Origin of the sequence: Mycolicibacter terrae (assembly GCF_010727125.1) — a bacterium.
GTDB classification, from domain to species: Bacteria; Actinomycetota; Actinomycetes; order Mycobacteriales; family Mycobacteriaceae; genus Mycobacterium; species Mycobacterium terrae.
Genome location: NZ_AP022564.1, coordinates 2,452,234 through 2,509,001, shown reverse-complemented (window position 1 = coordinate 2,509,001; position 56,768 = coordinate 2,452,234). Strand labels below are relative to the sequence as shown.

The following is a 56,768-nucleotide window of genomic DNA, read 5'->3' as shown; positions in this document are numbered from 1 at the left end:
GGCTGGCGATCCCGGAACTTCCCGACGATCTGTTCATCGAATCGCTGCGGCAGCTGATCGCCGTGGACGGGTCCTGGGTGCCGGCGGCCGGCGGCGAGGAATCGCTGTACCTTCGCCCCTTCATCTTCGCCACCGAGCCGGGACTGGGGGTACGGCCGGCCAACGAGTACCGCTGCCTGGTGATGGGCTCGCCGGCCGGGGCGTACTTCAAGGGCGGCATCAAGCCGGTGAGTGTGTGGCTGTCGACGGAGTACGTGCGGGCCTGCCCGGGCGGTACCGGAGCGGCCAAGTTCGGCGGGAACTACGCGGCGTCGCTGGTGGCCCAGGCGCAGGCCACCGACAACGGCTGCGACCAGGTGGTGTGGCTGGATGCGGCCGAGCGGCGCTACGTCGAAGAGATGGGCGGGATGAACCTGTTCTTCGTGTTCGGCGCCGGTGGCTCGGCGCGGCTGGTCACGCCGGAACTCTCCGGCTCACTGCTGCCCGGTATCACCCGCGACTCGTTGCTGCAGCTGGCCACCGACGCCGGCTTCGCGGTCGAAGAACGCAAGATCGATGTCAGTGAGTGGCAGAAGAAGGCCGCTTCCGGCGAGATCACCGAGGTCTTCGCCTGCGGCACCGCCGCCGTCATCACCCCGGTGTCGCAGGTCAAATCCGCGGACGGGGAGTTCACCATCGCCGACGGCCGGCCCGGTGAGGTCACCATGGCGCTGCGCGACACCTTGACCGGCATCCAGCGCGGCACCTTCGCCGACACCCACGGCTGGATGGCCCGGCTGGACTGAACGGCCCGCCTGATCAGCCCGGTACCCCGGGCGTCCCGGGTGTGCCGTCGGCACCGCCGGGGCCGCCGTCGCCGCCGGAGGCGCCGAAGCCGTCGGTGACGTCGGCGCCCGCGCCGCCGACCCCGCCGCTGCCACTGGCGCCCGGGTGCGCCACCCCGCCGGCTCCGCCGGTTCCGCCCCAGCCACCCGAGGCGGTGCCCGCCACGGCGGTGGTCGCATCGCCGCCTGCGCCGCCGTCGCCGCCCACCCCGCCGGTGTCGTCGTTGTAGCCGTCGGCTCCCGCGTCGACGAAGCCGTCGGCCGTGCCGCCGGCGCCGCCGTCACCGCCGCCGCCGCCGAGGGCGCCTTGCCCGAGAACGGCGGTGCTGCCGCCCGTTCCCGCCGATGCCGCCGGCGCCGCCAGCTCCACCGGTGCCGCCATTGAAGGCCGTACCGCCGGCGCCGCCGGTTCCGCCGGCCCCTCCGATGCCGAAGCCGCCTCCTATGCCGCGAATTCCGGTGCCGACACCACCGGACCCACCGGCCCCACCGACGCCGCCGGTGCTGTCGGTCCCGATGCCGTGGCCGCCCTCTCCGCCATGCCCGCCGGAGCCCCCCACCCCTGCGACGTGGCCGGTGATGTCCAGGCCGCTACCGGTGCCGCCTGCACCGCCTGCGCCGCCCGCACCACCGGTGCCACCGGCACTTCCGACGCCGCCCCCGCCACCGCCTCCACCTCCGGCGGTGGTGCCTGAGGCGGCGGCGGCCCCGCTGCCGCCCATACCGCCGACGCCGCCGCCGTCGCCGCCGCCGTGGCCGCCGTTGCCGCCCGCCCCGGTGCCGGCGACGCCGAGCCCCGACGTCCCGCCGGCGCCGCCGGCCGCACCGCTCGCGCCTCCGCTGCCGTTGCCGCCCGCGCCCCCGTCGCCGCCCGCCCCACCGAACTCACCGGGGCCGCCCCACCCTCCGCCGTTGCCGCGACCCGCCGAGTAACCGGCGGCGCTGGCGCCGCCGCCATCGCCGCCCCGGCCGCCGTCGCCGCCGACCCCGGAGAGCCGGCCGCCCGGGCCGCTGCCGCTCATGCCGCCCATCGCGCCGACGCCGCCGCTGCCGCCGCTACCGGAAGTGGCGCCGCCGTCGCCGCCGTTGCCGCCGTTTCCACCGGCTCCGCCGCCACCGCCGACGCCGGCAACGGTGTCACCGCCGCTGCCGCCGAGACCGCCGTAGCCGCCACTACCGCCGTCACCGACGGCGCTCGCGGCCCCGCCGTCACCGCCGTTGCCGCCGGCACCGCCGATGCCGCCGTCACCGAACAGCGCGGCGCTTTTGCCGCCGTTGCCCCCGTACCAGCCGTCGCCGCCCACCGCGCCGGCGGTGCCGTTGCCGCCGTTGCCGCCGTGCCCGCCGGCTCCGCCGTTGCCGAACAGCCAGGCCACCGCGTTGCCACCGTCCCCGCCGTAGCTGCCGTTCAAGCCGTCCCCGCCGTCCCCGCCCTCCCCGCCGTGGCCGCCGTGGCCCATGAAGGTGCCGCCGTTCCCGCCGTCGCCGGCATCGCCGGGATAGGGTCCGGACCCGAAACCGCCGCCGTGGCCGCCGTCGCCACCGTTGCCGAAGAATCCGGCGTTGCCGCCGTTGCCGCCCCAGCCGCCGAAAGCGGTGCCGCCGTCGCCGCCGTCGCCGAACCAGAGCCCGCCGGCACCGCCCATGGCTTGTTCGTTGGTGCCGCCGTCGATACCGTCCGCGCCGTTGCCGATCAGCATCTGGCCGTTGCCGAAGGTGTTGTTGATCCAGGTGCTGACGTCGGTACCGGACTGGGTGGCCAGCCAGTCCTGGCCGGCCTGATGCAGCGGGGCATAGATCCAGGTGTCGAACCAGTCGGCCATGGTGGGGTCGGTGGCCGCGGCCGGTGACGCCGCCAACTCGGTGCCGACCGGGTCGCCGAGACCGGAAAGGAAACCACCCCAGTCCGCCACGTCGAGGCTGCCGGCGCTCTCGGCGCCCAGCCACGACCAGTTCGCCGGATCGAGCAGGTCGACGATCCAGTCCGTCAGCGGGTCGGCCTGGGCGGGGGCGGGGGCCAGTGGGCTCATACCGAACGCCACGAACGCACTGGCCACGCCGGCCAACCCGATGGGCCGGCCGCGCCGGTGGACCGCTGGGGTGGGGCGACGATTTGTCCTGTGCTGATGACCGGGCATGACCCACTCCCTCGAGAGAATCTCATCATCCGATAAGCACGGACGTTATGCCTCTGAGAAGGAGGGGGATGCAGTAATCGACTACTGCACTTCTTGGCCGGAACTCTCCGGCTCATTGCTGTCCGGTATCGGCCGGTTCAGCCCGCCGGCCCCGGCGGGGAATCCGGCTCGTCAGCCTCCGTCGACCAGTCCTCGACGGCGACGTCGTCGGCCCCCGGGTCTTCGGATACGTCGCCGAAGCCATCGGTCATCGCCTTGCGGGATTCCCGGCTTCGCTTGCTGTAGCGGTGATGGCGAGCCATCGGTGTCCTCTCCGCGAAACCACATGTTAATGCTGGTTCCATTTGCACAAACCTGCTCTGTAAGTAAGGCACCAACAGGGAGAAATGTCTATAAGTTCGGAGAAATGGTCCTTATCGGACGGGATCAGAGTGCAGCCAGCAGCACCGCGACCAGCACGGTGGTCCACTCGACGGCGGCACCCAGCACGTCGCCGGTGATTCCGCCGAACCGGCACACGCAATGCCTGACCAGTAGCAACGCCGCGGCCAGCGCCACGGTGACGGCCAGCGGTCCGTGCCATGGCGCCGAGCCGGCGACCGTCGACCCCGCCGCCAGCACCAGCACCCAGGCCATCGCCACCGGCGCCGGCTGACTGCCCGCCACGGTGGCGCCCAACGTGCTACCCGGCGCGGCGGGCACCGAACGCAGACAGGCCAGCACCGCCGCCACCCGGCCCGCGCCCACCGCGACCACGATCCCGGCCGCATCCAGCATCGGCAACGCCAACGCCTGCAGGCCCACCACCAGCACCACCGCCGCCACGCCGAACGGCCCGGTCGATCCGTCCCGCATCACCTGTAGCGCCTGCGCCGCGGGCCGGTAACTGCCCAGTCCGTCGGCGGTGTCGGCCACCCCGTCGATGTGCAGCCCGCGGGTCGCGGCGAGCAGCACCGCCACCGCGAGCAGCCCGGTCAAGGCGCTACCGGGACCGAATGCGATCCCGCCGGCCCAGACGACCCCGGCCGCCAGTACCCCCAGGGCGGCTCCGACGACTGGAAGTGCCGTCAGCGTCCCCCGCCCGGGCGGGCCGCCGGCGCCGGGCAGCCGCAGGGCCGTTCCGAACGCGACCGCCGAGGCCAACGATCGGATCATCCGCCGGCTCCGGCTATCCCCTCGGAGGGCCCGGACACACCCGCCTCGGCGAAGGTCGACATCGACGCCAACGCCGAGACCGCGGCGCGCAGAATCGGCAGCGCCACCGCAGCCCCGGTACCCTCGCCCAGCCGCATCCGCAGATCGAGGATCGGTTCCAGTCCCAAGGCCGCACAGGCCAGCGCATGAGCCGGTTCGGGGGAGCGGTGGCCGGCCTGCCACCACGCGCGCGCGCCCGGGGCCAGCCGCTCGGCGACCAGGGCGGCGGCCGTCGACGCCAAGCCGTCGAGCAGCACCGGGGTGCGCCGGACGGCCGCCTGCGCGCAGAATCCCGCAAGTGCCGCCAGGTCGGCCCCGCCGCAGCAGCGCAGCAACCCCAGCGGATCGGAGACCCGGCGAGACCGGAACAGCGCGTCGCGCACCGCCGCCGTCTTGCGCGCCCAACCGGCGTCGTCGATACCGGTCCCATGGCCGACCGCCTCGACAGGCTCGGCGCCGGTCAGTGCTGCGACCAAAGTCGCTGCGACAGTGGTGTTTCCGATGCCCATGTCACCGGGGATGAGCAGGTCTGCCCCGGCGTCGACTTCATCGTCGGCGATCCGGCGGCCCGCATCCACTGCGGCGACGGTCTCGGCCGCGGTCAGGGCGTCTTCACCGGTGATGTCGCCGCTGCCGCGGCGCACCCGGTATGCGCTGAAGTCGTCGGCGTCGCTGTCGATGGCCATGTCCACCACCCGCACGCCCGCGCCGGCGACGGTGGCCAGGGCGTTGATGGCGGCGCCGCCGCGCTCGATGTTGGCAGCCATCTGCGCGGTCACCTCCGACGGGTACGCCGACACCGCTTCGCGGGTCACGCCATGATCGCCGGCGAACACCACCACCCGAACCCGATCGAATTGCCTTGGCGGGCACTGGCCTTGGCAGGCGGCCAGCCACACCGAGAGGTCTTCGAGGCGGCCCAGCGAGCCCGGCGGCTTGGTCAGCGAGTTCTGCCGCGCACGAGCGGCGGCGGCTACCGTCGCATCAGGCGGGCTGACCGGCGGGAATTCTGCGAAGTCCAAAGCTGTCGGCCCCCAACCGGACTCAGCCGAGTCGTTCGCCGCGCCGCACCTGTGGGCGCGGGGCCCGCATCCGGCGCAGCGTCGATGCCCGGCTGACGGCGTAGAGACCCAGTTTCCACCGGGCCTCGGTGCTGTCGGGGTAGCTGGTGTCGACCAGCCTGCCGACCTTTCGGGCCAGCAGGACGCCGTCGACAGCCATCGCGACCATCAGCAGCATCATCGCCGGCGAGATGTAGAACTGGATCTGCGGGACCGCCATCATGACGAACATCAACCCCAGGGCCACCGGCATGAACATGCCGAGCAGGTTGCGGCGGGCGTCGACGATGTCGCGTACGTACCGGCGCACCGGGCCGCGGTCGCGGTCGAGCAGGGCAGTCTCGTCGCCGGCGAGCATCCGCTCCCGGCGCTGGGCCATCCGCTCCCGCCGTTCGGCCTTCTGGATCCGGCGCTCTTCCTTGCTCAGCTTCGGCCCGGCCAGGCTCTTTCGTCTGGCCCGGGCCTCCGCGGCGGTCATCGGCGCCGGTGCCACCGGGCCGCGACGTTTGGCCGCCGCGTTGCGCTTGGGGGTGGGCCGGCCCTTGGGAGCCGTGCCACGGGCACCCGCGGTGTCCCTGGATTCGGCGCTGTCGAGGTCGACGGCACCGCTCACGGAGTCAGCGGTCTCCGTGGGACCCGCCTCATCTTTCCTGCGTCCCGGCAACTTCACGCCCGCCAGATTACTTGCCCGGGCTCCCACGGCGTCCGTGTGGCTCTATACCCTGCCGGTATGGCTGACCACTCCGGTGCCGGCGCCTCAGCCGCCCCGGGGACGACCGTGCTGCGGGTGCTGATAGCGCCGGACTGTTACGGCGAGAGCCTGACCGCGGTACAGGCCGCCGCCGCCATCTCGACCGGGTGGCACCGCAGCCGTCCACATGACCGGTTGGCGATCGCCCCGCAGTCCGACGGCGGCCCCGGCTTCGTCGCGGTGCTGGCCGCCGTGCTGGGCACCGCCGGTCCGGGCACGGTGCAGCGGTGCCGGGTCAGCGGGCCGCTGGACGAGCCGGCCGATGCCGAATGGTTCTGGGACGCCGCATCCAAGACGGCTTACCTGGAATGTGCGCAGGCCTGCGGCTTGGCGCTGCTTGACGGTCCGCCATCGCCGAGCACCGCGCTGGCCGCCCACAGCAGGGGGGTGGGCCGGCTCATCGAGGCGGCGCTGACGGCCGGGGCGCAGCGGATCGTCGTCGGACTCGGCGGCAGCGCCAGCACTGACGGCGGACGGGGCATGGTCGACGAACTCGGCGGCCTGGCCGTCGCCCGGCGGCGGCTCGCCGACGTCGAACTGATCGCGGCCTGCGACGTCGAATATCCGCTGCTGGGGCCGTGGGGCGCGGCGCGGGTGTTCGGGCCGCAGAAGGGTGCCGATGCCGCCACCGTGGCCGTGCTCGAATCGCGCCTGAGCGCCTGGGCGAACGAACTCGACGGCGCGGCCGGACGGCAGGTGAGCGCCGCCTCGGGGGCCGGCGCCGCCGGGGGGATCGGCGCAGCGCTGCTGGCACTGGGGGGGATCGCCGAATCCGGGGCGGAGATCGTGGCCCGCCACACCGGTCTGGCGGCCGCCCTCGCCGACGCCGACGTCCTGGTCACCGGTGAGGGCCGGTTCGACCAGCAGTCGCTGCACGGGAAGGTGATCGGCTCGCTGTGCACCGCGGCCCGGGCGCGGCAGCTGCCGGTGCTGGTGTTGGCCGGTCAGATCGACCTCGACGAGCCGGCGCTGCTATCGGCCGGTGTGATGGCCGCCCGGGCGATCGCCGACCACGCCGGCTCGGTGCGATTGGCCCTGGTGGACGCGGCCAACCAGCTGATCGGTCTGACCACCGTGCTGGCGGCGCAGATCGGCGCCCGGCCGGCCGGTACACCCGGTCCCGCGGCTCAGTAGGGAACACGTCGGCGCAAGGTATCGTTGTGACGGTGGGTTTCGACGCCTCGAGCAGAGGCGAGCCCGCCCCGAATCAACCGTAATAGGGAGACGCAATGACTGTTCAGGATCAGTCGATCACCGAGGCTCACGGCGTGGTCTTGACCGATGAAGCCGCGGCCAAGGTCAAGTCGCTGCTGGCCCAAGAAGGCCGCGACGACCTGACGCTGCGCATCTCGGTGCAACCGGGCGGCTGTGCGGGCCTGCGCTACAACCTGTTCTTCGACGACCGCAGCCTCGACGGTGACGTGATCACCGAGTTCAACGGGGTGAAACTGGCCGTCGATCGGATGAGCGCCCCCTACCTGCAGGGTGCGGAGATCGGGTACGCCGACCAGATCGACAAGCAGGGCTTCACCATCGAGAACCCCAACGCCGGCGGCTCGTGCTCGTGCGGCGACTCATTCAACTGACCACCTAGCACCGCCCCTTGACCCGACGGCTTGGCGCTGCCCGGCGACGGACAGGGTTCGACCGACCGCTACCGTGGGAACCCACTTCAGGTCCACGGTGAACACACGAGGGGGATAGTCAGTGACTATTGCGGTGACCGGTTCGATCGCGACCGATCATTTGATGCGCTTTCCGGGTCGGTTCTCCGAACAGCTGCTGGCCGATCACCTGCAGAAGGTCTCGCTGAGCTTCCTGGTCGAAGATCTCGTGGTGCACCGCGGCGGGGTGGCGGGCAACATCGCCTATGCCATCGGCGTGCTCGGCGGTGACGCCGCGCTGGTCGGCGCGGCCGGCGACGACTTCGCCGACTACCGCGCCTGGCTGGTGTCGCACGGTGTCAACTGCGACAACGTGCTGGTCTCCACCACGTCGCACACGGCGCGCTTCACCTGCACCACCGACATCGACATGGCCCAGATCGCCTCGTTCTATCCGGGCGCCATGTCCGAGGCCCGCAACATCTCGCTGGCCGAGGTGGTGCGCAGCGTCGGTGACCCCGAGCTGGTGATCATCGGGGCCAACGACCCCGAGGCGATGTTCCTGCACACCGAGGAGTGCCGCAAGCTCGGACTGGCGTTCGCCGCCGACCCCTCTCAGCAGCTGGCCCGGCTGACCGGCGACGAGATCCGCCGGCTCATCGACGGTGCGGCCTACCTGTTCACCAACGACTACGAGTGGGACCTGCTGCTGTCCAAGACCGGCTGGACCGAGCCCGACGTCATGAAGCAGGTCGGGTTGCGGGTGACCACCCTGGGCGCCAACGGTGTCGACATCGTCCACCCGGACGGTTCCCGCGTCCACGTCGGCGTGGTCCCGGAGAAGGCCCAGGCCGACCCGACCGGCGTTGGTGACGCCTTCCGCGCCGGTTTCCTCACCGGCCGCAGCGCCGGGCTGGGCCTGGAGCGCTCCGCGCAGCTCGGTTCGCTGGTGGCGGTGCTGGTGTTGGAGTCCACCGGAACCCAGGAGTGGTCGTGGGACCGCGACGTCGCCGTCGGCCGGCTGGCCGACGCCTACGGTGACGCCGCGGCCGCTGAGATCGGCGCCGCGCTCAAGTAGCTCAGCCCCGCCGGCGGTTCACAACTGCACCGGGTAGGCCGGCTCGCTGATGGCGGGCACCACGGAGTGCTCGACGAAGATCGCGTGCCACAGCATGAAGATCAGCATGGTCCACAACCGGCGGCTGTGATCGGCGGTCCCGGTGCGGTGTTCGTCGAGCATCGCGCGCACCGCGGCGACGTCGATCAGGTGATCTGCGCCGGTAGCGGCCACCGTGGCGTAGGCCCACTCCACCAGCTCACCGGCGCGCAGCCAGTGCCGCAACGGCACCGGGAAGCCGAGCTTGGGGCGGTGCAGCACGTGGGCGGGGATGATCGGCTCCAGCGCACGCCGCAGCGCGTACTTGGTGGTGGTTCGGGTGATCTTGGCCGACACCGGCAGCTTCGAAGCCACCGCGAACACCTCGGGATCCAGAAACGGCACCCGCAGCTCCAGCGAATTGGCCATCGTCATCTTGTCCGCCTTGACCAGGATGTCGCCCCGCAGCCAGGTGAACAGGTCGATGTGCTGCATGCGGGCCACCGGATCCCAGCCCGCCGATTCGGCGTACAGCGGTGCGGTGACGTCGGTGTGGGTCCAGTCCGGGGAGAAACCGGGCAGTACGGCCCGCAGCTGCTCGTCGGAGAAGCTGCGCGCGTTGCCGTAGTAGCGCTCCTCCAGGGTCAGCGATCCGCGGTGCAGCAGGCTCTTGCCGCGCATTCCGTCGGGAAGCGGCTTGGACACCTTGCCCATCGACCGGCGCACCGGGGCGGGCAGGTAGTTGAACGGCCGCAGCGACAACGGCTCGCGGTAGATCGTGTAGCCGCCGAACAACTCGTCGGCGCCTTCCCCGGAGAGCACCACTTTGACGTGCTTGCGGGCTTCGCGGGCGATGAAGTACAGCGGGACCAGGGCCGGGTCGGCGACCGGGTCGTCGAGGTACCAGACGATCTCGGGCAGCGCGGCGACGAATTCGGCCGGGCTGACCACCTTGACCACATGCCGGGCGCCGATCGCCTCGGCGGACGCGGCGGCCACGTCGACCTCGGAGAAACCCTCCCGCTCGAAGCCGGTGGTGAAGGTGATCAGCTTGGGGTTGTGCCGCATCGCCAGCGCGGCGATCGCGGTGGAGTCGATCCCCCCGGACAGAAACGCCCCGACCGTGACGTCGGCTCGCATGTGCTTGGCCACCGAGTCCTCGAGCACCGCGGTGATCTCGTCGTAGCGGGCCTGTTCGGTGTCGCGGGTGATCGGCGTGGCGTCGAATCGCGGTGTGAAGTAGCGAGTGATCTCGGGGGTCTGCCGATCCGGGCTGATCCGCGCCCAGCATCCCGACTCCAGCCGGCGCACCCCGCGGTGCAGTGTTTCGGGTTCGGGCACGTACTGCAGCACCGTGTAGTGCTGCAGCGCGCGCTGGTCGATACCGCCGTCGCCGGTGTCGAACCCCACCAGGTCGGCCATGTCCAGCAGCGACTTCTTCTCGCTGCCCACCGCCGTGCCGCCCGGCCCGCCGGCCATGAACAGCGGCTTGATCCCGAACGGGTCGCGGGCGCAGAACAGCTCACCACGAAGCGTGTCCCACAGCACGAAGGCGAACATGCCGCGCAGTCGCGGCAGCACGTCGGGGCCCCAGTAGTGGTAGCCGGCGACGATCGCCTCCCCGTCGCCGTCGGTGGCGAAGACCGCGCCGTGAGACGCCGCCAGTTCCTGGCGCAGTTCGAGGTAGTTGTAGATCTCCCCGTTGAACACCAGCACGTAGCGGTCCGGCTGGTCGGCGGGCCCCCAGCGCAGCGGCTGATGCGAATGTTCGATGTCGATGATCGAGAGCCGGTTGAAACCGAGGGCGATGCCGTCGCCGGTCCAGGTGCCCAGTTCGTCGGGCCCTCGATGGCGCATCAGGTGCGCCGCGTGTTCGACCCTGGCGGCTACGGCGGTGAGGTCGGCGGGGTCGATGTCGGGGACCGCGCCCGGGTCGCCGGTGCCGGCCGGGGCACACACGAAGGCCAGCAGTCCACACATCGGGTCCCAGTATGCCGCACCGGCATCGGCCCGGGCCTGCGCAGGGCCGGGACATGACCGGAGGGCCGGAGCAGCGGGCCGGCCAACCGGCAGGTCTCGCGAACGCCGGCGATCCGGGTGGTCTACGCTGCGTAGTATTCGACTGCTCCGCCGGTTCCGCGCCGGCCCGGTCTGTGACTCGAGGAGGCACCAACGTGACACGCCGCGGGCAGGGCGTTGTGCTTAGCCGTCTGCTTCGACCGCTGGCGGGTGCCGGCGTGCTCGGCCTGCTGACGGTGACGCTCAGCGGCTGTAGCTACGACTGGACCGACGTGGTCGGCTTCGGCTGGCCCAAAGGCATCACCCCGGAGGCCGAGGCCAACTACAAGCTGTGGCTCGGCATGGTGATCGCCTCCGTCGTGATCGGCGGGATCGTCTGGGGAATGATCTTCTGGGCGACGCTCTTCCACCGCAAGAAGGCGACCGACACCGAACTGCCGCGCCAGTTCGGCTACAACATGCCCCTGGAGCTCGGGCTCACCGTCCTGCCGTTCCTGGCCATCGCGGTGATCTTCTACTTCACCGTCGTCGTTCAGGAGAAGATGCTGCACCACGACCCCGACCCCGAGGTGGTCGTCGACGTCACCGCCTTCCAGTGGAACTGGAAGTTCGGCTACCAGAAGGTCAACTTCCGCGACGGCACGCTGAGCTACGAGGGCGCCGACCAGCAGCGCAAAGAGGCGATGGCCTCCAAGCCCGAAGGCGTCGACAAGCACGGCGAGGAGCTGGTCGGACCGGTCCGCGGACTCAACACCGACGACCGGACCTACCTCAACTTCGACAGGGTCGAGACGCTCGGTACCACCAACGAGATCCCGGTGCTGGTGGTGCCCAGCGGCAAGCGCATCGAGTTCGTGTTGAACTCCGCCGACGTCATCCACTCCTTCTGGGTGCCGGAGTTCCTGTTCAAGCGGGACGTCATCGCCTGGCCCGAGCGCAACAACCAGGTCAACACCTTCCAGGTCTCTGAGATCCAGAAGGAGGGGGCGTTCGTCGGCCACTGCGCGGAGATGTGCGGCACCTATCACGCCATGATGAACTTCGAGGTCCGGGTGGTCTCGCCCAACGACTTCAAGGCCTACCTGGGTCAGCGGATCGCCGGGAAGAGCAACGCCGAGGCGCTGGAGGCGATCAAGCAGGAGCCGCTGGCCGTCACCACGCGCCCATTCGACAGTCGCCGCGGCCTGCTAGCCCCCGAAGCCAGCAACAAGTAGGGACACAACCTCATGCGCATCGAATCCAGGCTGTTCGAGTTCGTGGCCACCTTCTTCGTGGTGGTCGGGGTGGTCTACGCCGTACTGACGACCCTGTTCGCCACCGGCGGAGTCGAGTGGGCCGGCACCACGGCGCTGGTGCTGACCGGGGTGATGGCCCTGATCGTGGCCACCTTCTTCCGGTTCGTGGCACGCCGGCTGGACACCCGCCCCGAGGACTACGAGGCGGCCGAAATCAGTGACGGCGCCGGGGAACTGGGCTTCTTCAGCCCGCACAGCTGGTGGCCGATCCTGATCGCGCTGTCGGGATCGGTGGCCGCTGTGGGGATCGCGTTGTGGCTCCCGTGGCTGATCGCGGCCGGGGTGGCGATGGTGTTGTCGAGTGTGGCCGGGCTGGTCTTCGAGTACTACATCGGCCCCGAGAAACACTGAGCCGGTCCGCACGCACCGCCGTGTCGACCCCTTTGGGTAGGGTTGCCGGTGCACAATGACCAGCGGCGGTTTTATCGACCGTGGTGGGTGTGGCGCGCGTGAGCGCTGCGGTTGGAACAGGATAGGCGGGAATGAGCGGGCCGAATCCCCCGGAGGCGGGCTCTGGAGACGAGGACCCCGTGTCGGGCGCAGCCGGAGACGCGGACATCCCGGCGATTGACGAGGTGGCCGCGCCCACGCCCGGCGCGTCACCGGACAACACCGCCTACTCCCAGGCCTATTCGGCCCCCGAGTCCGAGCAGTTCTTGAGCGGTCCCTACGTGCCGGTGGACCCGCGGTTGTACGACTACGACAACTTCGACACCCCCGACGAGCCGGATCCGCACGCCAAGACGCCGCGCTGGCCCTGGGTGGTCGGTGTCACCGTGATCATCGCCGCGGTCTCCCTGGTGGTCTCGGTGGCGCTGCTGTTCGCCCGCTCCGAGACCAACGACCTGGCCACACCGGACACCACGAGAACCACCGTCTCGCAGCCGCCGGTGCAGGACGAGATCACCAGGACCAGCAACCCGACCACGCCGCCACCACCGCCCCCGCCGCCGTCCAGCGAGGAGCCCCCGCCGCCGCCACCGTCGAGTGAGGAGGCCCCGCCGCCACCGCCACCGCCGCCGGCGGAGTCTCCCTCTCCCGAACCATCCACTGCGACAACGGAGCCCACCACGACCACCCAGGCCAAGCCGATGCAGGTGACCTATTCGGTGACCGGCACCAAGGCGCCGTTCGACCAGATCACGATCACCTACGTCGACGCCTCCGGGCAACGCCGGACCCAGCGCAACGCCTACATCCCCTGGTCGCTGACATTGACGCCGATCTCCCAGTCGGAGATCGGCTCGGTGGAGGCGTCCAGCATGCTGCGGCTGAGCAAACTCAACTGTTCGATCACCAGCAGTGACGGTAGGGTGCTGTCATCCAACAGCAACGACGCGCCGGCGACGAGCTGCTGATGGCCGGCAGAAACATGGCAGACCGATTCGTCCACCCCGGGCAGTCCCCGGAGGTGGTGGACCGGGTACTGCTCGGTGTCTGTGCCGCGATCTGGCTGACGCTGTTGGGCATGAGTGTGGCGGCGACGGTCGCGCTCGTCGACCTCGGGCGGGGCTTTCACCAGCCGGCGAAGGATTCGCACAACGGCCTGCTGTACATCGTCATCGGTGTCTCCGCGCTGGTCATCCTGGCCGCCATTCCGGTACTGCTGCGCGCCCGCCCCTCCGGCCCGCCTCCGCGGCCGGCCGGCGTCGCGCCTCGCGCCGGGTCGCCGGTGCGGCCGAATGCGCCGCTGCCGCAACGCGGATTCGACGCCCCAGGCCGGCGGTCGGCCCCCGAGCGCCAGGCGCTGCCGAACCAGACCCAGGTGGACCGGGTGCTGCTGCGCGGCGTCACGGTGCTCGCCAGCGCCGTCGGCGGCGCACTGACCGTCGTGGCGGCCGCGACTTACTTGATGGCGGTCGGCAAGGACACCGGCTCGTGGGTCTGCTACGGGTTGGCCGGGGCGATCACCTTGGCCATGCCGGTGATCCCGTGGCTGTACCTGCGCCGTCTCGGCGAGGTGCTGGAACTGCCGTCCCGGTTCGGCTGACGCCGCTCTTAGGGCCAGAGCGGGGTCGTCGACCAACCCGCGCCGTCGCGTTCGTAACGCAGTCTGCGGTGCCGGCGATCCGGATCCGACTGCCAGAATTCGACCGTGTCGGCCCACACCGCATACGACACCCAGTCGGCGGGAACCAGTCCGGGGGACCGTTCGAGTTCCAGGCGGGCCTTCGCCAACGCCTCACCGATCTCGGCGGGATCGCAGTAGGGCTCACTCTGGCGCCCGGTCAGCGCCATCGTCCGGGCGCCCTCGGAGCGGGCCAGGAAGTCCTCGGCGGCCACCGGTGCCGGGTCGGCCTGCGCGATGCCCTCGACCCTGACCTGGCGGCCCAGCGCGGGCCAGTAAAACGTCAGCGCCACAGCCGGATTGCGCGCGAGCTCGGCGCCCTTGCGGCTCAGTGAGCTGACCGCGAAATGCCAACCGGCACTGTCGAGGTCCTTGAGGATCAGCACCCGCGCCGACGGTCGCGACCCGGCCGCCCCCGACACCGTCGACACCGTCATGGCGTGCGGTTCCGCGACGCCGCTGTCGAGGGCATGCAGAAGCCACCGGGTGAACAGCTCGACCGGATCGTCGGGGGCTCGCGCCGGATTGAACTCCGGCGCGGAACCTAGCAGGACCGGTAGCCCGCGCAGCAGGCTGCGCAGGTCGCCTGACCGGCGCGGGTCAGTGCTGGCCGTCGCCGTTGCCGTTGCCGTCCTGACGCTCGGCCAGCGCGGTCAGCGCACGCCGCTCGCTGGCGTGCGCGGCCTCGTTGAGCGCGGCGTCCTCGGAAGTCGGGTCGGCGGTCAGGAAGCTGCCCCGGCCGGGGGAGCCGGCCGACCCCAGCTTGTTCATCCTCTTGGGCAGCGCCGCGCCGGCGTATTCCAGCGGAATCGGGTGGCCGTGTTCGTCGACCGGTCCCAGCGGCTGGTGCAGCTCGATGTAGGCGCCGTGCGGAAGCCGTTTGATGATGCCGGTCTCGATGCCGTGCTCGAGCACCTCACGGTCACTGCGCTGCAGGCCGATGCACCACCGGTAGGTGGCGAAGAAGATCAGCGGCGGCAGGATCACCATCCCGATGCGGCCGATCCAGGTCGTCGCATTCAGGGAGATGTGGAACTTCCACGCGATGATGTCGTTCATCGCGGCCAGGGTCAGCACCAAATAGAAGCTGATCGCCATGGCGCCGATCGCGGTGCGGACCGGTGCGTCGCGCGGGCGCTGGAGCAGGTTGTGGTGTGCATAGTCACCGGTGAACCGCTTCTCCAGGAACGGATAGATGATCAGCAGGGTGAAGACCGCACCCATGATCAGCGCGACGCCGACCGGGCCGGGCACGGTGTGGCCCAGGAAGTAGAACTCCCACGCCGGCCACAACCGGGCCAGCCCCTCGGTCCACATCATGTAGAAGTCCGGCTGGCTGCCCGCCGACACCTGCGAAGGCCGGTAGGGGCCCAGGTTCCAGATCGCGTTGATCTGCAGCAGGCCGCCCATCAAGCCGAGGATGCCGGTGATCATCGCGAAGAACGCGCCGGACTTGATCGCGAAGACCGGCAGCACGCGCACCCCGACGACGTTGCTCTCGGTGCGTCCGGGTCCGGGGAACTGGGTGTGCTTCTGGAACCACACCAGCGCCAGGTGCACGCCGATCAGGGCCAGGATGATGCCCGGGAGCAGCAGGATGTGCAGGGCGTAGAGCCGGGGGATCAGGATGGTGCCCGGGAAGTCGCCGCCGAACAGCGCCCAGTGCAGCCAGGTGCCGATCACCGGCATACCCAGCGTGATCGACGAGAGCGCGGCGCGGATACCGATGCCGGACAACAGGTCGTCGGGCAGCGAATAGCCGAAGTAGCCCTCGAACATGGCCAGGATCAGCAGCAGCGACCCGATCACCCAGTTCGCCTCGCGTGGCCGGCGGAACGCACCGGTGAAGAAGATGCGCGCCAGGTGCACCATGATCGACGCGGCGAACATCAGCGCCGCCCAGTGGTGGAGCTGCCGGACGAACAGTCCGCCGCGGACCTCGAAGGAGATGTTCAGCGCCGTCTCGTAGGCGCGCGACATCTGCACGCCGTTGAGCGGCTGGTAGACGCCCTGGTAGATGACCTCGGCCATCGACGGGTCGAAGAACAGCGTCAGGTAGACGCCGGACAGCAGCAGGATGATGAAGCTGTACAACGCGATTTCACCGAGCAGGAACGACCAGTGCGTCGGAAAGACCTTGTTGAACTGGCGTCGCAGTGCGGCCGCCGGGTGGTAACGGGTGTCGATGTCGTCTGCTTGACGGGCGAGCAGGTCGCCGATTGCAGGGCTCATGAGGTGCGCTCCCAGAAGGCCGGTCCGACAGGTTCGACGAAGTCGCCGTTGGCGACCAGATAACCGTTGGCGTCAATGGTGACGGGCAGCTGTGCCAGTGCGCGGGCCGCCGGGCCGAAGACCGGCTTGGCGAAGTGCAGCGCGTCGAACTGCGATTGGTGGCACGGGCACAGAATCCGGTAGGTCTGCTGCTCGAACAGGGAAGACGGGCAACCCAGGTGCGAGCAGATCTTCGTGTAGGCGAAGAAGTCGCCGAAGTTGAAGCTCTCCTGGCCCGCTCGCTTGACCACCTTGGGCATGTCGTCGGGCCGGATGCGGATCAGCATCACCGGGTTGCGCACGCCCATCATGATCTCGTTGAGCTTCTCGCGCGATTCCTCGGTGGTGCCGTCGCCGTCGGACTCCCGCCACGGGAAGACGGTCTCCATGCCGCCGGCGTCGAGGTCCTCGGGGCGCATCTTGACGAACGGTGAGTTGGTGCTGTGGCCGGTCGCCCGGGCCAGGTAGATCGTCTCGCCGTGATAGCGCGGGGTCCAGCCCGAGGTCCACAGCATGGCCTTCTTGCCCTCGGCGGTGTCGACGACCGGCTTCCACGGGTTCTTGATGAGCCCGCCGGCCCCGGCAACCAGGGTGCCCAGTCCGAACGCGCCGAATCCGATGCCCAGCGAGGCGCCCAGCAGCTTGCGCCGCGGAAGCGTCGAGCCCTCGAACGCGTCGGTCAGCTGGGCTCCCACCGTTTTGCGGTCCAGCTCAGCGGAACTGCCGTCGTGGCGCTCCTGGATGGTGATCTCTTCGGGGATGAACTTCTTGACGAACATCACCGCGCCGATGCCGATGAAGAGCACCGAGAGCCCGAAGGTCAGTCCGTACAGGGGAGTGGCCAACGAGTAGGCGAACCCGTCCGGGGACTCCAGCGGCGCGTATTCCCACGGCCAGAACAGGAAGATCAGCAGCAGGGCGAAGCCGAAGCCGCCGGCGGCCAGAAACCAGCCGGCGACGTTGCGCTCGGCGCGCTTCTCGGCGCGGGTGCCTTCGACCGGCCAGCGCGGCTCCTTGAAGATCGTCTCCACGCCGTCGATGCGGCCGCCGAGAGCGAGCAGCTCGTCATTGCTCATCGCGGCCAGCTGGGCCTCGTCGGGGACGGTGGTGTCCTTGCTGACATCGGTCATGAGCGTGCCCCGATCCACAAAGCCGCGCCGATGGCAGCGACCATCCCGATAATCCACATCACCATGCCTTCCGGCGCCGGGCCGAATCCGCCGAGGCCGTAGCCGCCCGGATCGTGTTCCTCGGTAACGGATCTGACGTAGGCGATGATGTCTTTCTTCTCCTCCATGGAGATCTGCCGGTCGGAGAAGCGCGGCATGTTCTGCGGGCCGGACAGCATCGCGGTCAGGATCTGCTGCTCGTTGGCCGGCGCCAGGTCGGGGGCGTACTTGCCCGAGGACAGCGCGCCGCCTCGGCCGGTGAAGTTGTGGCAGGACGCGCAGTTGAGCCGGAAGAGGTCGCCGCCGCGGCCCAGGTCGTCGCCGCGCAGCGACGCCTGCGCGATGCTGCCGTCGGCGTTGCGCACGACGGTGGGACCGCCGCCGTTGGCCTGCACGTAGGCACCCAGGGCGTCGATCTGCTTGTCGTCGAACATCGGGTACTTGCGGGGGGCCTGGGCCTCACCGCGTGCCGCGGGCATCCGCCCGGTGGAGACCTGGAAGTACACGGCGGCCTCGCCGACACCGATCAGGCTCGGTCCGCGGCCGGGCTCACCCTGCAGGTTGGCGCCGTGACAGCTCACACAGGAGGTGTCGAACAGCTGCTTACCGGTGCGCAGCAGCGCCGAGGCCGATTCGTCGGCGACCGCCACCTGCGGGGTCGGCGTGAGCAGTGCGGCCAGCCCGCCGGCCATGGCCAGCGCGACCAGCAGCAGCAGCCCGCCGGACAACCGACGCCGCAGCCGCCGCCGGGCGACAGATTCGTGGTGGCGAGGTCGGGCCCACTTCTTCGGTGTCTTCAACCGGACACTCCTGTTCATCGGGCGGTTGCTCATCGGATGAAGTAGATCGTGGCGAACAGTGCGATCCAGACGATGTCGACGAAGTGCCAGTAGTACGACACGACGATCGATGCGGTGGCCTGGGCCGGGGTGAACTTGCTCATCGTGGTGCGCACCATCAGGAAGATGAACGCGACCAACCCGCCGATGACGTGCAGACCGTGGAAACCGGTGGTCAGGTAGAACACGCTGCCGTAGGAGCTCGACGGAATGGTGGTGCCGTGCATGATCAGGTGGTAGTACTCGTACGCCTGACCGCAGACGAAGAACAGTCCCATGGCGAAGGTCAGCAGATACCAGCGGCGCAGCCCGAACACGTCGCCGCGCTCGGCGGCGAACACGCCCATCTGGCAGGTGAACGACGACGCGATCAGCACCAGCGTCACCGGGACCGCCTGCCACAGGTTGAGCTCGGTCGGTGGTGGCGGCCAGGCGCCACCGGACTGGGCCCGCGCCGTGAAATACATCGCGAACAGCCCGGCAAAGAACATCAACTCACTGGACAGCCACACGATGGTGCCGACGCTGACCATGTTCGGACGGTTCAGCGAATGCACACGCGACGTAATGGCAGTACCCGAGGACCCCACAGCGCTCGTCACATCCGCAAGTATGACGCTATGTAGTTGTAGATCTCCACCCGGGGCGGGCAATTCGTCCGAACTGCTGTTGGCTGGGCTGTCGGCCGCGCGTCCGCGCTCTAATTCCGGGCGGCTTTGGCGGCGTGCGGCCCGCATGCGACGATCGGCGCGTGGTCGAGCCCGGTGGTGAGGCGCAGCCGATAGCGCAGATAGCACAGTGGCGGCAGGTACTGGGCGGGCTGACGTCGGGTGCGGATCTGGTCCGGGGTCAGGCGGCCTGGGCGATGGAGCAGATCATGGCCGGCAGCGCCACCTCGGCGCAGATCGCGGCGTTCGGGGTGGCCATGCAGATGAAGGGCCCGACCGCCGCCGAGGTGGGTGAACTGGCCGACGTCATGCTGGCCTACGGACGCAAGGTGCCCACCGACAAGATCGGCACCGACACCGTCGACGTGGTGGGCACCGGCGGGGACGGTGCCAACACCGTGAATCTGTCCACCATGGCGGCGATCGTGGTGGCCGCTGCCGGTGTGCCGGTGGTCAAACACGGCAACCGGTCGGCGAGTTCGCTGTCCGGGGGCGCCGACACCCTCGAGGCGCTGGGGGTGCGCATTGACCTGGGGCCCGACGAGGTGGCCCGCAGCGTCGCCGAGGTCGGCATCGGATTCTGCTTCGCGCCGCAATTCCAGCCGTCCTACCGCAACGCCTCGGTGGCACGGCGCGAGATCGGCGTCCCGACGGTGTTCAACCTGCTGGGACCGCTGACCAACCCGGCCCGGCCGGGGGCCGGGCTGATCGGCTGCGCGTTCGGCGAGTTGGCCGAGGTGATGGCCGGTGTGTTCGCCGCTCGGCGGTCCAGCGTGCTGGTGGTGCACGGTGATGACGGCCTCGACGAACTCACCACGACCACGACCAGCACGATCTGGCGGGTGCAGGCCGGAACGATCGACCGACTGACCTTCGACCCCGCCGGGTTCGGGTTCGCCCGCGCCGAGGTGGACCAGCTGCTCGGCGGTGACGCGCAGACCAACGCCGAGGAGGCCCGGTCGGTGCTGGCCGGAACCCCCGGTCCGGTGCGCGATGCCGTGGTGCTCAACGCCGCCGGGGCGATGGTCGCCCATGCCGGGCTATCCAGCAGCGCTGAATGGCTGCCGGCCTGGGAGGACGGGCTGCAGCGCGCTGTCACGGCGATAGACAGCGGCGCGGCCGAACAGTTGCTCGCTCGTTGGGTCCGCTTCGGCGCCCAGCTCTGAGGCCAGCCGCGCCGAGCGGGCCAGGGCCGCCCACGCGGTCAACGGCCCCGCCGAGCCCACCGGCGATGCCCACCCGTCGGCCCCAGCCGCATCCACACCGGGCACGATGCGCACGATGCGCACCCCGGGAGCCGCCAGCCAGCGCGCGATGAGCCCGGTCTCCTCGACCAGGGCACCCGCCAACGGCGCCGGCTCGGGCACCACCGCCTGGGCGCCCAGCGTGATCGCGTCGATGACGGGCATCGGCGGCACGCCCCGCGCGGCGCAGCCGGCGGCGGCCAGCCGGCCATGACGGATCACCGCGAGTTGCCACCCGCCTTGAGGGTTCGATGCGTCCGGCGCGGCGGCCACCAGCTCCGGCAGTGCGGCCAGCGCGCGGGCGCGCTGGCTTCGCCACAGGGCCTCGATGGTGGTCGCCGTCCGGTCCCGCAGCCGCGCGGCGCTCTCGTAGTGGCCGCGTTCGGCCAGCGCGCCCACCTCGCGTATCGCCGCGCGCAGCGCGCTGTTGTCGGTGCCCTCGATCACCGCGGCCGCCCGCCGGACGTTCTCGGCGTACTGCGCGGCGGTCACGTCGGGCGCGGCGGGGCAGGGACTGACTTCGGCCGGCGGGCAGGTGTGCCGGCTCATGCGGCTCAACCGCGTTGTGCAGGTTCGGATTCCGGTGAACCGAGCGAGCAGGGCGGCGGTCTGGGCGGCGTCGGCGCGGGAATGGAACGGCCCGATCACCCGGTCGTGTCGGGGTGCGCGCACCACCGACAGGCGAGGAAAGGCCTCCTGTGACAAGGTGACCCACCACCACCGCCGGGGAAACTTGGACCGGCGGTTGTACGGCGGGGTGTGCGCGGCCAGCAGGCGCAGCTCGCGCACGCCCGCCTCCAGCGGGTGTGCGCATTCGACGTGGTCGAGCCGGGTGGCCAAGGCCACCATCTCGGCGATGCGGCGCCGACGATCCGAGCCGTTGAAGTACGCACCCGCCCGGCGGCGCAGATCGGTGGCGGTGCCGATGTAGAGCACCTCGTCGGACGGACCGCGGAACAGGTAGACGCCCGGGCGGTGTGGAAGCCCCTCGGCAAGGGTGCGCTTGCGGCGCTGGGCCGGCGTCGCGTGCGACAGGTAGGCACGTAGGTCGGCGAAGGTGTGCACCCGCTGGTTACCGACCCGCTCGATCAGCGCGTGCAGGACGTCGACGGTGGCGCGGGCGTCGTCGAGTGCGCGGTGCGTGGGTGTGGTGCTGACCGCGAACAGCCGGGACAACTCGGCCAGCCGCACACTGGGCGCCTCCTCACGGCTGAGCACCCGCCGTGCCAGCCGGACCGTGCACAGCACCGGCGGCCGCGGCCAGCCCACCCCGCAGCGTTGGGCGGCCGCGGTCAGGAAACCGACGTCGAACCCGGCGTTGTGGGCGACCAGCACCGACCCGCGGTCGAACCCGGCGAACTCCAGAAAAGTCGGCAGCACGGCCTCGACCGGGGGCGCGTCGTGCACCATCGCGGTGGTGATCCCGGTCAGCCGGACGATCTGGGGTGGGATGCCGCGCCGGGGGTTGATCAAGGTGGCGAACTCACCCTCGACCACGCCGCCGCGGACCTTGACCGCGCCGATCTCGGTGATGGCGTCCACGGCGCCGTCCGCAGCGGGGGAGGCGCGGGCACCGGTGGTCTCCAGGTCCACCACCACGAAGGTGGTCTCCCGCAGCGCCGTGGCGCCCGCGGCGGCTTCGAGCTGGGCCTGGAGGTCGAGAAGGCTCAGTTGCCCTGCATCGGCGCGGCGGGTCATGCCCGAACCGTAGGCGGGCGCACCGACATCGCGGTGTTCGGCTCGGGGCTGGATGTCGGAGGCCGCGGTTAGCGTGACGGCAACCGATCGAGAGGAATCGCCATGGCAGAGATCTCGGGCCACCCGGAGCACCGCGACGCACAGCGGGACGATCCGGAGCCGGTGGTGATCGACTGTGACGACTGTGCGGTGCGCGGCCCCGCCTGCCGGGACTGTGTGGTCAGTGTGCTGTTGGGGGTGCCCAATGAGCTCCTCGAAGACGAGCGGGCGGCCCTGGAGGTGCTCGCCGAGGCCGGCATGGCGCCGCGGTTGCGCCTGGTGCCGATCCGCGGAGAACGCGCCCCGGCGCGCCGTTTCGGGGTAGCCTGACCCGGGCGTGCCGCTTGGGGGCTCTCACGGGCCCGGCTGTTAAGGTGGCAGCTCGCGATGGACAACGCCGTTGCCATTTCGTAACCTATTCGAGACCTTACGTACTTTCGGCGGCGGCACGGCCACGTACCTCCTTTGGCAGTGTTAAGGATGCAATCTTGAAGCTCGAACGTATGCGGTGGAATCTGCGTGCTTTTAGGCGTCCTGTTCTCGGTGTTGCGGTCGGCCTGGTGGTCGGCATCACGGCTCTGACCGGCACTTTGGGCGGCAGCGTGCACGCTGACCCGGCTGATGACGCGTTGGCCAAGCTCAGTGAGCTGTCCCGGCAGGCCGAGCAGACCACCGAGGCGATGCACACCGCGCAGCTCAACCTCGACCAGAAACTCGCCGAACTGCAGGCTGCCGACCGGACCCACGCCGATGACGAGGCCGCGCTCGGCGCCGCCCGGGAGCAGCTGTCCACCTACCGGTCTGCGGTGAACCGGTTCGCCGCCACCACCTACATGGGTGGCCGGGTGGGCGGCATGGACGCCATCCTGACCGCCGAGTCCCCGCAGCAGCTGATCGACAAGCTCGCCGTGCAGCGCGTGGTGGCCGGCGACCTGTCGGTGCAGCTGGAGCGCTACCGCGCCGCCAGCGAGCAGGCCGATCAGGCCGAGCAGGCGTCGGCCAGGTCGGCCGAGGAGGCCCGGACGGCCGCCGAGCAGGCCGCCGCGGTGCGCGCCGAACTGCAGGCCAAACAGAGCCGCCTGCAGCTGCAGATCTCCGTGGTCAAATCGCAGTACTACGCGCTGACACCGCAGCAGCGCACCGCGATGGCCGAGCCCGGACCGGTCCCCGAAGGTGTACCGGGAGAGCCCGCGCCCGAGGGGGTGCCGCCGGCTCCGCTGTTCCCGGGCCCGGTGTTCCCGGCCCCCGACGTGTTTGGTGGCGGAGGTGCTGGCGGCGGCGGCGGTGCCGCGACCGCCGTGCAGGCCGCGCTGACCCAGGTCGGGACGCCCTACGTCTGGGGTGGGGCCGGACCTGGCGGGTTCGATTGTTCGGGGCTGGTGATGTGGGCGTTCAACCAGGCCGGCATCAACCTGCCGCACTCCAGCCAGGCGCAGGCCAACGGCGGGCAGCCGGTGGCGCTCTCGGATCTGCAGCCCGGCGACGTGCTGACCTTCTACTCGGACGCCTCGCACTCCGGGATCTACGTCGGCGACGGCATGATGATCCACTCGTCCACCTACGGTCAGCCGGTCCGGGTGGTGCCGATGAACTCCTCCGGCCCGATCCACAACGCCCGCCGTTACTGATCGCCGCCGAATCCGCCGGCTGCTCGGCGCGCTGCTGGCGGCCGAGCTGATCGCCGCCGCGGCGGTGCTGACCGCACCGGCGCCCCCGCCGGCCGATGCGCCGTTGATGGTGGGCGATCACCGCAGCGTCGTCCCGGAGAATCACGGTGGCCCGCGCGGCGCCGCACTGCTGGACCGCGTCAAGGCCGACATCGGCGATGCCGTCGCCGCGGTCGAGGCGTTCTGGGGCACCGACTGGTCGCACCGTATCGTGCTGACGGCCACCGGCTCGGATCGCCAGTTCGCCGCCCTGGCCGGCGGCGCCACCGGCGGGGCCGACGTCGCGCAGTGGGCCGACGTCGCCGCGGTCGCGGTGGCCGACCGGGTGGATCCCGAACGCCGGCAGGTGAGCGGTCAGCGGATCGTCTTCGCCCCCGGGGCGGCCGCGATGAGCACGCCGGCGCTGCGAATCGTGTTGACCCACGAGCTCTTCCACTTTGCCGCCCGAGCGGACACCGCCGTCGACGCGCCGCGCTGGCTCACCGAGGGCGTCGCAGATTTCGTCGCCCGGCCCGCCCCGGGTCCGGCCGCCGCCGCGGCGGCCCCGATGGACCTGCCCTCGGACGCCGACCTGGACGCCCCGGGTCCGCGGCGGGCCCTGGCCTATGACCGGGCGTGGGAGTTCGCGCGTTTCGTCGCCGACCGTTTCGGCGCCGCCAAACTGCGCGAGCTCTACGCGTCCGCGTGCGGCCCCGCACACGTGGAGCCGGCCGTGGCCGTGCCGTTGGTGCTCGGTGTGGATCTACCCGACCTGCTCGCCGGGTGGCAGCAGTGGCGCGGCTAGCATCCCTGCAGTGAGCCGGGTCCTGCTGGTTACCAACGATTTTCCGCCGCGTCCCGGCGGCATTCAGTGCTACCTGGAAGAGCTGGTGCGTCGCATCGCCGGCTCCGGGCGCCACGACGTGACGGTCTACGCACCGCAATGGAAGGGCGCCGAGGCGTTCGACGACGCGGCGAAATCCGCCGGCTACCAGGTGGTCCGTCACCCGGGCACGCTGATGTTGCCGGGGCCGGCCGTCGACGCCCGGATGCGCCGGCTCATTGCCGAACAGGCCATCGACACCGTCTGGTTCGGCGCGGCCGCCCCGCTGGCGTTGCTGGCGCAGCGGGCGCGCAGCGCCGGCGCCACCCGGGTGCTGGCCAGCACCCACGGCCACGAGGTCGGGTGGTCGATGCTGCCGGTGGCCCGCTCGGTGCTCCGCCGGATCGGGGCGACCTGCGACACCATCACCTTCGTCAGCCACTACACCCGCGGCCGGTTCGCGTCGGCGTTCGGGCCCCACGCCGCACTGGAACACCTGCCGCCCGGAGTGGACACCGACCGGTTCCGGCCCGATCCCGGCGCCCGTGCCGAACTGCGGGTCCGGCACGGGCTGGGCGGGCGGCCCACCGTGGTGTGTGTTTCACGGCTGGTGCCCCGCAAAGGCCAGGACATGCTGATCAGGGCGTTACCGGCGATTCGGCAGCGGGTGGAGGGGGCCGCGCTGGTGATCGTCGGCGGCGGCCCCTACGCCGAGACGCTGCACAAGCTGGCCGCGGAGTGCGGGGTGGCCGACGCGGTGACGTTCACCGGCGGCGTGCCGGCCGCCGAACTGCCGGCCTACTACCTGCTCGGCGACGTCTTCGCGATGCCGTGCCGCACCCGCGGCGCCGGACTCGACGTCGAGGGGCTGGGCATCGTGTTCCTGGAGGCCTCGGCGGCCGGCGTCCCGGTGGTCGCCGGGCGTTCGGGCGGCGCACCGGAGACCGTGCTGGACAATCGGACCGGGCGGGTGGTCGACGGCCGATCCGTCGCGGCCATCGGTGACGCCGTCGCCGAATTGCTCGCCGAGCCCGACCGTGCCGCCGCGATGGGCGCCGCGGGGCGCAAATGGGTCACGGGTCACTGGCGCTGGGACACGCTGGCCGGACGCATGGCCGACCTGCTGCAGGCCTGAGCCCGCTCAGTCCTTGGCGCAGTCAGTCCTTGGCGTAGATCGACTCGATCGCATCGGCGAACTTCTCGGCGACCACCTTGCGCTTGACCTTCATCGTCGGCGTCAGTTCGCCGGTGGCCTCGGTGAAGTCGACCGGCAGGATGCGGAACTTGCGGATCGACTCGGCGTTCGACACCGCCAGGTTCGCCTGCTTGACCGCCGCGTCCACCTCGGCCAGCAGGTCGGGGTCGGTGGCCAGGTCCGCGGTGGTGGCGGTGCCGGCCTTGCTGTTGCGCTGCTTCCAGCCCTCGATGGCTTCCGGGTCGATGGTGATCAGCGCCCCGATGAACGGCTTGGCGTCGCCGACGACCATCGCCTGACTGATCAGCGGGTGTGCGCGCAGCTGGTCCTCGAGCACCGCGGGAGCGACGTTCTTGCCGCCGGCGGTGACGATGATCTCCTTCTTGCGGCCGGTGATCTTCAGGTAGCCGTCGGAATCGATGTCGGCCAGATCGCCGGTCTTGAACCAGCCGTCGGAGAACGCCTCGGCGGTGGCCTGCTCGTTGCGCCAGTAGCCGCTGAACACCACACCGCCGCGCACCAGCAACTCACCGTCGTCGGCGATGCGCATGCTGTTGCCCGGCACCAGTTTTCCGACCGTCCCGACCTTCATGCCACCGACCGGGTTGACGGTGACGGCGGCGGTGGTCTCGGTCAGGCCGTAGCCCTCGTAGATGGACAGCCCGACGCCGCGGTAGAAGTGGCCCAGCCGTTCGCCCAGCGGCGCGCCGCCGGACACCGAGGCACGGCAGTCGCCGCCCAGCGCCGCACGCAGCTTGTGATAGACCAGCTTGTCGAACAGGGCGTGCTTGGCGCGCAACAGCAGCCCGGGTCCACCGTGATCGATGGCCTCGCTCCAGTCCACCGCGGTCTGGGCGGCCATCTCGAAGATCCGGCCCTTGCCGTCGTTGGCGGCGTTGCCGGCCGCGGTGTTGTAGACCTTCTCGAACACTCGCGGCACCGACACCACCACCGTCGGCTTGAACACCGCGAACATCGGCACCAGATTCTTGATGTCGCTGGTGAAGCCGACGGTGACCCGGTTGGTGAAGGCCGCCAGGGTCAGCGCGCGGGCCAGCACGTGGGCCAGCGGCAGGAAGATCAGCAAGCGCTGGCCGGGGCAGAGCAGGGTGGGCAGCGCGGCCTTGGTGCCGCGCACCTCGTAGATCAGGTTGGAGTGGGTCAGTTCGCAGCCCTTGGGGCGACCGGTGGTGCCCGAGGTGTAGATCAGGGTCGCCGGGTCGGTGGCCTTGAGCGCGTCCCGGCGCGCGGTGAGCTGCGCGGGGTCCTCGCCGGCGCCCGCCTCGGCGAGTTCGTCGAGTGCCGGGGCGCCCGACCCCTCGATGGTCAGCACCCGCCGCAGCGCGGGCAGGTCGCCGGCGAGTTCGTCGAGCATCTGGGCGTGGGCGTCGGTCTCGGCGAACGCCAGCACCGCGCTGGAGTCCTCCATCACCCAGCGCACCTGCTCCGCCGACGACGTCTCATAAATCGGCACGGTCACCGCGCCGACCGACAGGATCGCGAAGTCCAGAATGGCCCACTCGTAACGCGTCGCCGAGAAGATCACCACGCGGTCGCCGGCCGCCACGCCCTGGGCGATCAGGCCCAGTGCCGCCGAACGGATGTGCGCGGCCGCGGTGGCACAGCTGACGTCGGTCCACACCCCGTCGATGAGCCGCTGGTAGATGACGTGGTCGGGATTGTCGCGCTCGTGTTCGAAGACGATTGCGGCGACGTTGTCGTGCTCCTCGACGGTGAACGGCGCGGGAACACTGAACTCACGCATGCGATGAACCTCTCTCGGCAGCCCGGGTGTCTGTCCGCCCAGCCTAGTAGGCGCCTGGTGGCCGGTGTGACGGTGTTCACTGCCGGGGCAACCGACGGCGGATGCGCACCCGGTGCGTTCCGCGCGGATGGCGTCATATGTGAAGCTGGGGCGATGAACAGTATCCAGGTTGCCGACGCGACGTTCATCGCCGCATCCGGCGCGCAGGTCGGCGCCGTCGTGGCGGACCGGTCGAATTGGCGGCGGTGGTGGCCGGACCTGCAACTCGAGGTGGTCGAGGACCGCGCCGAGAAGGGCGTCCGGTGGACGGTGAGCGGGCCGCTTACCGGAACCATGGAGATCTGGCTGGATCCGATGCTCGACGGGGTGCTGCTGCACTATTTCCTGCACGCCGAGCCCACCGGGGTGACCGGTCGCCAGCTGGCCCGGATGAACCTGCCCAAATTGGTCCACGGTCGCCGGGTGGCCGGCAAGCGAATGGCCTTCGAGGTGAAAGCCCGCGTCGAACGGTCCCGGCCGGTGGGTGTCGCGCCGGCCGCCGTGAACTGACCCGGGCTAAACGGGCGGACGCCCGGCGCGGCGAGGTACCGTCTCTGCCGAGGGCCGGTGCGCAGGCGCGAACGAGTTAGGGAAGTAACCAGGTGGCGGACAAGACAGCTCAGACCATCGTCATCGCGGCGGATCCGGACACGGTGATGAAGGTGATCGCCGACATCGGCGCCTACCCCGAATGGGTGTCGGAATACACCGAGGCCGAAGTGCTCGAAACCGACGCCGACGGGTACCCGAAGGTCGCCCGGCTGGTGCTGGATGCGGCGGTGCTCAAGGACACCATGGTGCTGGCCTACGACTGGGCGGCGGACCGTCGCTCGGTGCGGTGGTCCTTGGTCTCCAGCTCGCTGCTCAAAGCGCTTGACGGTGAATACCGCTTGGCTCCCAAGGGATCCGGAACCGAAGTCGTCTACGAATTGTCGGTCGACCTGATGATTCCGATGATCGGTCTGCTCAAGCGCAAGGCGGAGCGGCGACTGACCGACACCGCGCTGAAGGACCTGAAGAAACGAGCCGAGGCTGAGTGAGGCGGTCCGAACCAGCGACGCCCACAGTGCTCCCGGCGGCGCCGATCAGTCTGTTCGTCGGCAAGGGCGGCGTCGGTAAGTCCACGCTGGCCGCGGCGACCGCCGTCGCCGAAGCCCGCGCCGGCAACCGGGTGCTGCTGATCTCCACCGACCAGGCGCATTCGGTCGGCGATGTGCTTGGCGTGACGGTGGTGCCCAGCGGTGGCCGTGACGCCGTTTCGGTGCCGCTGGATGACGGCGGTCCCGGCGGCCTTGACGTGCTGGCGCTGGACACGCTGGCGTTGCTCGAGGCGCACTGGGGCGAGGTCGTCGCGGTGCTGTCCTCGCGATTCCCGGAGTCGGATCTGGGAAGTGTTGCTCCCGAGGAGCTTTCGGCACTTCCCGGCTTCCAGGAGGTGCTCGGCCTGCACGAGGTCGGTGAGCTGGCCGCCAGCGGGCGGTGGGATCGGCTCGTCGTCGACTGCGCGTCCACCGCTGATGCGATGCGGATGCTGACGCTGCCCGCCACCGTGGCGTTGTATGCCGAGCGATCCTGGCCGCGGCACCGCAGGCTCAGCGCGGCCGAGGACCGCTCGGCCGCCCTGGTCGAGCTGATCGAGCGAATCAGCGGTGCCGCCGAACGCCTTGCCACGCTGCTGACCGATGAGGCGCTGGTCGGGGCGCACCTGGTGCTGACCGCTGAGCGCGTGGTGGCGGCCGAAGCCGTCCGGACCTTGGGGACGCTGGCCCTGACGGGTGTGCGCGTCGATGAGCTGATCGTCAATCAGATTTTGCTGCAAGATGATTCGTACGTCTACACCGATCTGCCCGCCCATCCGGCGTTCGACTGGTATGCCGAGCGGATCCGCGAACAGCAGGGAGTCCTCGAAGAACTGGATCGCGCCATCGGTGACGTGGCGATGGTGCTGGTCCCGCACCTGGCGGGGGAGCCGATCGGACCCAAGGCGCTGGCCCAACTGCTCGAGGGCGCCCGGCGCCGCGGCGGGTCGGCGCCGCCGGGACCGGTGCGCCCGGTGGTCGACCGGGAGTCGGGTTCGGGACTGGGGGCGGTGTACCGATTGCGGTTAGAGTTGCCCCAGGTCGATTCCGGTGCGCTCAGCCTGGGGCGGTCCGCTGACGACTTGATCATCAGCTCCGGCGGAATCCGGCGCCGAGTCCGGCTGGCGTCGGTGCTGCGGCGATGCACGGTTGTGGACGCAACGTTGCGTGGCAGCGAATTGACGGTGCGTTTCCGGCCGGACCCGGAGGTGTGGCCGGTGAGCAGGGACGAGGAGGTGCGACGTTGAGCGCTGGCGCGCACCCCGACCTGGGTGAGCTCGGACCCGAGCTGCGCAAGCTCGCCCAGGCGATCCTGGACCGCCTCGACCCGGCGGTGCGGGCGGCGGCGCTGCTGGCGGCGTCCGGTGACGGTCCGGGTAAGTGCCAGCAGGTGTGGTGCCCGGTGTGTGCGCTGGCGGCGTTGGTGACGGGGGAGGAGCATCCGCTGCTCACCGTCATCGCCGAACACAGTGTCGCGTTGTTCGAGGTGATCCGGGCGGTGGTCGGTGAGACCGGTGAGGCGCCCGGCCCGCCCGACGGCCCGACCCCGGACGGCGGCGCGCCGGCCCGGCCCGGCTACCAGCACATCCCGGTCACCATAGAAAAATGAGCGCACCGAGCCCTGAAAACAAAGCAACCTAAGGAATTCCGGGGAATCGTCCGTGTGACGAATCACCGTGTGGCCCCAGCCATGCATGGTCGGTAAAGTTGGCGCGACCACGGCCGATGTTCGTGGGTAGGAGGGAGGGGCCATGTGGTATTGGCTGTTCAAGTACGTACTCCTGGGCCCCTTGCTGGCCCTGATCGGCCGTCCCAAAGTCGAGGGGTTGGAGAACATCCCCGAGGATGGTGCGGCGATCCTGGCCAGTAATCACCTGGCCGTCATGGACAGCTTCTACCTGCCGCTGGTGGTGCGCCGGCGGATCACCTTCCTGGCCAAGTCCGAATATTTCACCGGCACCGGGATCAAGGGCTGGTTCACCCGCTGGTTCTACACCGCCGTCGGGCAGGTGCCCATCGATCGCACCGACGCCGACGCCGCGCAGGCCGCCCTGAACACCGCCGAGCGGATCCTCAAGGACGGCAAGCTGCTGGGTATCTATCCCGAGGGCACCCGTTCACCCGACGGCCGGTTGTACAAGGGCAAGACCGGCTTGGCCCGGCTTGCGCTGCACACCGGCGTGCCGGTGATTCCGGTCGCCATGATCGGAACCAATGTGATCAACCCGCCGGGCACCAAGATGCTGCGGTTCGGCCGGGTCACCGTCCGGTTTGGCGAGCCGATGGACTTCTCCCGCTTCGACGGGATGGCCGACAACCGCTTCATCGAGCGGGCCGTGACCGACGAGGTGATCTACGAGCTGATGGGCCGGTCCGGCCAGGAGTATGTCGACATCTACGCGGCCAGTCTCAAAAACGGTGCCCCGCAAGAAGATGGGGCAACGGCTCAGCCGGTCGCCCGATTTCCGGAAACAGCGGCAGGCTGATCGAGGGTCGTCCGGCGGCCGTGATTGAACGTCGCCCCGGCGGTGATGATCACCGCGACCGCCCACCACACATACGACGTCCCGGCCAGTTGACGCCACCACGCCGCGCCGGCCTCGTGATGCTCGGGCAGTAACTCGATCGGACTTCGCATCATCAGGGCCGCCCCGAGCGCGCTGAGCACGCCCAGCGCGATCGCCCGGTGCCGGTAGGCCAGTACCCCGGTCACCACTACGGTCGGCAGCATCCACACCCAGTGGTGTGACCACGACACCGGCGACACCACCAGCCCGAACAGCGCCACGCAGATCAGTGCCAGGATCGGCTCCCCGGCGCTCAACACCCGGCGGGCCGCCCACACCGCAAGTGCGAGCGCCAGCAGGCAGCCCACCAGCCACAGCGCGGAACGCTGAGGTTCGCTCAGTGGCAGCCGGGCCAGTGCGCCGGCCAGGTTCTGGTTGGTGTTCAGCGTCGCCCCGCCGATGCGGTCGGTGTTGCTGACCGTGTGCGTCCAGTACTGCCAGGAGTCGCTCCAGGCCAGCACGAAGCCCACCAGGGTCGCCGCCAGAAACGACGCCACCGCGGTCACCGCGGCGCGGCCGTCGCGGCGCAGCAGGAAATAGAGCAGGAAAACCGCCGGCGTGAGTTTCAGCGCCACCGCCAGCCCCAGCAGCGCGCCACGCGGCCAGGTGGTGCGACGCGGCACGCAGTCGGCGATCACCAGCGTCATCAGCACCGCGTTGATCTGGCCGAAGTCGAAGTTGGCCCAGATCGGTTCGGCGTCGAACCAGATGGCCGCCGCGACGATCGCGGTGGCCACCATCGCCCGCCGCCACCAGGCCGGGCCGCTCCGGCCGCCGACGTCCCCGATGTCCAGGCCCAGGCCGGTGAGCACAATGGTGATGGACACCACCAGCAGCAGCGTCGAGACGATCGTCAGCGCGGCGGTGCCGACACCGAGCGACACCCAGGTGAGCGGCGCGAACAACACGGCGGCGATCGGGGGATAGGTGAACGGAAGCACCGTTCCGTCGATCTGGGTGGCAAACCAGTCGTCGCCGTAGAGCGGGCGCCCGTCCCGCCAGGCCTGCGCGGCCATCCGGTAGACGTCGACGTCGATGTGATAGGGCGTGCTGCCGAGTGCCCGCCACGTCGTGTAGCCCAGGGCCCCGATCGCCAGCAGGGCGAAGATCCACCAAACGGCCCAACCGCTGATGCCCCCGTGCCGACGGCCCGGGTCGGGCGGCCGCGATGTACTCATGTCGCCGCACAGCCTATCGGGTTGCCGAGTCTTGTCAGGTTTCACCGAGCCCGCACCGGCGGTGATCCGGGCGTTGTGTGTCGCGACGGCGTACTTTGCATTAGGTGCTCGAATGGTTCCGCGACGACATCGTCGACCGCGGCAGACTGCCGCTGCTGTGCTGCCTACTCGCGTTCCTGGTGACATTTGTGGTGACCCGCTCGGTGGTCCGCTACATCCGCAGCACCGCCGGGCGCGTCGGCACCCCCCGGTGGTGGCAGCCACGCAACGTGCACATCGGTTCCAAGCACATCCACCACGTGGTCTTCGGCGTCGTGCTGGTGATGGTCGCCGGGGTGACGCTGGTGGCCGCGGGTCCCCACGGGCACGAGCCGGCGTTCACCGTGTCCGCGATCGCGTTCGGGATCGGCGCGGCACTGGTGCTCGACGAGTACGCGCTGATCCTGCACCTGTCCGACGTGTACTGGGAAGAGGACGGGCGCGCCTCGGTGGACGCCGTGTTCGCCGCCACCGCGGTGGCCGGACTGCTGGTGCTGGGCTTTCACCCCTTGACGTTTCTGCTGTCGGCGTGGCACGACACCTCCTCGCCGCTGATCCACGCCGGGGTGTTCGCCGGGCTGGTGACGGCGCTGCCGCTGGGCGTGGTGGTGCTGTTGAAGGGCAAGGTGTGGACCGGGCTGATCGGGATGTTCTTCTTCCCGCTGTTGGTGATCGGCGCGATCCGGCTGTCCCGGCCGCACGCGCCGTGGGCCCGCTGGCGCTACCTGCCCCACCGGGAGCGGATGCGCCGCGCGCTGGACCGGGAACGCCGGCTGCGGCGACCGGTCGTGCAGGCCAAACTCTGGCTGCAGGACGCCATCGCCGGCCGGCCGCAGATTCCCGACGAGCGGGTCGTCGACGCCGAACTAGACCGCGACGTGCGGGCCGCCGCGGCGCCGACGGAGCCGATCATGATCGGACGGCCCAGGGTGCCCGCCGGGCGGGCCCCCGAGCGTCCCGCGCCCAACCGTGCGGTCGCGGACGCCTCGGCGCCGACGGCGCCGTTCTCCGTGCCGTTGTCGGCCCCTCCGCTACGCAGACCCGGCGGGCCCTGGAGATGAGCGGGCGGTGAGGTACTTCTACGACACCGAGTTCATCGAGGACGGCCGCACCATCGAGCTGATCTCGATCGGCGTGGTCGCCGAGGACGGGCGCGAGTACTACGCGGTGTCCACCGAATTCGATCCGGGGCGCGCCGGGCCGTGGGTCCGCGCCCACGTGCTGCCCAAGCTGCCCTCCCCGGCCTCGCAGGCGTGGCGCTCGCGCAGCCGGATCCGCGCCGACCTCGAGGAATTCCTGGGAGTCGACCGCGGCGAGCCGATCGAATTGTGGGCCTGGGTGGCCGCCTACGACCACGTGGTGCTCTGCCAGCTGTGGGGGACGATGCCCGATCTGCCGGCGCCGATCCCGCGTTTCACCCGTGAGCTGCGTCAATTGTGGGAGGACCGGGGCAAGCCGCACCTGCCGCCGCGGTCGGCGGGCAGCCACGACGCGCTGGTGGACGCCCGTGACCAGTTGCGGCGGTTCCAGGTGATCACGCGGACCGAACTGGCCTGATCAGTGCGGGTTCGCACCCGGCTACCATGGTCGGGTGAACTGGACCGTTGACGTACCCATCGACCAGCTGCCGGCGCTGCCGCCGCTGCCCGCTGACCTGCGCGAGCGTCTCGACGCCGCGCTGGCGCGGCCGGCCGTTCAGCAGCCGAGCTGGCCCGCTGACCAGGCCAAGGCGATGCGCACGGTGCTGGAGAGCGTCCCGCCGATCACGGTGGCATCCGAGATCGTGCGCCTCAAGGGGCTGCTGGCCCAGGTCGCCCGCGGGGAGGCTTTCCTGCTGCAGGGCGGCGACTGCGCCGAGACCTTCACCGACAACACCGAGCCGCACATCAAGGGCAACATCCGCACGCTGCTGCAGATGGCGGTGGTGCTGACCTACGGCGCTTCGGTGCCGGTGGTCAAGGTGGCCCGCATCGCCGGCCAGTACGCCAAGCCCCGCTCGGCCGACGTCGACGCATTGGGGCTGAAGTCCTACCGCGGCGACATGGTCAACGGCCTGGCCCCCGATGCCGCGGTGCGCGAGCACGACCCGTCCCGGCTGGTGCGGGCCTACGCCAACGCCAGCGCGGCGATGAACCTAGTGCGGGCGTTGACCTCGTCGGGGCTGGCGTCGCTGGAACTGGTGCACGACTGGAACCGGCAGTTCGTGCGCAACTCGCCGGCCGGGGCGCGCTACGAGGCGCTGGCCGGTGAGATCGATCGCGGGCTGAAGTTCATGAGCGCCTGCGGGGTCGCCGACCGGGAACTGCAGACCGCCGAGATCTACGCCAGTCACGAGGCGCTGGTGCTCGACTACGAGCGCGCCATGCTGCGGATGGCCGACATCGAGGGCGAACCGCAGCTCTACGATCTCTCGGCGCACTTCGTCTGGATCGGGGAGCGGACCCGTCAGCTCGACGGTGCGCATGTCGGGTTGGCCGAGGTGATCGCCAACCCGATCGGCATCAAGCTCGGGCCGACGACCTCGCCCGAGCTGGCGGTGGAATACGTCGAGCGGCTCGACCCCAAGAACGAGCCCGGCCGGCTGACGCTGGTCAGCCGGATGGGCAACGCCCAAGTGCGCGACCTGCTTCCGGGCATCATCGAGAAGGTGCAGGCCACCGGTCACCAGGTGATCTGGCAGTGCGACCCGATGCACGGCAACACCCACGAGGCCTCCACCGGCCACAAGACCCGGCACTTCGACCGGATCGTCGACGAGGTGCAGGGGTTCTTCGAGGTGCACCACGCGCTGGGCACCCATCCCGGCGGCATCCACCTGGAGTTCACCGGCGAGGACGTCACCGAGTGTCTCGGTGGCGCCCAAGACATTTCGGATGCGGACCTGGGCGGTCGCTACGAGACGGCATGCGACCCGCGGCTCAACACCCAGCAGAGCCTGGAGTTGTCCTTCCTGGTCGCCGAGATGCTCCGCGGCTGAGGGCCTTCTTCCCACCGCGAGCGTGCGTGTTTGCCCGCCGACACGCCGTAGATGGCGTACAACTGCGCACGCTCACGCCAAGGACCGCGGGGCCTACAGCAGTGCGCCGACGTTGTTGCCCAGCGTCCACGCGACGGCGGCCACCAGTCCGGTGAGCGCGAACACCACCGCCAGCCAGATCAGCACCATCCGGCGCGCGTGCTGGCGCTCCAGTACGAATCGACTCAACTCGATACCGGCGAATTGCCCTGTCACCAACTGATATCGGGTATCGGTTTCGGTCGTGTCGTCGTGCGGCTCACGGGCCATGTGCAGCGTCGGGCGGTGGGGCGACGGGTGGTGTCCACCGCCCCGGTGGCGTGGCGCCGAGACGTGCTGGGCTGAGTTGCGCGGGGCCGGCACCCGAAACGCCGGCAGCTCCAGCCGCTCGGCGATCGCATCCACAGCACGGGCCATCTCGAATCCGTCGGCGTACCGGTCGGCCGGGTCCAGCGCGGTGGCGCGAGCCACCAGGTCATCGAATTCCCTTGGGACGCCGTCGATTGCGGAACCGGGCGATGGGACGGCATGATCCAGCCGCTGATAGGCCACCGTCAGGGCCGAATCGCCGGAGAACGGCGTGTGGCCGGTCAGCAGCTCATAGGTGAGCACCCCCACCCCGTACACGTCGCTGGCCGGGCCGGCGTTTCCATCGCGGACCTGCTCGGGCGACAGATAGGCCGCGGTGCCCAAAATCACGTTGGTCGAGGTGATTCCGGCCGCCGCGATAGCACGGACCAGCCCGAAGTCGACCACCTTTACCTCGCCGTCGTCGGAGATCAAGATGTTCTCCGGTTTGACGTCGCGGTGCACCAGGCCGGCGCGGTGGGCGATCCCCAGCGCCCCCAGCACCGGGCGGAGCACCGCGGCGACGGCGTGGGGCGGCATCGGGCCGCGTTCGTTGAGCAGTTCCCGCAGCGTTCCGCCCTCGATGAGTTCCATCACCAGAAACGGCTGCCCCGGATCGTGCGGTGTGCCGAAACCCTGGTCGTACACCGCCACCAGCCCCGGGTCCTTCAGCCGGGCGACCGCACGGGCCTCGAGCTGGAATCGGGTCAGGAACTGCTGGTCGCCGGCATAGCGCAGGTCCATCACCTTCAACGCGACCGGGCGGTCCAGGCGCTCGTCAAGACCCCGATAAACGGTGGACGTGCCACCGGTGGCGATGCGGGCCCCGACCCGGTACCGGCCGTCCAGCAGGGCGCCTTCCAGTGCGTCGGGACCCCACGCTGCAGTCACCTGGCCATGGTAGGTGGACGGGGGGCGGCTGCGGCGGTTCTAAACTCATGTCGTGAGCAGCATTCCGGCCGCCGAAGACGTCCTCGAGCCCGACGAACCCACCTTCGACCTGCCCCGGGTCGCTGAGATGCTGGGGGTTCCCGTCACCAAGGTGCACCAGTATCTGCGCGACAACCATCTGGTGGCGGTGCGGCGCGACGGTGTGCTGCTGGTCCCACAGGTGTTCTTCACCGCGGACGGGGACGTCGTCAAGAGCCTGCCGGGGCTGCTGGCGGTGCTCCACGACGGCGGCTACCAGCGGACCGACATCGTGCGCTGGCTGTTCACCCCGGACCCGTCGCTGTCGTTGACCCGCGACGGTGTGCGCGAGGCGGTCTCCAACGCCCGCCCGATCGACGCACTGCACGCTCACCAGGCGCGTGAGGTGATGCGCCGGGCGCAGGCCATGGCCTATTGACCCCTGGCCTGCCGGCCTCAGGCGCCCGGAGCTGCCTCGACGGCTTTCGACAGCCGGTACCAGGCGAACACCGCACAGGCCGTCGCGGCGATCACGTGCAGCCAGGAGTACATGCCGTGCGAGCCGTCCGGTTTGAAGATCACCATGATCCAGGTCGAGGCCGCGGCGATCGCGGCGATCGCCGCCGGTGAGCGGACCAGGGTGGCCGCCACCGCCAACGGCCAGGTGTAGTACCAGGGCAGTGCCGCCGGCACGAAGAGCACCACGATGAGCATGGCCCAGGCGATCCCCGCCACCGCGGTGCGATCGTCGCGGCGGGACCGCCACCACAGCATCGGCAGCAGCAGCGCGATCACCACGATCCCGCTGATCCGGGTGATGTGCAGCACCGCGTAGAAGTTCACCGGCGCGATCAGTCCGCCGGCGGCGTGGATCAGGTTGGCGGCCGCGGTCGGCACGGTGAGCCAGTTGATGATCTTGACGTTGCCGGCCAGCAGTGCGGTCAGCCAGCCCAGACCTACCCCCGCCAGGCTCGACAGCACCGCGAAGACGGCCACGACGATCAGGGTGGAGATGCCCGCCGCGGTCGTGAACGCCCTCGCCGACCGGTAGCCGCGGTGTTCCCGCAGCCGGCGCATCCACACCCACACCAGAAACGGCAATGCGATGACGGCGGTGGCCTTCACGGCCGCGGCCAGGGCCACCAGCGTGATCCCGGCCAGGTGGCGGCGCTCCAGGGTCAAGGCGATCGCGGCCATCACCAGGCCCACCATCAGCATCTCGTTGTGGACCCCACCCATCAGATGGATGATCACCAGCGGGTTGAGCACCGCGAGGAACAGTGCCGCCGGGGCCGTGCCCCCGACCCGGCGGGCCACCCGCGGCGCGGCCCAGATCAACAGCGCCAGACCGGGCAGCATGCACAACCGCAACACCATGGTGCCGACCACCACGTTGTCGCCGACCAGGATCGTCACGAGCTTGGCGACCAGGATGAACGCGGGGCCGTAGGGCGCCGTCGTGGCCGACCAGATCGGGCTGACGTCGTCGAGCAGCGGGTTGGGGTTGTAGACCGGGCCGACCTGGTACGGGTCGAAACCGTCGCGCAGCAGCGCCCCCTGGGCCAGGTAGGAGTAGGTGTCGCGGCTGAACACCGGAACCGAGGCCAGCAGCGGTGCCAGCCAGAAACCGGTGGTGGCGATCAGCGTGTATTCGGTTACCGTGCCGTTGATCACCCGCCGGCCCAGGCCCAGCCACGCCGCCAGCATCACCGCGACCCCGGCCCACAGCAGCACCGATGACAGCACCAGGCCGTGGCCGAAGCGCAGCCAGGACAGGTGCAGTGACTCCAGCAGCGGGTCCTGGATCCGGGTGCTGCCGGCCCCCAGACCGCCCAGGGTGATCAGCGTCGCGCCCAGACAACCGCGCCATGCCGCTCCGGCCTGCTCGCTGGCGGCGAACCGCCGCAGCCGGGAGCGGGCGTCGGCGCGATCGGTGGGCACGGTCGGGACCGGTGGGGTGGGGGTGGGCATCGGCGCTCCGGTCCTCAGGCGGACCGGTCGGTGACGAGGCGGGCCAGGTCGGTCAGTCCGGCTTTGGCGACCTCGTCGATCGGGGCGGCCGCCAGCGCGGCCATGGCGCGGCGGGTCAGCACGTCGATACGGTCCTCGACGGCGGCCAGGGCACCCACCGCCTCGATCACGCCGCACAGCTCACGGACTTGCGCATCGGTCAGTGCGGTGCCGAGCGACATGCGTAACCGCTTGGCCGCCAACGAATCCGACTTGTCGGCCAGTTCCACCGCCTCGGCTACCAGCACGGTGCGCTTGCCTGAGCGCAGGTCGTCACCCGACGGTTTGCCGGTCACCGCGGGATCACCGAACACGCCCAGCACATCGTCGCGCAGCTGGAACGCCACGCCGAGGTCGGTGCCCAGTTCGTGGAACAGGGCCTGGATGTCGGGCCGGTCGGCCGCCGCGGCGGCCCCCAGTTGCAGCGGGCGCACCACGGTGTAGGAGGCGGTCTTGTAGGTGTTGACCGCCATCGCCGAGGCGATCGACTCGACACCGCTGGCCTCGGCGACGATGTCGAGGTACTGCCCGCCCAGCACCTCGGTGCGGATGTCCGACCAGACCCGCCGCACCCGGCGCTGCGCATCGGCGGGGAGGCCGGCGCCGGCGACGATGTCGTCGGCCCAGACCAGTGCCAGATCTCCGAGCAGAATGGCGGCCGATACCCCGAATTGTTCGGGCGCGCCCCGCCATCCGCGACTGCGGTGCAGCTCCGCGAATTTATGGTGGGTGGTCGGGCTGCCGCGGCGGGTCGCCGACGCGTCGATCACGTCGTCGTGCACCAGCGCACAGGCGTGCAGCAGCTCCAGTGCCGAGAACAGCAGCAGCTCCTCATCGCTGGCATCCCGGCCGGTGATGGCTCGCCAACCCCAGTAGGCGAACGCCGGACGGACCCGCTTGCCGCCGCTGAGCACGAACTCCTCCAGGCCGGTGATCAGGCCCTGGTAGTCATCGCCCATGTAGGCGGTGTCGGTACGGCGGATGCGCAGGTAGGAGCGCAACTGCTCGGTTACCGCGCCGGCCAACTCGACGGCCGACGGTGCGGTTGCTGCTGGTGCCTCGAAGCTCAGCGCGCGCCCCTTTCTGACTCGGCCCGGGCCGGGACCCCCGGCTTGCATTCAGCGTAGAGTGTGCCACCACGCCCGGGGGGGACTCAGGCAGGCGGCGCTCACGCGAGGTCGATAGGCTCAGCGTTTGCGCCCAACTCGGCCGTACTGCCGTTCCTGTCCCCCTGCGGAGGGCCGGCGAAGCCGGCCCGCGGCTCGTTGACCGCCTTCGATGAGGAGCCCCCTGGTGACCTTGAATACCGTCGCACTAGAGCTTGTCCCGCCGAACCTGGACGGCGGAGACCAGCAGGCCGGCGAAAAGGCTCGCGAGGACGCCCACAAGGTGCTGCGGTTCGCGGCCGAAGCCGGTATCGAAGGCCGGATCCGGCACATCCTGATGCCGAGCATGATCGCCGAGGAGGATGACCGCCCGGTCGAGATGAAGCCCAAGCTCGACGTGCTGGACTTCTGGCGGGCCCTCAAGCCCGAGCTGCCGGGCATGGCCGGGTTGTGCACCCAGGTCACCGCGTTCTCCGACGAGCCGGCGCTGCGCGACCGGCTCAACGATCTGACCGCGGCCGGCATCGATGGTGTCGTCTTCGTCGGCGTCCCCCGCACCATGGCTGACGGCGAGGGCTCCGGCGTGCCGCCCACCGACGCGCTGGCGATCTTCCGCGACGAGGTGCCCAACCGCGGTGTCATCCTGATCCCCACCCGCTCCGACGAGATCGGCCGGTTCAACTTCAAATGCGAACGTGGCGCGACGTTCGGGCTGACCCAGCTGTTGTACTCCGACGCGATCGTGCCGTTCTTGACCGAGTTCGCACAGCACAGCGACGCGCGCCCGGAGATCCTGCTGTCCTTCGGTTTCGTCCCGACGTTCGAGAACAGGGTCGGGCTGATCGACTGGCTGATTCAGGATCCCGGCAACGCGGCGGTGGCGGCCGAGCAGGACTTCGTCAAGACACTGTCCGGCAGTGAACCCGAGCAGCGGCGCAAGCTGATGCTCGACCTCTACAAGCGGGTCATCGACGGTGTCGCCGATCTCGGCTTCCCGCTCAGCATTCACCTGGAGGCGACTTACGGGGTATCCGCGGCCGCATTCACGACCTTCGCGCAGATGCTGGACTACTGGTCGCCGGAGACGCCCTGAGCGGATGCCTCAGTTGTCGTCCGGGGTGCGCACCCGCGGTGAGCGGTCCCGGCCCTGCCAGGCCATCAGCGCCACCACTCCGGCCGCGACGAACGTCGACAACACCAGCCACAAAGCGGCGTGCCCGAACGATCGGGTGCTGGGATCGGTGTAGCGCGCCTGCGCGGTCATGGTGCTCACCACGCCGGGCTTGAGGCGCCACTGCACCGTGTCGTCGCCGATGCGTTCGCCGTTGGTGGAGGTCACCTCGCCGGGGAACGCGACGCTCAATTCGACGTCGGCCTCCGGGTCGCTGAGCGAGGTGAGATCCACCCGGCCCTCGAGGATCACCAGGTTGCCGGCGCGGCGCAGCGCCAGGTTCACCCCGGCCGCATCGCGGTTCATCTCGGCCAGCTGCGGCAGTTCGGCGAAGGTCAGGTCGGAGAACACCGCTTGGGAGCCGACGTAGCCGTCCCTGTTGTAGCCGGAGATCGCGATCTTCTGGGCGAACGGCAGGTCGGCGTTGAGCCGAGGGCCGGTGTCGTTGTCGTTGCGGGGCTTGGCCGCTGCGACGATCTGACCCGAGACCTTGTCGTCGGGGGAGACGGTGATGGAGGCCTTGATGCGCACGCACCCGACGGTGAGCGGAGCGGTGATGAGCAACAGCCCCAGCAGGGCCAGCAGTCGGCGGTACGTGGTGAGCCGGGGTGAACGCCGAACATGCACGGACGTCATCGTGCCAGACCGGCCGGGCTCCGCGCTGCCGATGTCTGCTCCAGCGGCAGTGTTCGTCCCAGGATCGCGAACGGCCGGGGGTCACCGGCGAAGTGGTGACCGCGGATGACGTCGATGAAACCCAGCCGGCGGTACAGCCGCCAGGCCCGGTTGCCTTCGCCGCTGATCTCCGGTGTGGAGAGCAGCACGTTGGCCTCGGCCCGCCCGGCGAGCAGCCGCCGCGCCAGCGCCTCGCCCAGGCCGTTGCCCTGCGACTGCGGCATCACGTGCAACTCGGTCAGTTCGAAGTAGCTGGTCATCAGGCTCGAGATGTCGGGGCGGGGCAGCCCGCGGCGCTGCAGGCCCAGCACCACCTGCTGCTGCCACCACTGGTCGGGTGCTCCGCAGTAGCCGTAGGCGATTCCCAGCAGCTCAGCGCCGCCCAGCCGCGCCGGTGCGAGGCCGCCTTCACCGGTCTCCCCGCACTCCAGGGCGGCCACCGCCTGCCAGCCGCGGCGGCGGGTGTGATCCAGCCACATCGCGGCGCGGTGGTTCTCGGTGCCCGGCGGGTAGCCCATCGCGGTGACGTACACCCGCAGCGCATCCCCGAGACGGTTCGCCATGTCATGTGGCGACAGGTCGATGAGCAATGTCGCCAACGTGCGGGTTCCTCTCCGGGTCGGTAGTGGGGCGCGCCGTACCCTATTATCCGGTTTCGGTTCGCGGACGTCGGCGGTTGTGGATCGGCATCGTCGGACCGCGGCTACAATCAGCTGAGGAAGCCTGTGGTACACCGCAGGTCGACCTCGTATTATCAGTAGTAGTTGCCCGCACAGTCCGTATCCAGCCGTGGGCAGTGATGTGAGCGGCCGTCGGCAAGGAGGGACGAATGCCACTCTCCGATCATGAACAGCGCATGCTCGATGAGATCGAGAGCGCCCTCTACGCCGAGGACCCGAAGTTCGCTTCCAGCGTTCGTGGCGGTGCTCTGCGTACCCCGACCACCCGGCGGCGGGTGCAAGGTATGGCACTGTTCTTGATCGGGCTGGTGATGTTGGTCTCCGGAATCCCCTTCTATGCGACGGTCAATCCCGGGTTCCTGATCCTGAGCGTGTTGGGCTTCGTGGTGATGTTCGGGGGCGTGGTCTTCGCCATCACCGGGAATCACGCCGCCGCGGCCCGTGACGCGGCCAAGGCGGGTGGGAACCAGCAGCGTCGGATCAAGGGCGGCAGCGGTACGTTCGCCAGCCGCATGGAGGACCGGTTCCGCCGACGCTTCGAGCCGTGACCTGGCGCGTTTGAGGTGAGAGGGCAGCCGATCGGCTGCCCTTTTTCATGCGCGTAGCGTGCCGGCCTCCGATGCTCGTGCCTCCTGCCGAGCGATCGGCCCCACTTCGCCCCACTTCTCTTTGGCCCGGCTGATCAGGGCGTTTTCTGACGTCGCTGGGTGCTGACGGGCCCGCCGGGCCGAAAATTCGCCGATCGAGTGGGGAAAGGGGGCGATGACAGCCCTATAAATGGTGCGGAGTGGGTGAATGTGGGGTATTGTGGGCTAACGTTGTCGACTGGGTGGGAGGTGGCCGGTGTTTCTCGGCACCTACACGCCCAAGCTCGACGACAAGGGGCGGCTCACACTGCCCGCGAAGTTTCGCGACGCGCTGGCAGGAGGGTTGATGGTCACCAAGAGCCAGGATCACAGCCTGGCCGTGTACCCCCGGGCAGAGTTCGAGCAGCTGGCCCGCCGCGCGGCCAAGGCGTCGCGCAGCAACCCGGAGGCGCGGGCGTTCCTGCGTAACCTGGCAGCCGCCACCGACGAGCAGCATCCCGACGGCCAGGGTCGGATCACCTTGTCGCCGGACCACCGGCGCTACGCCAACCTCTCCAAGGAATGCGTGGTCATCGGATCGGTCGACTACCTCGAGATCTGGGACGCGCAGGCCTGGAGCGACTACCAGCAGACCCATGAAGAGAACTTCTCCGCGGCCAGCGATGAAGCACTCAGCGACATCATCTGAGGCGCCCGCCCGTGCCTCGTGGCCTCTGTCCGAACCGGCCCTGACGTACTTCCCCAACGTCAGGTCCGCGCCGTCGGGCAGGGACCTCGAGGCAGGGGCCCGGCGCTGCCACTCGAGGGGAGGTGTCGCAGTGGCCGAGCAGGGCGAATTCGGGCATGTGCCGGTACTGCTGGAGCGCTGCGTGGAACTGCTGGCCCCCGCGCTGACTCGGCAATCACCCGACGGTCGGGGCGCCACCCTCGTCGATGCGACCCTCGGGGCCGGCGGGCACACCGAACGCTTCCTGACCGAATTCCCCGGCCTGCGGGTCATCGGCCTCGACCGGGACACCACCGCGCTCGACATCGCCGGCGCCCGGCTGGCTCGTTTCTCCGATCGGCTGAGCATGGTGCACACCCGTTACGACGGGATCAGCGCCGCACTGGCCGAATCCGGTTTGTCCGCAACGGCGTCGGCCGACGGGGTGCTGTTCGACCTCGGCGTTTCGTCGATGCAGCTCGACCGGGCGGAGCGGGGTTTCTCCTACGCCCAGGACGCCCCACTGGACATGCGGATGGACCCGGAGGCCGAACTGACGGCCGCGGACATCATCAACACCTACGACGCGGCGGCGCTGACGGACATCCTGCGCCGCTTCGGCGAGGAACGCTTCGCATCCCGGATCGCCGCGCACATCGTCCGCCGCCGGGCGCAGACACCGTTCACCTCGACGGGGGAGCTGACCGCCCTGCTCTACGAGGCCATTCCGGCGCCGGCCCGGCGCACCGGGGGGCATCCGGCCAAACGGACCTTCCAGGCGCTGCGCATCGCGGTCAACGGCGAACTGGACTCGCTGCGCGATGCCCTTCCGGCGGCCCTGAACGCCCTGGCGGTGGGCGGGCGTATCGCGGTGATGTCCTACCAATCGCTGGAGGACCGCATCGTCAAGCAGTTGTTCGCCGCGGTGACCACGTCGCGCACGCCGGTCGACCTGCCGGTCGAGTTGCCCGGCGACCAACCGAGTTTCACCACATTGACGCGGGGCGCCGAACGGGCCCAACCGGATGAGATCGAGCGCAACCCGCGGGCCGGGTCGGTGCGGCTGCGGGCCGTGCAGCGGGTTGCGGACGGGCCGATTGCGGCATCGAGGGGGGATTGATGGCGACCAAGCGCATTCCTGCGCCGCGGCACGGCGACCGCCGCCGGAGCCCCGAGGGCAAGACCCGTACCGGGCCGCGCCGCTCGAACGAGGCGCCGCAGTCGCGGCGTTCGCGCCGGCAGCACGGGACCGCGCCCGCGCCGGGGCGTGAATCGCGGCCGCGGTCGGGTCCGCAGACGGCGGCGCAACCGCGCCCCGCTGCCCGGCCGGTGCCGCCGAAGAACACCAAGCAGGCGAAGGCGCGAGCCAAGGCGCGAAAGGCCAAGGCGCCCAAGGTAGTGCGTGTACCACTGCGCGAACGGCTGATTGCCAGGCTGGCGTCGGTCGACCTGCGGCCGCGCACGCTGGCGGCCAAGGTTCCGTTCGTCGTGTTGATCATCGGCTCGCTGGGAATCGGCCTGGGTATCACCCTGTGGCTGTCGACGGATGCCGCCGAGCGCTCATATCAGCTGGGCAATGTCCGGGAACGCAACCGCGTCCTGATGCAGCAGAAAGAGGCGCTCGAGCGTGACGTGCTGACCGCCGAGTCCGCGCCGGCACTGGCCGAGGCGGCTCGCGAGCTGGGGATGATCCCGACCCGCGACACCGCGCATCTGGTCCAGGACCCGGCCGGCAACTGGGTGGTGGTCGGCGTGCCCAAGCCGGCCGACGGTGCGCCGCCGCCCCCACTGAACACCAAGCTGCCCGACGACCGGCCGGCGACGCCGCCCGTCGAGGTCCCGGTCCGGGTGCCGCCCGCCGGACCGAAGCTGGACAGCCGGCATCTGCCCGGCGCCGGTTCGCCCACTCCGGCCGCGCCCGCTCCGGCTGCACCCGGTGGGCCGCTGATCATTCCGGGCCTTCCGGGAATGCCCGGCCTGCCCGGTGCGCCACTGTCCGGGCCGCCTCCGGGTCCGGTGCTCGATCTCCCGCCCGTGACGCTGCCACCGGAGGCCGCCCTGCCACCGTTCACGGTGCCGCCCGAGGCCGCGCTGCCGCCGCAGTCCGCGCCGCCACCGGAGGCCCTGGCGTCGCCGGTGGTCCCGGGAGCCGCGCGATGAGACGGCCGTCGCGGCGGACCGGCCCGGCGCGACGCGCCGACGGCTCCATCAGAGCCGGCCGGGTGACCAAACCCGCCAAACCCGCCAAACCCGCCAAGCAGACCAAGCAGGCCAAGCAGGCCAAACCCGGTAAGTCGCCCAAAGTGACCCAGGCAGCGGGACATTCAGCCCGCGACCGTCGCACCCGGCCGGCCACCGAACTGGGTCTGCGCAGCGCGTCGTTCGTCTTCCGGCACCGCACCGGCAACGCCGTCATCTTCCTGGTGCTGGCCCTCGCAGCGGCGCAGCTGTTCTATCTGCAGGTCCCGCGGGCGTCGGGGCTGCGTGCCGAGGCCGCCGGACAGCTCAAGGTCACCGATGTCCAACAAGCCATGCGTGGCGACATCATCGACCGCACCGGCGACAAGCTGGCGTTCACCATCGAGGCCCGGGCCTTGACCTTCCAGCCGATCAAGGTCGGCAAGCAACTCGAAGAAGCCAAGAAGAAGAATGCCGCCGCGCCCGATCCACAGCACCGGCTGCAGGAGATCGCCAAGGAGATCGCCGGTCGGCTCGGTAACAAGCCGGACGCCGCGACGCTGCTGAAGAAGCTGCGCAGCAACGAGACGTTCGTCTATCTGGCCCGCGCCGTCGAGCCGGCGCTGGCCGAGGCGATCACCGACAAGTGCCCCGAAGTCGGCAGCGAGCGTCAGGACCTGCGGCAGTACCCGGGTGGGTCGTTGGCGGCCAACATCATTGGCGGTATCGACTGGGACGGCCACGGCCTGTTGGGCCTCGAGGACTCGATGGACGCCGTGCTGGCCGGCACGGACGGTTCGATCACCTACGACCGCGGCTCCGACGGGGTGGTGATCCCGGGCAGCTACCGCAATCGTCACCGGGCCGTCAACGGGTCGACGATCCAGCTCACCCTCGACGATGACATCCAGTTCTACGTCCAGCAGCAGGTTCAGCAGGCCAAGAACGTCTCCGGCGCCCGCAATGTCAGCGCGGTGGTGCTCGACGCCAAGAGCGGCGAGGTACTGGCGATGGCCGGCGACAACACCTTCGACCCGTCCCAGGACATCGGGCGCCAGGAGGACCGGCAGCTCGGCAATCCAGCGGTGTCGACGCCGTTCGAGCCCGGCTCGGTGAACAAGATCATCACCGCCGCCTCGGTCATCGAGTACGGACTGAGCAACCCCGATGAGGTTCTGCAGGTCCCCGGTTCGATCAACATCGCCGACGTCACCGTCAGCGACGCCTGGGAGCACGGCGTCGCGCCGTACACCACGACCGGGATCTTCGGTAAGTCCTCCAATGTCGGAACCCTGATGCTGGCACAGCGGGTGGGACCGCAGCGTTGGTTCGAGATGCTGGAGAAGTTCGGTCTGGGGCAGCGCACCGGCGTGGCACTTCCCGGCGAGAGTGCCGGTGTGGTTCCGCCGGTCGATCAGTGGTCGGGCAGCTCGTTCGCCAACCTGCCCATCGGTCAAGGCCTTTCGATGACACTGCTGCAGATGGCCGGCATGTACCAGGCCGTCGCCAACGACGGGCTGCGGATCCCGCCGCGGATCATCAAGGCGACCATCGCCCCCGACGGCAGCCGCACCGAGGAACCTCGCCCGGAGGGTGTGCGGGTCGTTTCCGAGCAGACCGCGGCGACCGTGCGCAACATGCTGCGTTCGGTGGTGCAGCGCGACCCGACCGGCGTCCAACAGGGCACCGGCTGGCAGGCCGCGGTCGACGGCTACCAGATCGCCGGAAAGACCGGAACCGCCCAGCAGATCAACTCCGCCTGTGGCTGCTACTACGACGACGTCTACTGGATCACCTTCGCCGGGATAGCGCCCGCGGACAACCCGCGCTATGTCATCGGCCTGATGATGGACAACCCGCATCGCGCCGCGGACGGATCACCGGGGACCTCGGGGGCGCCGCTGTTCCACAACATCGCCGCCTGGTTGCTGCAGCGCCACAACGTCCCGCTGTCGCCCGACCCCGGACCGCCGTTCGTTCTGCAGGCCCTGTAGCCGTTGGCGACCTGACAGAAATTGAGCCCGGGGAACACATGCTCGATAGACCGAAGTCCGGAAAAATCGACGTGATTCCTCGTTACGGGCATCGATTCCGGGGTTATCGTTCCGGCATCGCCGGATAAAGGCTGCCGGCGCCGAAAGAAAGGGTCGATGATGGCCCGACAAGCAATTGCGAACGGTAAGCGAGTTCCGGCGGTTCTCGCGGCTGCGACCGGCATCGTTGCCGTGGGGTTGCTCGGCACTCCCGTCGCGAGCGGACATGGGTATGAACCCGGCGTCTCGGGTGGATATCAGGCCAGTGCCTGCTTCATCAACACAAAGACCGGAGCCTGCGAGGACGTGCCGGACCCCACCAAGTACGGCTGTCCGCCAGGGGATTTCAAGTGCATGTTTGATTCCATGCCGCCTCCTTCCTCCGGCTCGGACAGCTGATCGGCGAACGCCACCGCGCTGTCACTGCCCGCCTGGGTAGTCTCAGGTCCGGTCCTGACGACCCGGCCGCAGCGGATGGAGGTGATCGGCGGTGTCTGCCGCAATTCGCCCTGATGTCGGCGACGGAATGCCGCTGCCGGCGCTGGCCGCCCGGATCGGGGCGGTCGCGGCAACCGGTGAGGTGGTGCCGGAGCTGGCGATCACCGGGCTGACCCTGCGCGCCCAGGACGTCCAACCCGGAGACCTGTTCGCGGCGCTGCCCGGCGCGACGACCCACGGTGCGCGGTTCGTGGCCGAGGCGGTTGCCCGTGGTGCGGCGGCGGTGCTCTCCGACGGTGCGGGGGCCCGCGAGATCGCCGACAGCGCAATGGCGCCCGATACTCCCGTGCTGGTTCATCCGGATCCCCGCACAGTGCTCGGCGAACTGGCCGCAGAGGTCTACCGGCATCCCTGCGAGCGGCTCACGGTCATCGGGATCACCGGGACCGCCGGAAAGACCACCACCACCTATCTGGTCGAGGCCGGGTTGCGGGCCGCCGGTCGAACCGCCGGACTCATCGGCACCGTGGGCGTCCGCATCGACGGCGTCGATCTGCCCAGCGCGCTGACCACCCCCGAGGCCCCGGCGCTGCAGGCGCTGCTGGCGGTGATGGCCGAGCGCGGGGTGGATACCGTGGTGATGGAGGTGTCCAGCCACGCGCTGACGCTGGGCCGGGTCGACGGCACCCGCTTCGCGGTCGGCGCGTTCACCAACCTGTCCCGCGACCACCTGGACTTCCACCCGACCATGGCGGACTACTTCCAGGCCAAGGCCCGATTGTTCGACCCGGCGTCGCCCCTGCACGCGGCCACGGCGGTGGTCTGTGTGGACGACGAGGCCGGCGAGGCGATGGCGGCGCGCGCGACGGCGCCGATCACCGTCAGCGCGACCGGCAGGCCGGCGCAGTGGGGCATCGAGCGGTCCGACACCGAAACCGCCGGACCCGCCGGCGCACAATTCGTGGCGGTCGACCCGGCCGGCGTGCGCCATCCGGTCGGCATCGGGCTGCCCGGCGACTACAACGTCGCCAATTGTCTTGTGGCGCTGGCGATACTCGACGCGGTGGGGGTGTCGCCGGAGCAGGCGGCCCCCGGCCTGCGCGACGCCCGGGTGCCGGGCCGAACGGAGCCGGTCGACCGCGGCCAGGACTTCCTGGCGCTGGTCGACTACGCGCACAAGCCGGGCGCGCTGGCCGCGGTGCTGGCGACCCTGCGCCAGGACCTGCGCGACACCACCGGGCGGCTGGCCGTGGTGTTCGGCGCCGGCGGCGACCGCGACCACGGCAAGCGCGGCCCGATGGGCCGGATCGCCGCGGACTCCGCCGACCTGGTCGTCGTCACCGACGACAACCCCCGGGGAGAGGACCCGGCCGACATCCGGCGGGCGATTCTGGCCGGTGCCGCCGACGGCCCCGCCGAGGTGATCGAGATCGGTGACCGGCGGGCCGCGATCGAGCACGCGGTGCGCTGGGCTCGGCCGGGCGATGTGGTGCTGGTCGCCGGTAAAGGCCACGAGACCGGGCAGACCGCCGGCGGGCGAACCCAGCCCTTCGACGACCGCATCGAGCTGGCCCAGGCGCTGGAAGCGCGCGAGGAGCACCGGTGATCGCGCTGACCGTCGCGGAGATCGCCGCGATCGTCGGTGGCCGGCTCGCCGATATCTCACCGGAGCAGGCCGCCCGGACCACCGTCAGCGGGACGGTGGAGTTCGACTCCCGGCGCGTCACGCCCGGCTCGCTGTTCCTGGCGTTGCCCGGGGCGCGTGCCGATGGCCACGACCACGCCGGCGCGGCGGTGGCCGCCGGCGCGGTAGCGGTGCTGGCCGCCCGCCCGGTCGGGGTGCCGGCGATCGTGGTGAGCCCGGCGGAACCGGCATCGGCCAGTCGGTCGGGCGCGCTCGAACACGACGACGCCGTCGGGTCCGGTGCCGCGGTGCTGGCTGCGCTGGCCGACCTCGCCGCGGCGGTGTCGGCGGTGTTGGTGGGCAAGGGACTGACGATCATCGGGGTCACCGGCTCGTCGGGCAAGACCTCCACCAAGGACATGCTGGCCGCGGTGCTGGCGCCGCTGGGACAGGTGGTGGCCCCACCCGGGTCGTTCAACAACGAGCTGGGGCATCCCTGGACCGTGCTGCGGGCCGACGAGAACACCGACTTCCTGGTGCTGGAACTCTCAGCACGGCGCCGCGGCAACATCGCGGCGCTGGCCGCCATCGCGCCGCCGCAGATAGCGGTGGTGCTCAACGTCGGGACCGCGCACCTGGGCGAGTTCGGTTCCCGCGAAGCGATCGCCGAGACCAAAGCCGAGCTGGCCCAAGCTGTTCCGGAATCCGGCGTGGTGATCCTCAACGTCGATGACCCGGCGGTGGCCGCGATGGCCGACAAGACCGCTGCGCGGGTGCTGCGGGTCAGCCGCGCGGCCCGCGCCGACGTTTGGGCCGGGGCGGTGGTGCTCGACGCGCTGGCCCGCCCGCGCTTCACCCTGCACGCGGGCGACGTCCAGACCGAGCTGCAGCTCGGGGTGTCCGGGGACCACCAGGTCTCCAACGCACTGTGTGCGGCCGCGGTCGCGCTGGAGTGCGGCGCCACCGGCGCGCAGGTGGCCGCCGCGCTGGCCGGCGCCGGGCCGGTCTCGCGGCACCGGATGCAGGTCAGCACCCGCTCGGACGGGGTGACGGTGATCGACGACGCCTACAACGCCAACCCGGATTCGATGCGGGCCGCACTGCAGGCGCTGGCCTGGATCGCCCGTGGCGAGGATCCGGCGATGCCGAACCGGCGCAGCTGGGCGGTGCTCGGGGAGATGGCTGAGCTGGGCGAGGACGCGATATCCGAGCATGACCGCATCGGGCGGCTCGCGGTGCGCTTAGATGTGTCTCGTCTCATTGTCGTCGGAGTAGGGAGATCGATGGGCGCGATGCACCATGGCGCGGTCATGGAGGGATCCTGGGGCGCCGAGGCGACCGCGGTGGCCGACGTCGACGCCGCCCTCGCCCTGTTGCGCGCCGAACTGCGGCCCGGCGACGTGGTGTTGGTCAAGGCCTCGAACTCCGCCGGGTTGACCACCTTGGCCGACGCTCTGCTCAGCGACGATGCAGGAGATCGCGGATGATAATGACCCTCGTCGCGGCCGGTGTCGCGCTGCTGGTCGCGATCCTGCTGACCCCGGTGCTGATCGGGCTGTTCACCAAACAGGGGTTCGGCCAGGAGATCCGCGAGGACGGCCCACCCAGCCATCAGACCAAACGCGGCACCCCGTCGATGGGCGGTGTGGCGATCGTGGCCGGGATCTGGGCCGGCTACCTGACCGCTCAGCTGGCCGGGCTGGTGTTCTACGGCACCGGGCCGACAGCGTCCGGGCTGCTGGTGCTGGGACTGGCCACCGCACTGGGCGCAGTCGGTTTCGTCGACGACCTGATCAAGATCCGCCGGTCGCGCAACCTGGGCCTGAACAAGACCGCCAAGACCGTCGGGCAGGTGACCGCGGCGACGCTGTTCGGTCTGCTGGTGCTCGGTTTCCGCAACGGCTCCGGCCTGACCCCGGGCTCCCAGCAGCTGTCCTATGTGCGTGAGATCGCCACGGTCACACTGCCCGCGGCGGTCTTCGTGCTGTTCGTCATCCTGATCGTCAGCGCCTGGTCGAACGCGGTCAACTTCACCGACGGCTTGGACGGGTTGGCCGCCGGGGCCATGGCGATGGTCAGCGCCGCCTACGTGTTGATCACCGTGATGCAGCATCGCAACGCCTGTGCCAGCGCGCCCGGGCTGGGCTGCTACAACGTCCGCGATCCGCTGGACCTGGCGCTGATCGCCGCCGCGACCGCCGGCGCCTGCATCGGGTTTTTGTGGTGGAACGCCGCACCGGCCAAAATCTTCATGGGCGACACCGGGTCGCTGGCGTTGGGCGGGGTGATCGCCGGGCTGTCGATCACCACCCGCACCGAGATCCTCGCGGTGGTGCTCGGGGGGCTCTTCGTCGCCGAGATCACCTCGGTCGTCGTGCAGATCCTGGCGTTTCGCAGCACCGGCCGCCGGGTGTTCCGAATGGCGCCGTTCCATCATCACTTCGAGCTGGCCGGTTGGGCCGAGACCACCGTGATCATCCGGTTCTGGCTGCTGACGGCCATCGCCTGCGGATTGGGCGTCTCCATGTTCTACGGCGAGTGGTTCACCGCGGTCGGCGGCTGAGGTGCTGAGTGTGCTGGAGCCCGGTGCGCGGGTGCTTGTCGCCGGCGCCGGGGTGACCGGCCGGGCGGTGCTGGGCGCGTTGGCGCCGCTGGGACTGGAGCTGACGCTCTGTGACGACGATCCCGCCGCGTTGCTCCGGTACGCCGAGTTCACGACGCTGAGCCCGGCCCAGGCCGCGTCGCGGATCGCCGACTACGCGCTGGTGGTCACCAGCCCCGGGTTTCCGCCCGGCACGCCGGTGCTGTCCGCCGCGGCCGGCGCCGGCGTGCCGATCTGGGGCGACGTCGAATTGGCCTGGCGGCTCGACGCGGCCGGGCACTACGGACCACCGCGGCGTTGGCTGGTGGTGACCGGCACCAACGGCAAGACCACCACGACGTCGATGCTGCACGCCATGCTGTCCGCGGCGGGCCGAAGCGCCCGGTTGTGCGGCAACATCGGCAGCCCGGTGCTGGACGTGTTGGGGGAGCCGGCCGAGCTGCTGGCCGTGGAGTTGTCCAGTTTCCAGTTGCACTGGGCGCCGTCGCTGCGTCCGGAGGCGGGCGCGGTGCTCAACATCGCCGAAGACCACCTGGACTGGCACGGCGGCATGGCCGCCTACACCGCCGACAAGGCGCGCGCGCTGGCCGGCCGGGTGGCGGTGGTCGGCATGGACGACGCCCGCGCGGCTGCGCTGCTGGGTGCGGCCTCCGCCCCGGTGAAGGCAGGTTTCCGGCTCGGTGAGCCGGGGGCCGGCGAGATCGGGGTCGTCGAGGGCATGTTGGTCGATCGTGCCTTCGCCGACGGGGTGGTGCTGGCGCCGGTGTCGTCCATACCGGTGCCCGGACCGGTCGGAACGCTGGACGCGCTGGCCGCCGCCGCACTGGCCCGCAGCGTGGACGTGCCGCCCGCGGCGATCGCGCAGGCGCTGGCGTCGTTCCAGGTCGGCCGGCACCGCGCCGAACTGGTCGTGGTCGCCGACGGCATCAGCTACATCGACGACTCCAAGGCCACCAACCCGCACGCGGCCGAGGCGTCGGTGCTGGCCTACCCGCGGGTGGTCTGGGTGGCCGGTGGGTTGCTCAAGGGCGCCTCGATCGATGCGACGGTCGCCAGGATCGCCGGTCACCTGGCCGGGGCGGTGTTGATCGGGCGCGATCGTGCCGCGGTTGCCAAGGCGTTATCACGACACGCACCGGATGTCCCCGTCGTACACGTTGTGACAGGCGAGGATATTGATATGGGTGATACTGCCGTGTCTCCAGTTACTCGTGTGACGCAAGTAGCTGATAGGTCCGATGAGCCGCTGAGCTCCCGCGTGATGACGGCGGTGGTGGCCGCCGCCCGCAGCCTGGCCCGGCCCGGCGACACCGTACTGCTGGCCCCGGCGGGGGCATCGTTCGACCAGTTCTCCGGGTACGCCGCCCGGGGCGATGCGTTCGCGGCCGCCGCGCGATCCGCGGCAGGGTCGGTGTGATCGGCGTGCTCGGCCTGCTGGACCGGCTGCGGCGGCGCGATGCTGCATCCGACGGCGCGGACGCCACCGCAGAGGCCACCGCCGAAAAACCGGCCAAGACCGAACCGCGCACCCGATTCGGCGCGTGGCTGGGCCGCCCGATGACCTCGTTTCACCTGATCGTCGCCATCGCCGCGTTGCTGACCACGCTCGGGCTGATCATGGTGCTGTCCGCCTCGGGGGTGGAGTCCTACGGTGCCGACGGCTCGGCGTGGCGGATCTTCGGCAAGCAGGTGCTCTGGACGGTGATCGGGTTGTTCGGGTGCTACGTGGCGCTGCGGATGCCGGTACGGTTCATGCGCCGCACGGCTTTTGCCGGCTACGCGTTCACCATCGTGTTGCTGGTGTTGGTGCTGATCCCCGGCATCGGCACCCTGTCCAACGGCTCCCGGGGCTGGTTCGTCGTCTACGGCTTCTCCATGCAGCCCTCCGAACTGGCCAAGATCGCGTTCGCCATCTGGGGAGCACACCTGTTGGCGGCCCGGCGCATGGAGCGGGCGTCGCTGGGCGAGATGCTGGTCCCGCTGGTACCGGCCGCAGGGGTCGCACTGGTGCTGATCGTGGTCCAGCCCGACCTGGGGCAGACGGTTTCGCTGGGCATCATCCTGCTGGCGCTGCTGTGGTATGCCGGCCTGCCGTTGCGGGTCTTCATCTCGTCGCTGGCGGCCATCGTCGCCGCCGCCGCGATCATGGCGGTGACCGAGGGCTACCGTTCCGACCGGGTGCGGTCCTGGCTGGACCCCGACGCCGACGTGCAGGGCGCCGGCTATCAGGCCCGGCAGGCCAAGTTCGCGCTGGCCAACGGTGGGATCTTCGGCGACGGACTGGGCCAGGGCACCGCGAAGTGGAACTATCTGCCCAACGCGCACAACGACTTCATCTTCGCGATCATCGGTGAGGAGCTCGGCTTCATCGGCGGATTCGGGCTGCTGGCACTGTTCGGCCTGTTCGCCTACACCGGCATGCGCATCGCCAAGCGCTCCGCCGACCCGTTCCTGCGGCTGCTGACCGCCACCACCACCATGTGGGTGATCGGCCAGTCGTTCATCAACGTCGGCTACGTGATCGGGCTGCTGCCGGTCACCGGAATCCAGCTGCCGCTGATATCTGCTGGTGGAACCTCCACGGCAACAACGCTGTTCATGATCGGCATCATGGCCAACGCAGCACGCCACGAGCCGGAGGCCGTCGCCGCGCTGCGCGCCGGCGCCGACGACCGGATGAACCGGATCCTGCGGCTGCCGCTGCCGGAGCCCTACACCCCGACCCGGATCGAGGCGCTGCGCGACCGGCTGCGGTCCCGGCCGCAACCGGCCGGACGCCAGCGGGGCAACGGCCGGGCACCGGCCCGGTCGACCGGACGGCGGAGCGCGGGCCGCGCAGGGCAAAATGGAGGCGGCCGGCGACACGCCAGCCCGCGCCCGAACGGCGGGCGCGCCCGCGCATTGGAAGGTCAGCGTTAGGGGAGTGAACGACTCGGTCAGCAAGCCGGACCGCGCGATATCGGTTGTCCTGGCCGGCGGCGGTACCGCCGGCCACGTCGAACCCGCGATGGCCGTCGCCGATGCGCTGCGCACCTTGGACTCGCGCGTCCGGATCACCGCCCTGGGCACCGCCCGCGGCCTGGAGACCAGGCTGGTGCCCGCGCGCGGTTACGACTTGGAGTTGATCACCCCGGTGCCGTTGCCCCGCAAGATCAACGCCGACCTGGTCCGGTTGCCGCTGCGGGTGCTGCGGGCCGTCCGGGAGACCCGGGCGTTGCTGCGCGCCGTCCAGGCCGACGTGGTGATCGGCTTCGGCGGCTACGTGTCGCTGCCGGCGTACCTGGCCGCGCGGGGCATCGGCAGGGGCCGGGTCCCGGTGGTGATCCATGAGGCCAACGCCCGCGCCGGGCTGGCCAACCGGATCGGGGCGCGGGGGGCGCAGCGGGTGCTCTCGGCCGTCGCCGATTGCGGGCTGGCGCACCCGGAGGTGGTCGGGGTGCCGGTCCGCGCGGCGATCACCACGCTGGACCGGTCGGCGCTGCGGGCAACGGCTCGCGCCCACTTCGGCTTCGCCGACGATGCCCGGGTGCTGCTGGTGTTCGGCGGCTCGCAAGGTGCCCGGTCGATCAACCAGGCCGTGGCCGGGGCAGCCAAACACCTTGCCGCTGCCGGGGTTTCGGTGCTGCATGCGCACGGGCCGAAGAACACCCTGGACCTCCCTCAGCCCGCCCACGGCGATCCGCCCTATGTCGCGGTGCCCTACCTGGACCGGATGGACCTGGCCTATGCCGCTGCCGACCTGGCGATCTGCCGATCCGGAGCGATGACGGTCGCCGAGGTATCGGCGGTCGGGCTGCCGGCGGTGTATGTGCCGTTGCCGATCGGCAACGGCGAGCAGCGGCTCAACGCGCTGCCGGTGGTCAACGCCGGCGGCGGGGTACTGGTCGACGACGCGGCGCTGACACCGGATTTCGTGGCCGGCACCGTCGCGGGAATGCTCACCGACGAGGCGCGGCTGGCGGCCATGACCAGCGCCGCCGCCCTGGCCGGACACCCCGAGGCCGCGCGACGGGTGGCTTCCGTCGCGCTGGATGTCGCAGTGGCCGCCCGGCGCTCCGGGAGTAGCGCATGAACGCCCAGCAGCTGCCGCCGGAGCTGAGCCGGGTGCACATGGTCGGTATCGGGGGAGCGGGCATGTCCGGTATCGCCCGCATCCTGCTGGACCGTGGCGGCCTGGTGTCGGGATCGGACGCCAAGGAATCGCGCGGGATTCACGCGCTGCGGGCCCGCGGTGCGCAGGTCCGGATCGGTCACGACGCCTCGGCCCTGGATTTGTTGCCCGGCGGCGTCACCACCGTGGTCACCACCCACGCGGCGATCCCCAAGACCAATCCCGAACTCGTCGAGGCACGCCGCCGCGGCATCCCGGTGGTGCT

Annotated in this window: 54 protein-coding genes and 1 pseudogene (2 of these 55 only partly in view); 35 read left to right on the top strand and 20 right to left on the bottom strand. The window is 70.3% G+C overall.

Features of this window, described 5'->3' with window-relative positions:
• Positions 1-785, top strand: the 3' portion of a protein-coding gene (locus G6N23_RS12095; protein WP_085261045.1) for a branched-chain amino acid aminotransferase. Its footprint begins 322 nt before the window's first position; only the last 785 of its 1,107 coding nucleotides appear in the window; the start codon falls outside the window, past its left edge; the stop codon is at positions 783-785.
• Between the two features lie 13 nt (positions 786-798).
• Here G6N23_RS12095 and G6N23_RS12090 read toward each other — a convergent pair whose 3' ends face one another.
• From G6N23_RS12090 to G6N23_RS12065, 6 genes are all read right to left on the bottom strand, one after another.
• Positions 799-1,206, bottom strand: a complete 408-nt coding sequence (locus G6N23_RS12090) for a hypothetical protein (protein WP_163769698.1) — start codon at positions 1,204-1,206, stop codon at positions 799-801.
• On the bottom strand, positions 1,106-2,881 hold the full coding sequence (locus G6N23_RS22395; RefSeq protein WP_163769697.1) for a hypothetical protein: 1,776 nt from the start codon (positions 2,879-2,881) through the stop codon (positions 1,106-1,108). The genes G6N23_RS12090 and G6N23_RS22395 overlap by 101 nt, the downstream gene beginning before the upstream one ends.
• A gap of 218 nt (positions 2,882-3,099) precedes the next feature.
• Positions 3,100-3,264, bottom strand: coding sequence for a hypothetical protein (locus tag G6N23_RS12080; protein ID WP_157997528.1), 165 nt, complete (start codon positions 3,262-3,264; stop codon positions 3,100-3,102).
• A 124-nt stretch (positions 3,265-3,388) separates the two neighbouring features.
• A complete protein-coding gene (locus G6N23_RS12075) occupies positions 3,389-4,117 on the bottom strand; it encodes an adenosylcobinamide-GDP ribazoletransferase (RefSeq protein WP_085262776.1) in 729 nt (242 codons plus the stop codon).
• Positions 4,114-5,178, bottom strand: coding sequence for a nicotinate-nucleotide--dimethylbenzimidazole phosphoribosyltransferase (gene cobT, locus G6N23_RS12070; RefSeq protein ID WP_085262775.1), 1,065 nt, complete (start codon positions 5,176-5,178; stop codon positions 4,114-4,116). Before cobT ends, G6N23_RS12075 begins: the two co-directional genes overlap by 4 nt.
• A 22-nt stretch (positions 5,179-5,200) precedes the next feature.
• A complete protein-coding gene (locus tag G6N23_RS12065; RefSeq protein WP_085262774.1) occupies positions 5,201-5,887 on the bottom strand; it encodes a DUF3043 domain-containing protein in 687 nt (228 codons plus the stop codon).
• Between the two features lie 60 nt (positions 5,888-5,947).
• On the opposite strand from G6N23_RS12065, the gene G6N23_RS12060 reads away from it, so the two are divergent.
• From G6N23_RS12060 to G6N23_RS12050, 3 genes are all read left to right on the top strand, one after another.
• Positions 5,948-7,102 carry a glycerate kinase family protein gene (locus G6N23_RS12060; RefSeq protein ID WP_085262773.1) on the top strand — a complete coding sequence of 385 codons (1,155 nt, stop codon included), beginning with the start codon at positions 5,948-5,950 and terminating at the stop codon, positions 7,100-7,102.
• Between the two features lie 95 nt (positions 7,103-7,197).
• A complete protein-coding gene (locus tag G6N23_RS12055) occupies positions 7,198-7,554 on the top strand; it encodes a HesB/IscA family protein (RefSeq protein ID WP_085262772.1) in 357 nt (118 codons plus the stop codon).
• A 121-nt stretch (positions 7,555-7,675) separates the two neighbouring features.
• Complete coding sequence (locus tag G6N23_RS12050; RefSeq protein WP_085262771.1) at positions 7,676-8,650, top strand: carbohydrate kinase family protein; 975 nt, start codon at positions 7,676-7,678, stop codon at positions 8,648-8,650.
• Between the two features lie 18 nt (positions 8,651-8,668).
• On the opposite strand, the gene asnB is transcribed toward G6N23_RS12050, so the two are convergent.
• Positions 8,669-10,648, bottom strand: coding sequence for an asparagine synthase (glutamine-hydrolyzing) (gene asnB / locus G6N23_RS12045; RefSeq protein WP_085262770.1), 1,980 nt, complete (start codon positions 10,646-10,648; stop codon positions 8,669-8,671).
• A gap of 173 nt (positions 10,649-10,821) precedes the next feature.
• Between asnB and ctaC the strand changes: the two genes are divergently transcribed.
• The 4 genes from ctaC (at position 10,822) to G6N23_RS12025 (ending at position 13,972) form a co-directional block, all read left to right on the top strand.
• Positions 10,822-11,901: an aa3-type cytochrome oxidase subunit II gene (ctaC, locus tag G6N23_RS12040; protein WP_407938330.1), complete on the top strand. Its 1,080-nt coding sequence runs from the start codon at positions 10,822-10,824 to the stop codon at positions 11,899-11,901.
• A 12-nt stretch (positions 11,902-11,913) separates the two neighbouring features.
• On the top strand, positions 11,914-12,333 hold the full coding sequence (locus G6N23_RS12035; RefSeq protein ID WP_085262768.1) for a cytochrome c oxidase subunit 4: 420 nt from the start codon (positions 11,914-11,916) through the stop codon (positions 12,331-12,333).
• Between the two features lie 131 nt (positions 12,334-12,464).
• On the top strand, positions 12,465-13,340 hold the full coding sequence (locus G6N23_RS12030) for an MmpS family transport accessory protein (RefSeq protein ID WP_085262767.1): 876 nt from the start codon (positions 12,465-12,467) through the stop codon (positions 13,338-13,340).
• Positions 13,340-13,972 carry a DUF2561 family protein gene (locus G6N23_RS12025; protein WP_085262766.1) on the top strand — a complete coding sequence of 211 codons (633 nt, stop codon included), beginning with the start codon at positions 13,340-13,342 and terminating at the stop codon, positions 13,970-13,972. Before G6N23_RS12030 ends, G6N23_RS12025 begins: the two co-directional genes overlap by 1 nt.
• A gap of 8 nt (positions 13,973-13,980) precedes the next feature.
• Here G6N23_RS12025 and G6N23_RS12020 read toward each other — a convergent pair whose 3' ends face one another.
• Genes G6N23_RS12020 through ctaE form a run of 5 tightly spaced genes read right to left on the bottom strand, consistent with a single transcriptional unit; the run spans position 13,981 to position 18,931 of the window.
• A complete protein-coding gene (locus G6N23_RS12020; protein ID WP_085262765.1) occupies positions 13,981-14,601 on the bottom strand; it encodes a pyridoxine/pyridoxamine 5'-phosphate oxidase in 621 nt (206 codons plus the stop codon).
• 49 nt (positions 14,602-14,650) lie between these two features.
• Complete coding sequence (gene qcrB / locus G6N23_RS12015; RefSeq protein WP_372508913.1) at positions 14,651-16,297, bottom strand: cytochrome bc1 complex cytochrome b subunit; 1,647 nt, start codon at positions 16,295-16,297, stop codon at positions 14,651-14,653.
• Positions 16,279-17,451: a cytochrome bc1 complex Rieske iron-sulfur subunit gene (gene qcrA / locus G6N23_RS12010; RefSeq protein WP_085262763.1), complete on the bottom strand. Its 1,173-nt coding sequence runs from the start codon at positions 17,449-17,451 to the stop codon at positions 16,279-16,281. The genes qcrB and qcrA overlap by 19 nt, the downstream gene beginning before the upstream one ends.
• Positions 17,448-18,308, bottom strand: a complete 861-nt coding sequence (qcrC, locus tag G6N23_RS12005; protein ID WP_085262790.1) for a cytochrome bc1 complex diheme cytochrome c subunit — start codon at positions 18,306-18,308, stop codon at positions 17,448-17,450. The genes qcrA and qcrC overlap by 4 nt, the downstream gene beginning before the upstream one ends.
• Before the next feature lie 11 nt (positions 18,309-18,319).
• Positions 18,320-18,931: an aa3-type cytochrome oxidase subunit III gene (ctaE, locus tag G6N23_RS12000; RefSeq protein WP_085262762.1), complete on the bottom strand. Its 612-nt coding sequence runs from the start codon at positions 18,929-18,931 to the stop codon at positions 18,320-18,322.
• Positions 18,932-19,080: 149 nt separating this feature from the next.
• On the opposite strand from ctaE, the gene trpD reads away from it, so the two are divergent.
• Positions 19,081-20,163 carry an anthranilate phosphoribosyltransferase gene (trpD, locus tag G6N23_RS21970; RefSeq protein ID WP_085262761.1) on the top strand — a complete coding sequence of 361 codons (1,083 nt, stop codon included), beginning with the start codon at positions 19,081-19,083 and terminating at the stop codon, positions 20,161-20,163.
• On the opposite strand, the pseudogene G6N23_RS11990 reads toward trpD, so the two are convergent.
• Positions 20,101-21,939: pseudogene (locus G6N23_RS11990) on the bottom strand (DEDD exonuclease domain-containing protein); the annotation flags it as partial. The gene trpD and the pseudogene G6N23_RS11990 overlap by 63 nt on opposite strands.
• 102 nt (positions 21,940-22,041) lie before the next feature.
• Here G6N23_RS11990 and G6N23_RS11985 point away from each other — a divergent pair.
• The 4 genes from G6N23_RS11985 (at position 22,042) to G6N23_RS11970 (ending at position 25,582) form a co-directional block, all read left to right on the top strand.
• Entirely contained in the window at positions 22,042-22,308 is a 267-nt protein-coding gene (locus G6N23_RS11985; protein ID WP_085262759.1) for a hypothetical protein, read from the top strand.
• A gap of 173 nt (positions 22,309-22,481) precedes the next feature.
• Positions 22,482-23,606, top strand: coding sequence for a peptidoglycan hydrolase RipC (gene ripC, locus G6N23_RS11980; RefSeq protein ID WP_197701546.1), 1,125 nt, complete (start codon positions 22,482-22,484; stop codon positions 23,604-23,606).
• Between the two features lie 19 nt (positions 23,607-23,625).
• Positions 23,626-24,429, top strand: a complete 804-nt coding sequence (locus G6N23_RS11975; RefSeq protein WP_085262757.1) for a hypothetical protein — start codon at positions 23,626-23,628, stop codon at positions 24,427-24,429.
• Between the two features lie 10 nt (positions 24,430-24,439).
• A complete protein-coding gene (locus G6N23_RS11970) occupies positions 24,440-25,582 on the top strand; it encodes a glycosyltransferase family 4 protein (RefSeq protein WP_085262756.1) in 1,143 nt (380 codons plus the stop codon).
• Positions 25,583-25,604: 22 nt separating this feature from the next.
• Here the strand turns inward: G6N23_RS11970 and G6N23_RS11965 are convergent, their stop codons facing one another.
• Complete coding sequence (locus tag G6N23_RS11965; protein WP_085262755.1) at positions 25,605-27,407, bottom strand: AMP-dependent synthetase/ligase; 1,803 nt, start codon at positions 27,405-27,407, stop codon at positions 25,605-25,607.
• A gap of 153 nt (positions 27,408-27,560) precedes the next feature.
• Between G6N23_RS11965 and G6N23_RS11960 the strand changes: the two genes are divergently transcribed.
• The 5 genes from G6N23_RS11960 (at position 27,561) to G6N23_RS11940 (ending at position 31,011) form a co-directional block, all read left to right on the top strand.
• Positions 27,561-27,956 carry an SRPBCC family protein gene (locus G6N23_RS11960; RefSeq protein ID WP_085262789.1) on the top strand — a complete coding sequence of 132 codons (396 nt, stop codon included), beginning with the start codon at positions 27,561-27,563 and terminating at the stop codon, positions 27,954-27,956.
• 92 nt (positions 27,957-28,048) lie between these two features.
• Entirely contained in the window at positions 28,049-28,486 is a 438-nt protein-coding gene (locus tag G6N23_RS11955) for an SRPBCC family protein (protein ID WP_085262754.1), read from the top strand.
• Complete coding sequence (locus G6N23_RS11950; protein WP_085262753.1) at positions 28,483-29,772, top strand: ArsA family ATPase; 1,290 nt, start codon at positions 28,483-28,485, stop codon at positions 29,770-29,772. Before G6N23_RS11955 ends, G6N23_RS11950 begins: the two co-directional genes overlap by 4 nt.
• A complete protein-coding gene (locus G6N23_RS11945) occupies positions 29,769-30,134 on the top strand; it encodes a hypothetical protein (protein WP_085262752.1) in 366 nt (121 codons plus the stop codon). Before G6N23_RS11950 ends, G6N23_RS11945 begins: the two co-directional genes overlap by 4 nt.
• Positions 30,135-30,276: 142 nt before the next feature.
• The gene (locus G6N23_RS11940; protein ID WP_085262751.1) at positions 30,277-31,011 is read left to right on the top strand and encodes a lysophospholipid acyltransferase family protein; all 735 of its coding nucleotides are present in this window, start codon (positions 30,277-30,279) and stop codon (positions 31,009-31,011) included.
• Here the strand turns inward: G6N23_RS11940 and G6N23_RS11935 are convergent.
• On the bottom strand, positions 30,972-32,270 hold the full coding sequence (locus tag G6N23_RS11935; RefSeq protein WP_095173833.1) for a glycosyltransferase 87 family protein: 1,299 nt from the start codon (positions 32,268-32,270) through the stop codon (positions 30,972-30,974). The genes G6N23_RS11940 and G6N23_RS11935 overlap by 40 nt on opposite strands.
• A gap of 104 nt (positions 32,271-32,374) precedes the next feature.
• Between G6N23_RS11935 and G6N23_RS11930 the strand changes: the two genes are divergently transcribed.
• Genes G6N23_RS11930 through G6N23_RS11920 form a run of 3 tightly spaced genes read left to right on the top strand, consistent with a single transcriptional unit; the run spans position 32,375 to position 35,286 of the window.
• Positions 32,375-33,370: a hypothetical protein gene (locus G6N23_RS11930; protein ID WP_085262750.1), complete on the top strand. Its 996-nt coding sequence runs from the start codon at positions 32,375-32,377 to the stop codon at positions 33,368-33,370.
• 7 nt (positions 33,371-33,377) lie between these two features.
• Positions 33,378-33,866 carry a polyadenylate-specific 3'-exoribonuclease AS gene (locus tag G6N23_RS11925; protein ID WP_085262749.1) on the top strand — a complete coding sequence of 163 codons (489 nt, stop codon included), beginning with the start codon at positions 33,378-33,380 and terminating at the stop codon, positions 33,864-33,866.
• A 34-nt stretch (positions 33,867-33,900) separates the two neighbouring features.
• Entirely contained in the window at positions 33,901-35,286 is a 1,386-nt protein-coding gene (locus G6N23_RS11920; RefSeq protein WP_085262748.1) for a class II 3-deoxy-7-phosphoheptulonate synthase, read from the top strand.
• 93 nt (positions 35,287-35,379) lie between these two features.
• Here G6N23_RS11920 and G6N23_RS11915 read toward each other — a convergent pair whose 3' ends face one another.
• The gene (locus tag G6N23_RS11915; protein WP_085262747.1) at positions 35,380-36,564 is read right to left on the bottom strand and encodes a protein kinase domain-containing protein; all 1,185 of its coding nucleotides are present in this window, start codon (positions 36,562-36,564) and stop codon (positions 35,380-35,382) included.
• 52 nt (positions 36,565-36,616) lie between these two features.
• Here G6N23_RS11915 and G6N23_RS11910 point away from each other — a divergent pair, with 52 nt between their 5' ends.
• Complete coding sequence (locus G6N23_RS11910) at positions 36,617-37,021, top strand: Rv2175c family DNA-binding protein (protein WP_085262746.1); 405 nt, start codon at positions 36,617-36,619, stop codon at positions 37,019-37,021.
• A gap of 17 nt (positions 37,022-37,038) precedes the next feature.
• Here G6N23_RS11910 and G6N23_RS11905 read toward each other — a convergent pair whose 3' ends face one another.
• Both G6N23_RS11905 and idsA2 read right to left on the bottom strand, forming a co-directional pair.
• Entirely contained in the window at positions 37,039-38,553 is a 1,515-nt protein-coding gene (locus G6N23_RS11905) for an alpha-(1->6)-mannopyranosyltransferase A (protein ID WP_085262745.1), read from the bottom strand.
• Between the two features lie 14 nt (positions 38,554-38,567).
• On the bottom strand, positions 38,568-39,617 hold the full coding sequence (gene idsA2, locus G6N23_RS11900) for a bifunctional (2E,6E)-farnesyl/geranyl diphosphate synthase (protein WP_173675064.1): 1,050 nt from the start codon (positions 39,615-39,617) through the stop codon (positions 38,568-38,570).
• A gap of 268 nt (positions 39,618-39,885) precedes the next feature.
• On the opposite strand from idsA2, the gene G6N23_RS11895 reads away from it, so the two are divergent.
• Positions 39,886-40,791 carry a mycobacterial-type methylenetetrahydrofolate reductase gene (locus tag G6N23_RS11895; protein ID WP_085262744.1) on the top strand — a complete coding sequence of 302 codons (906 nt, stop codon included), beginning with the start codon at positions 39,886-39,888 and terminating at the stop codon, positions 40,789-40,791.
• A gap of 9 nt (positions 40,792-40,800) precedes the next feature.
• On the opposite strand, the gene G6N23_RS11890 is transcribed toward G6N23_RS11895, so the two are convergent.
• Positions 40,801-41,505, bottom strand: coding sequence for an LppM family (lipo)protein (locus G6N23_RS11890; protein ID WP_095173835.1), 705 nt, complete (start codon positions 41,503-41,505; stop codon positions 40,801-40,803).
• Positions 41,502-42,143, bottom strand: a complete 642-nt coding sequence (locus G6N23_RS11885) for a GNAT family N-acetyltransferase (RefSeq protein WP_085262743.1) — start codon at positions 42,141-42,143, stop codon at positions 41,502-41,504. The genes G6N23_RS11890 and G6N23_RS11885 overlap by 4 nt, the downstream gene beginning before the upstream one ends.
• A gap of 230 nt (positions 42,144-42,373) precedes the next feature.
• Between G6N23_RS11885 and G6N23_RS11880 the strand changes: the two genes are divergently transcribed.
• The 12 genes from G6N23_RS11880 to murC all read left to right on the top strand — a co-directional run.
• On the top strand, positions 42,374-42,772 hold the full coding sequence (locus G6N23_RS11880; protein ID WP_085262742.1) for an SCO2097 family morphological protein: 399 nt from the start codon (positions 42,374-42,376) through the stop codon (positions 42,770-42,772).
• A 295-nt stretch (positions 42,773-43,067) separates the two neighbouring features.
• Positions 43,068-43,499, top strand: a complete 432-nt coding sequence (gene mraZ / locus G6N23_RS11875) for a division/cell wall cluster transcriptional repressor MraZ (protein WP_085262741.1) — start codon at positions 43,068-43,070, stop codon at positions 43,497-43,499.
• The gene (rsmH, locus tag G6N23_RS11870) at positions 43,474-44,637 is read left to right on the top strand and encodes a 16S rRNA (cytosine(1402)-N(4))-methyltransferase RsmH (RefSeq protein ID WP_085262740.1); all 1,164 of its coding nucleotides are present in this window, start codon (positions 43,474-43,476) and stop codon (positions 44,635-44,637) included. The genes mraZ and rsmH overlap by 26 nt, the downstream gene beginning before the upstream one ends.
• Positions 44,634-45,677, top strand: a complete 1,044-nt coding sequence (locus G6N23_RS11865; protein ID WP_407938329.1) for a cell division protein FtsL — start codon at positions 44,634-44,636, stop codon at positions 45,675-45,677. Before rsmH ends, G6N23_RS11865 begins: the two co-directional genes overlap by 4 nt.
• Positions 45,674-47,689 (top strand): peptidoglycan D,D-transpeptidase FtsI family protein, encoded by a 2,016-nt coding sequence (locus tag G6N23_RS11860; RefSeq protein ID WP_085262739.1) that lies wholly within the window; start codon positions 45,674-45,676, stop codon positions 47,687-47,689. Before G6N23_RS11865 ends, G6N23_RS11860 begins: the two co-directional genes overlap by 4 nt.
• Before the next feature lie 565 nt (positions 47,690-48,254).
• Positions 48,255-49,772 carry a UDP-N-acetylmuramoyl-L-alanyl-D-glutamate--2,6-diaminopimelate ligase gene (locus tag G6N23_RS11855; protein WP_085262737.1) on the top strand — a complete coding sequence of 506 codons (1,518 nt, stop codon included), beginning with the start codon at positions 48,255-48,257 and terminating at the stop codon, positions 49,770-49,772.
• The gene (locus G6N23_RS11850) at positions 49,769-51,277 is read left to right on the top strand and encodes a UDP-N-acetylmuramoyl-tripeptide--D-alanyl-D-alanine ligase (protein ID WP_085262736.1); all 1,509 of its coding nucleotides are present in this window, start codon (positions 49,769-49,771) and stop codon (positions 51,275-51,277) included. The genes G6N23_RS11855 and G6N23_RS11850 overlap by 4 nt, the downstream gene beginning before the upstream one ends.
• The gene (gene mraY, locus G6N23_RS11845; RefSeq protein ID WP_085262735.1) at positions 51,274-52,353 is read left to right on the top strand and encodes a phospho-N-acetylmuramoyl-pentapeptide-transferase; all 1,080 of its coding nucleotides are present in this window, start codon (positions 51,274-51,276) and stop codon (positions 52,351-52,353) included. Before G6N23_RS11850 ends, mraY begins: the two co-directional genes overlap by 4 nt.
• 13 nt (positions 52,354-52,366) lie before the next feature.
• Positions 52,367-53,809 (top strand): UDP-N-acetylmuramoyl-L-alanine--D-glutamate ligase, encoded by a 1,443-nt coding sequence (gene murD, locus G6N23_RS11840; protein ID WP_085262784.1) that lies wholly within the window; start codon positions 52,367-52,369, stop codon positions 53,807-53,809.
• Between the two features lie 14 nt (positions 53,810-53,823).
• Positions 53,824-55,311 carry a putative lipid II flippase FtsW gene (ftsW, locus tag G6N23_RS11835; RefSeq protein WP_275991493.1) on the top strand — a complete coding sequence of 496 codons (1,488 nt, stop codon included), beginning with the start codon at positions 53,824-53,826 and terminating at the stop codon, positions 55,309-55,311.
• Positions 55,312-55,399: 88 nt separating this feature from the next.
• Complete coding sequence (gene murG / locus G6N23_RS11830; protein WP_372508923.1) at positions 55,400-56,464, top strand: undecaprenyldiphospho-muramoylpentapeptide beta-N-acetylglucosaminyltransferase; 1,065 nt, start codon at positions 55,400-55,402, stop codon at positions 56,462-56,464.
• On the top strand, positions 56,461-56,768 hold the 5' portion of the coding sequence (gene murC, locus G6N23_RS11825) for a UDP-N-acetylmuramate--L-alanine ligase (protein WP_085262732.1). The gene runs 1,177 nt beyond the window's last position; 308 of the gene's 1,485 nt are visible here — the first part of the coding sequence; its start codon is at positions 56,461-56,463; its stop codon lies beyond the right edge, outside the window. Before murG ends, murC begins: the two co-directional genes overlap by 4 nt.

Excerpts from the sequence above, each read along its gene's own strand:
- ripC (WP_197701546.1), top strand. The coding sequence starts at position 22,482 with ATGCGGTGGAATCTGCGTGCTTTTAGGCGTCCTGTTCTCGGTGTTGCG.
- G6N23_RS11935 (WP_095173833.1), bottom strand. The coding sequence starts at position 32,270 with ATGAGTACATCGCGGCCGCCCGACCCGGGCCGTCGGCACGGGGGCATC.
- G6N23_RS12075 (WP_085262776.1), bottom strand. The coding sequence starts at position 4,117 with ATGATCCGATCGTTGGCCTCGGCGGTCGCGTTCGGAACGGCCCTGCGG.
- G6N23_RS12030 (WP_085262767.1), top strand. The coding sequence starts at position 12,465 with ATGAGCGGGCCGAATCCCCCGGAGGCGGGCTCTGGAGACGAGGACCCC.
- G6N23_RS12035 (WP_085262768.1), top strand. The coding sequence starts at position 11,914 with ATGCGCATCGAATCCAGGCTGTTCGAGTTCGTGGCCACCTTCTTCGTG.
- murG (WP_372508923.1), top strand. The coding sequence starts at position 55,400 with ATGGCCGTCGCCGATGCGCTGCGCACCTTGGACTCGCGCGTCCGGATC.
- G6N23_RS11890 (WP_095173835.1), bottom strand. The coding sequence starts at position 41,505 with ATGACGTCCGTGCATGTTCGGCGTTCACCCCGGCTCACCACGTACCGC.
- G6N23_RS11940 (WP_085262751.1), top strand. The coding sequence starts at position 30,277 with ATGTGGTATTGGCTGTTCAAGTACGTACTCCTGGGCCCCTTGCTGGCC.
- G6N23_RS11860 (WP_085262739.1), top strand. The coding sequence starts at position 45,674 with ATGAGACGGCCGTCGCGGCGGACCGGCCCGGCGCGACGCGCCGACGGC.
- G6N23_RS11880 (WP_085262742.1), top strand. The coding sequence starts at position 42,374 with ATGCCACTCTCCGATCATGAACAGCGCATGCTCGATGAGATCGAGAGC.
- asnB (WP_085262770.1), bottom strand. The coding sequence starts at position 10,648 with ATGTGTGGACTGCTGGCCTTCGTGTGTGCCCCGGCCGGCACCGGCGAC.
- G6N23_RS12080 (WP_157997528.1), bottom strand. The coding sequence starts at position 3,264 with ATGGCTCGCCATCACCGCTACAGCAAGCGAAGCCGGGAATCCCGCAAG.
- G6N23_RS11985 (WP_085262759.1), top strand. The coding sequence starts at position 22,042 with ATGGCAGAGATCTCGGGCCACCCGGAGCACCGCGACGCACAGCGGGAC.
- G6N23_RS11855 (WP_085262737.1), top strand. The coding sequence starts at position 48,255 with ATGCCGCTGCCGGCGCTGGCCGCCCGGATCGGGGCGGTCGCGGCAACC.
- G6N23_RS12090 (WP_163769698.1), bottom strand. The coding sequence starts at position 1,206 with ATGGCGGCACCGGTGGAGCTGGCGGCGCCGGCGGCATCGGCGGGAACG.
- qcrC (WP_085262790.1), bottom strand. The coding sequence starts at position 18,308 with ATGAACAGGAGTGTCCGGTTGAAGACACCGAAGAAGTGGGCCCGACCT.
- G6N23_RS11905 (WP_085262745.1), bottom strand. The coding sequence starts at position 38,553 with ATGCCCACCCCCACCCCACCGGTCCCGACCGTGCCCACCGATCGCGCC.
- G6N23_RS11965 (WP_085262755.1), bottom strand. The coding sequence starts at position 27,407 with ATGCGTGAGTTCAGTGTTCCCGCGCCGTTCACCGTCGAGGAGCACGAC.
- rsmH (WP_085262740.1), top strand. The coding sequence starts at position 43,474 with ATGAAGCACTCAGCGACATCATCTGAGGCGCCCGCCCGTGCCTCGTGG.
- G6N23_RS12055 (WP_085262772.1), top strand. The coding sequence starts at position 7,198 with ATGACTGTTCAGGATCAGTCGATCACCGAGGCTCACGGCGTGGTCTTG.
- mraY (WP_085262735.1), top strand. The coding sequence starts at position 51,274 with ATGATAATGACCCTCGTCGCGGCCGGTGTCGCGCTGCTGGTCGCGATC.
- G6N23_RS12060 (WP_085262773.1), top strand. The coding sequence starts at position 5,948 with ATGGCTGACCACTCCGGTGCCGGCGCCTCAGCCGCCCCGGGGACGACC.
- G6N23_RS11960 (WP_085262789.1), top strand. The coding sequence starts at position 27,561 with ATGAACAGTATCCAGGTTGCCGACGCGACGTTCATCGCCGCATCCGGC.
- G6N23_RS12025 (WP_085262766.1), top strand. The coding sequence starts at position 13,340 with ATGGCCGGCAGAAACATGGCAGACCGATTCGTCCACCCCGGGCAGTCC.
- qcrA (WP_085262763.1), bottom strand. The coding sequence starts at position 17,451 with ATGACCGATGTCAGCAAGGACACCACCGTCCCCGACGAGGCCCAGCTG.